Consider the following 55,331-nt stretch of genomic DNA (forward strand, 5'->3'; position numbering starts at 1 on the left):
GCAGCGGCACCACCGACAACGCCGCGACCGCCCACGGCATCCACGCCGACAGGCCGAGCTGGTAGTAGCTCGTGCCGGGCAGCACCATCATGCCCGCGCCCAGGATCGTGGACAGCGCCACGAAGGTGCCGACGAAGACGCCCGTCGACTTGCGGAGCTCGCTCATTCAGGGGTTCCTCAACGCCGACACGACCGAATCGACCGCCTCGCGGAGCACCTCCGGCGGGGTTCCGTCGAGCATGTGACCCCCTTCGGCCTCGACGAGGCGGAATTGACCTGATACCCGATCACGCCAGCGGGCACACATCTCCGTTCCGATGAAATTGTCGCCACGGGTCGCCACCACGTGCAATTGGTCGATGTCCGCTTCCTGGTTCACCCATTCGGCGAGCCGGTCGGCGACCTCGGCATCGGCGCGGACACCGGCGGCGATCTCGGCCAGCAATTCCGGGTCCTCGAGAACGTCCGGCGGAAATCCGTCGGCGGCCAGCACGTCCGCTATCTCGGCGTCCGTCGAGTGCGACATCGTCGGGATGCGGCCGGCGGCGTCCGGGTACGGCGTGTTCACCAGCAGCACCCCCACGGGCACCCCCAGCGCGGAGCGCAGCGCACCGCGCAACCGGAGTGCGGACAGCCCGCCCATGCTGTGCCCGACCAGCACGACGTGCTCCGCGGCGGACTGCCGAGCCGCCCGCACGACCTCGGCGACCGTGTCGTGCTCCCACCGGCCCGACAGCAGCTCGCCGACCCCCGCCGCGTTGCCGCACGCGACGTGGTCCGCGCCGGACAGCCAGCGCAGCCCGCGACCGGCACCGGCGGCGGGGAACGACACGATCATGCGCCCGGCTTCCCCGCCTCGACGACCTCGACCTGCAGCTCGGTGAGGCCCAGCATGAAGTTCGACCGCAGCCGCTGCGGCGGGGCGACCACGGCGAACGCCTTGTCCCACGCGGCCAGCTCCTCGACGAACATCTGGACCTCCAGCGTCGCCACGGGAGCACCGATGCAGCGGTGCACGCCCGCGCCGAACGCGATCTGCCGGTTGTCCTGGCGGTCGACCAGGAACTCGTCCGGGCGGTCGAAGACGGCCCGGTCCCGGTTGGCCGACATGTTCCACAGCGTCACGAAGCTGCCCTCGGGAACGACCTCGTCACCGACGGGGAAGTCCTGCACCGCGAGGCGTTGCACGTAGCTGTTCGTCGAGGTCCAGCGCAGGAGCTCGGCGGTGGCGACAGCGGAGGACACCTCTCCGGCGGTGACCCTGGCCCACTGCGCGGGCTCGCGGTTGATCGTGTCGATGGTCAGGCTGGCGGTGTGCGGGGTCGTCTCGTTGCCGCCCACGGCGACGTTCAGCCCGTTGAGCAGCGCGACGTCGCGCGGCATCTCCCCGGACGCGACGAGCTGCGCGAGCACGCCGATCATGTCGTCGGCCGCGCCGTCGGCGATGCGCTTGTCCACCAGCTCGTTCATGAAGTCGAGCACCTCGATCTGCGCGTCGACCAGCGCGTCGAGCGGTGCGGTGCCGGTGTAGGCCTGGTCGCGGTAGCCGATCATGATCCGGGTGGCCTCCAGCAACGAGGCCGCGTCCTGCCGGCCGATGCCGAAGAGGATCTCCAGCACGCCCTTGGGCAGTTCGGGCGCGACGACCGTCGTGAAGTCGACCCGGTCGCCGACGGACAGCGAGCCGAACACCTCGCGGACGTTGCGGCGGACCGTCTCGCCGATCCGCGCGACCATCTCCCTGCTGAACCCGCTGGTCTTGATCGGCCTCTTGAGCGCGCCGTGCGCAGGCTCGTCCGCGACGATCAGCATGCGGCCCGACGCCGAGTCCTTCTCCGGCCGGTACGAGCCGTCGATCATCGTGCCGTAGGCCGAGCTCAGGCGGTCGTGGTCGACGTAGGCCGCGTACACGTCGTCGTAGCGCGTCAGCGCGTAGAACTCGTAGCCGTCGGAGCGGCGGTGGCGGGACACGGGGTTGTTCTCCCGCAAGTCGGCCAGGTATGCCCACGGGTCGTCCTCGGCGAAGAAGTCGGCCGAGTAGAGCGGGCTGTCCTCAACGACCAGCATCGCCGGCTCCGATCAGGTCGGCGATCCCCGCGGGGGTGCGCCCGCCGAAGAAGACGTGTCCGGGCACCTTGACCCCGGTCTGCTCCTTGAGCAGCGCCCGGCACCGCAGCACGGCCAGCGAGTCGAACCCGGCCGCGAAGATGTCGGTGTCCGCCGCTATGTCCTTGTTCGAAATCGTCCGCACGCACTCGACGATCATGGCGGTCGTGATCTCACTCATTCAGACTCCCGTTGTGCGCAGGTGGCGGCCCAGCAGCGCGGCGGTGTCGACCTTCCCGCCGGGCTTGACCGGAAAGCTGTCCACGAGGTCCACGGCGATCGCCGCGGAGCAGCCGCGGACCAGTGCCTCGACCGGGGCGCGCACCTCGTCGCCGGGCACACCGGGTTCGAGCTGGACGAACGCGATCGTGTGCCGTTCGTGCTGGGCGACCCGGCAGGCCGTGACACCGGGCAGCCCGGCCACCGCGTGCTCCAGCGCGGCGGCGTCGACCCGCGTCCCGTTGACCTTGATCCGGCTGTCCGAGCGCCCGGCGAAGACCAGGTCGCCGCCGCCGTCGGTCCACACGAGGTCGCCCGTGCGGTACCGGCCGTCGAACCGGGTCGCGAGCACGCCCCGGTCGAGGTAGCCCAGGCAGACGAACGGGCCCTCCACGACCAGCTCCTGCCGGTTGCCGGCGGCCTGCAACCGCTCCACGCACCCGTCGAGCGGCCGGCCGATCGGGACGGTGTCGCGGTCGAAGCGGTCGGGCAGCACGTACCGGTGGGTGGCGAACGTGGCCTCGGTCGGCCCGTAGAGGTTGACGAACCGGCTCGTGAGGCCGGCCTCCCTCGCGCGCCGGTAGGTCGAGACGTGGAACTGCTCGCCGCCGCTGAACAGCCACGGCACACCGGCGATCGCCTCGGGCAGCACGTCGAGCAGCGTGGCGACCACGGCGGCGGGCAGCAGCAGCCGGTCGACGCCGTGCCGGCGCACGAGGTCCGGCCACTCGAACACGTCCTCGTTGACGTCCGGCAGGCACACCACCTTGCCGCCCGCGGCGACCGCGCACCACGTGTCGAACCACCAGCCGTCGAACGCCGGGGTGGCGAAGCTGCCCGCGGTCAGCCGGTGGTCCACCGGCACCCGCAGGCCGCGGCAGGCGAACAGCGCCAGCAGGTTGCCCCTCGACACGGCGACGGCCTTGCGGCTGCCCGTGCTGCCGGAGGTGAAGTTGACCGACACCATGTCCTCCGGCAGCGCGCCGTCCGGTGCCGCGGTGCCCGTGTTCGCGGTCACCGTCACGTCGCCGTGGACCGACAACGTCAGGCCGGGGCGCACGCGGTCGAGCTCGTCCGGGCTCAGCGTGCCGTCGTCGGTGACGGCGGCACACCCGGCCCGCCACACGCCGAGCTGGCCCGCGAAGAAACCGAGCTTGCTGCCGGCGCGGATCAGCACGACCCGCGCTGTGCCGTGCGCTCGGACCGCCCGTTCGACCGAGGCGGCGAGGGCGTCGACCTCGCGCCGGCTGTGTTCCTCGTCGTCCTCCACCCACACCGGGTCGTCCGACCGCCAGTGGTCGCCGTGGATCAGGTCGTGCCAGGTCCTGTTCATCACCGAAGCCCCAGTCCGTCCATCGCCCTGCCGCTTTTCCGGTCCCGACGAGGAATCAACCCGAATACCGCCCAGTCACGCATCGCTGGTTATCCAGCTCTATCTCGGGGCAATCCGACAAAACGACCGACCACTCGGATGGCGCAACGGTTAACACTTTTTCGAATGGTGAATTCCCAGCTCGTGAGACCGGAAGTTGCGTGCAGATGAATCGCGGAAACTTATGCGCACTCGCACGGAATCAACCGGTCGCGTGAATTGCCCGGCCCCTCAGGGGCGGACGGTCACGAGCCCCGGCTCTGCGAGGTCCTCCGGCAGTCGCTGGGGCGCGTGCAACGGCACCAGCTCGGACTGCAGCACCATGGCCGCGGCGCCGATCGCGGGCGCGGTGGCCGCGGTGTGGGAGAGGCGGACGTCCACGGGGTGCGCGCCGCGCGCGTAGAAGCTCCTGGCCAGCTCCTCGCGCACGACCGGCAGGTACACCGAGCCCGCGATGGCGAAGCTCGGGCCGGTGAGCACGACGAACTCGACGTCCATGACGTTGGCCAGCGTCCGCGCGGCCACGGCGATGTAGCGGGCGGAGCGTTCGAGCAGGGCGAGGGCGGCGGGGTCGCCACGCCGGGCCGCACGGCCGACGGCCGCGAAGCCGGCTGCGGGAGAAGCCGGCGTCCGGTCGCCGTCCGCGCCGGGATCGCCGGTCAACCCGATCCGTTCCGCCAGGGCCCGATCGGCCCGCGCCGCGGCCACCACGGCCTCGGGCCCGGCGAGCACCTCCACGCACCCCCGCGCGCCGCACCAGCACTCCGGCCCGTCCACGTCCAGGCACACGTGCCCGATCTCCCCGGCGTTGCCGCTGGTCCCGCGGTAGGTGATGCCGCCGATCACCAGGCCGGCGCCGATGCCGGTGCCCATGTAGAGCGCGGCCGAGGTGGAGGCGCTGCCCATGCCGCGCGACCAGTGCTCGCCCAGTGCCGCGGCGGTGGCGTCGTTGTCGACCACCACCGGCAGGCCCGCGGCGGCGGCGAGCTCGCGGTCGACCGGGTAGCCCGCCCAGCGGCGCATCACGGGCGGGGCGATGGCCGCCGTGGTCCTGGCGCCCAGCGGGCCGGGGGAGACGAGACCCAGGCCCAGGACCCGGTCGTGGTCGACGCCGACGCTCGCGATCAGGGTCTTCGCCTCGGCCGCCATGCGGTCGACGACCTCGGCCGGTGCCCGGGTGCCCGCGCCGGGTTTGGTGATCCGCGCGACCACGCCGCCGGCCAGGTCGGTCAGCACGTAGGTGATGCCGCTGTGGTCGAGGTGCACGCCCAGCGCGAACCGGGACGTGGGGTTGAGCTGCAGCAGCACCCTGCGCTTGCCGCCGGTGGACTCGGCGTGGCCGGTCTCGGCGACCAGGCCCTCGTCGAGGAGCTTGCGCACGGCGGTCGAGATCGTGGCGCCGGTGAGGCCGGTGGCGTTGATCAGGCCGACGCGGCTGATCGTGCCCGCGGCGCGGATGACGTCCAGCACCGCTGCCTTGCTGCTCGCGTGGGGGGTGCCCCGGACAGGGCCGCTCACGGGGCCTCCTCTCGCCGCACGAAGGTTAGCCGTCGGAGTAACGGCGGTGCTACGCGCAGATGTTGACTTACTTTCTTAAGTTACTTAAGAATGTCCTCCGTTGGTGTGATCCAGCCCACTGAAGGCCTGCGAGAGGATCCACGATGAACCCGAAGTCCCTGCGCGTCGCCGCCGCGGTCGCGGCGTTAGCCCTGACGGCCACCGCCTGCGGACCGTCCGGCGGGAGCTCGGCCGACGCGGCCACGCTGGTCGCCTTCACCGGCCAGAACGGTGACTACCAGGGCAACTTCAACCCCTACTCGCCCACGGCGAACGAGGGCATCGGCACCATCTTCGAGCCGCTGTTCTTCTTCAACGCCATGCAGCGCGACGCCAAGCCCCGGCCCCGGCTGGGCAGGGAGTTCTCCTGGAACGCCGACGGCACCGAGCTGTCGGTCGTCCTGCGCGACGACGTGAAGTGGTCCGACGGGCAGGAGTTCACCGCCCGCGACGTCGTCTTCACCTTCGACATGGTGCGCAAGAACGGCACGATGAACTCGACCGGCTTCAAGGGCACGACGACCGCTGTCGACGACACCCACGTGGTGGTGAAGTTCGACGAGCCGTCGTTCATGGAGGGCCCGCAGGTGCTCGGCCGGCTGTGGATCGTGCCCGAACACCTCTGGAAGGGCCTCGCCACCCCGGCGACCGACCCGGTGAAGAACCCGGTCGGCACCGGGCCGTTCCAGCTGGAGGAGTTCAAGCCGCAGGCGATCACGCTCAAGGCCAACCCCGGCTACCACGGCGGCGAGCCCGCGGTGAAGAAGGTCCGCTACCTGTCGCTCGCGGGCAACCAGGGCGGTGCCGACGCGCTCAAGGCCGGCAAGGTCGACTGGCAGACCGGTCCGGTGCCCGACATCAAGAACGTCGAGAAGACCTACCCCGGCTACCGCGCAGTCACCGTGCCGCAGAACCAGATCGCGCTGTTCACCTGCTCCAGCGCCGAGCTCGGCTGCACCGGTCCGCAGACCGACCCCGCCGTGCGCAAGGCGATCCACCACGCCATGAACCGCTCACAGCTCAACGCGCTCGCGTTCCAGGACACCGGCAGCCCGATCTCGCCCGGGTTTGCCCTGCTCCAGCGCGACGAGCCGTACATCGCGGGCACGCTCGAGGAGAAGTCCGCTGCGATGAGCCCGGACACCGCGAAGGCGGCCCAGCTGCTGGAGGCCGCCGGGTACCGCAAGGGCGCCGACGGCATCTACGCCAAGGACGGCAAGCCGTTGTCGCTCACCGTCAAGGTGGTGACCGGGTGGACCGACTACATCACCGCCGTGAACACCCTGGCCCAGCAGCTCCAGCAGGCGGGCATCAAGGTCACGCCGCAGCAGCTGTCGTGGAACGAGTGGGCCGACGCGCGCAGCCAGGGCGGGTACGAGCTGCTGATCGACTCGGTCTACCAGGGCCCGGCGGCCGACCCGTACTACACGTTCAGCTACTTCTTCGCCGGTTACACCACCGCACCGGTCGGGCAGGCCGCGAACCCGAACTTCGGCCGCATGAAGGACCCGCAGGTCGACGCCGCACTCGCCGCGCTCAAGCGGATCAACCCGGAGGACGCCGCGGCCCGCAAGCCGCACTTCGACGTGATCCAGCAGCGGGTGGAGGAGGTCATGCCGTACATCCCGGTGCTCACCGGCGGCACGACGAGCGAGTACAACGCGAAGAAGTTCACCGGCTGGCCCACCACCGACGACCTCTACGCGTTCCCCGCCGTCTGGTCGCGGCCGGAGAGCTCCGAGGTCCTCATGAAGCTCAAGCCCGCGGGCAGCTGATGCGGTACTACGCGCGCAAGATCGCCTTCTACCTGGTCGCGCTGTGGGCGGCGGTGACGCTGAACTTCGTGATCCCGCGGCTCATGCCGGGCAACCCGGTCGACGTGCTGATCGCCCGGCTGCAGCAGCGCGGCGGCTCGGTCGACCCGGCCGTGCGCCGCTCCTACGAGCTGCTGCTCGGCACCGGCGGCGACCGGTCGGTGCTCGGCGAGTACTTCTCCTACCTGGGCAACCTCGCCCGCGGCGACCTCGGCGTCTCGGTCAGCGCGTTCCCGGCGCCGGTGTCGGAGGTGATCACGGCGTCGCTGTGGTGGACGATCGTGCTGGTCGGCATCGCGACGCTGGTGTCGTTCCTGCTCGGCGTCGCACTCGGTGCCGTGGTCGGCTGGCGGCGCGGCACCTGGCTCGACACGCTGGTGCCCTCGACGACCGTCCTCGCCGCGGTGCCGTACTTCTGGCTCGCACTGCTGCTCGTGGCACTGCTGTCGTCGGCGCTGGGCTGGTTCCCGTTGCTCGGCGGTTACGACGTGGTCCTGTCGCCGGGCTGGAACGCCGAGTTCATCGGCTCCGCGCTCTACCACGGCACGCTGCCCGCGCTGACGATCGTGATCTCGTCGGTCGGCGGCTGGCTGCTGGGCATGCGCAACATGATGGTGTCGGCGATGTCCGAGGACTACGTGCTCACCGCCCGCGCCAAGGGACTGCGCGACAGCCGGGTCATGATCCGCTACGCCGCGCGCAACGCCGTGCTGCCGTCGGTGGCCGGGTTCGCCATCTCGCTCGGGTTCGTGGTGGCCGGCTCGATCGTCACCGAGCAGGTCTTCTCCTACCCCGGCATCGGCGGCCGGCTGCTGCAAGCGGTGCAGAACAACGACTACGCGCTCATGCAGGGGATCTTCTTGGTGATCACCACCGCGGTGCTCGGGGCCAACCTCGCGGTCGACCTGCTGCACGCGATCGTCGACCCGCGCACCCGCGCGACCGGCTGAGAGGAGCAGACCATGGGCAACTCCGGCACCGGCTGGGGCGCGCTGTTGCCGCGCTGGTCGCCGAAGCTCGGCTTCGGCCTCGGCCTGATCGCGGTCATCACGTTGTTCGGCCTGGTGGGGCCGTTGCTGACCGGCGACCCGAACGCGGTGCGCGACATCGGCCTGACCCCGCCCGGCGGCGAGCACCTGCTGGGCACCACGCAGACCGGGGAGGACGTGCTGGCCCAGCTCACGCACGCCACCCGCGGGTCGTTGCGGATCGGGCTGCTGGTGGGCGTGCTCGCCACCGCGCTGTCCGCGTTCTTCGGCGTGATCGGCGCGTACGCCGGCGGTGTCACCGACGAGCTGTTCTCGTTGTTCTCCAACGTGGTGCTGGTGATCCCCGGCCTGCCGCTGGTGATCGTCGTGGCCGGGTTCGTGCCGGCCGACCAGCGCGGCGCGTGGACGATCGCGGTGGTGCTGGCGCTGACCGGCTGGGCGGCCTCGGCACGGGTGCTGCGCGCGCAGACGCTGTCGGTGCGCAACCGCGACTACGTGGCGGCGGCGCGGGTCGCGGGCGAGAAGCCGTGGCGGGTGATCACCGTGGAGATCCTGCCGAACCTGCTGCCGCTGGTGGCCTCGCAGTTCGTGTTCGCGGTCATCGCGGCGATCCTCGGCGAGGCCGGGCTGTCGTTCCTCGGCCTGGGCGCGTCGAACTCGCTCACGCTCGGCACGATGCTGTTCTACGCGCAGAACGGGTTCGCGCTGCAACTCGACGCGTGGTGGTGGTTCGTCCCGCCGGGGCTGGTGATCGCGTTGTTCGGGTGCGGGCTCGCGCTGGTGAACTTCAGCATCGACGAGATCATCAACCCGAAGCTGCGCAGCGAACCGCGCCGTGCGCCCGACGCCGTGGTGCCGCGGGCCGAGGCCGTCGAACGGCCGGACGTGGACGCGGTGCTGACGGTGCGGGACCTCTCCGTCGTGTACCAGGGCGCCGAGCCGGTGCTCGCGGTGGACGACGTGTCTTTCACGCTGCGGCGCGGCGAGGTGCTCGGCATCGCGGGGGAGTCCGGGTGCGGCAAGACCACGCTGGCCCACGCGGTCAACCGGCTGCACCGCCCGCCCGCGCAGGTGACGTCCGGCTCGGTCGTGTTCCACGACGCCGACGGCACCGACGTGGACGTGCTGGCGCTGGGACCGGAGGAGCTGCGGGCGTTCCGCTGGACCAAGCTGTCCATGGTGTTCCAGGGCGCGATGAACGCGCTGAACCCGGTGACCACCATCGGCGCGCAGCTCGACGACGTGCTCACCACCCACCGGCCCGCCATGGCGAGGGAGGACCGGCGGCAGCGGTGCGCCGAGGTGCTGGAGCTGGTCGGGGTCGACCCGCGCCGGCTGGGGTCGTTCGCGCACGAGCTGTCCGGTGGCATGCGGCAGCGCGTGATGATCGCGATGGCGCTGCTGCTCGAACCGCAGGTCATGATCATGGACGAACCGACGACGGCGCTCGACGTGGTGGTGCAGCGCGGCATCCTCCAGGAGATCCTGCGGTTCCGCGACGAGCTCGGGTTCGCGGTCGTGCTGATCACCCACGACCTGCCGCTGCTGCTGGAGATCAGCGACCGGGTGGCCGTGATGCGGGGCGGCCGGGTCGTGGAGCACGGCACCGCCGAGCAGGTCCACCGGGCCGCCACCCACCCGTACACCCGCGAGCTGCTCGGGTCGTTCCCGAGCCTGGAGGGCGAACGCGGCGCGTTCGGCCGGGAAGGGGCGCTGCGATGACCACCCTGCGCGCTGACGAGCTCGTGAAGGACTTCCCGGTGCGGACCGGGCTGCGACGCACGTCGTTCCGCGCGGTCGACCGGGTCTCGTTCACCCTCGACCCCGGCCGCACCGTGGCGCTCGTCGGCGAGTCCGGCTCGGGCAAGTCGACGATCGCGCGGATGATCGCGCGGCTCGAGAAACCCAGCGGCGGCACCATCACCGTCACCGGACCGACCGGCGCGCCGGTGCCGGACCGGGAGTACCGCAACCGGGTGCAGATGGTGTTCCAGGACCCGTTCGCCTCGCTCAACCCGTTCCACACCGTCGAGCACCACCTGACCCGCCCGCTGCTGCTGCACGGCAAGGCCCGCGACCAGGACGAGGCGGTGGAGCTGGCACGGGAGCTGCTCGACCGCGTGACCCTGCCGCGCGACTTCGCCCGGCGCCGGCCGCACGAGCTGTCCGGCGGCCAGCGGCAACGCGTCGCGATCGCCCGCGCCCTCGCACCGGGAGCTCAGGTCGTGGTGGCCGACGAACCGGTGTCGATGCTCGACGTGTCGATCCGGCTCGGCGTCCTGAGGCTGCTGGCACGCTTGCAGGCCGAGGAACGGCTGGCCGTCCTCTACATCACGCACGACCTCGCGACGGCCCGGCACTTCTCCGACGAGATCCTCGTGCTGCACCGCGGCCGGGTGGTGGAACGGGGACCGTCCGACGCGGTCATCCTCGACGCCCACCACCCGTACACGAAGCTGCTCGCCGCCGCCTCGCCGAACCCCGACGCCCGCGGCCGCGGGCTCGACGTGCGCCGCGACGTCGTGGCGCGGGCGGGTGCGGCCGCGGCGTACGACCACCACACCGGGCAATGGGCCGACGCGGCACCGGTTTCCGGCTGACGCTGGGGAATGGGGACATGATGGAGCGCCAGACGTTGCACGACGGGTGGCAGCTGAGCGTGGTCGCGGGACCCGCGCCCGACTCGTTGCGGGGCGTGCGGGTGCCGGCCGCCGTGCCCGGCAGCACGCACCTCGACCTGCTCGCCGCCGGGCTGATCGAGGACCCGTTCCTCGACCGCGCCGAGGAGTCGCTGCGGTGGATGCACCGCACAGAATGGCGCTACGACACCGAGTTCGAGGCGTCGGCCGTCGCCGGCGAACGCGCCGACCTGGTGTTCGAGGGCCTCGACACGATCGCCGCTGTGCAGCTCAACGGCGTCCTGGTCGGCACCGCCGCGAACATGCACCGCACGCACCGGTTCGACGTGCGGCCGTTCCTCGCCGACGGCACCAACGAGCTGGTGGTGACGTTCTCCTCCGCGCTGACGCGGGCGCAGGAGGTGGAGGGCCGGCTGGGACGGCGCGACCACGCCTACCCGCACCCGTTCAACATGATCCGCAAGATGGCCTGCTCCTTCGGCTGGGACTGGGGACCGGACCTGCAGACCGCGGGCATCTGGAAGCCGGTGCGGCTGGAGCGCTGGCACACCGCGCGGCTGGCGTCGGTCCGTCCACTCGTGACGGTCGACGCCGACGGCACCGGCCGGGTCGAGGTGCACGCCGACGTCGAGCACGCGGACCCCGCGGCACCGAAGGCCCTGCGGCTGCGCGTCGAGGTGAACGGCGAGACGTTCGAGGCGGACTGCGAGGGCGACCGGGGCGTGGTCACCGCGCTGGTGCCGGACGCCGAGCTGTGGTGGCCGGTCGGGTACGGCGAGCAGCCGCGCTACGACGTGACCGTGTCGCTGCTGGGCCCGGACGGGCTCCTCGACGGGGGGCAGTACCGGGTCGGGTTCCGTACGGTCACCGTGGACGTCGAACCGGACGAGGTGGGCACGCCGTTCACGTTCGTCGTCAACGGCCGGCGGGTGTTCGCCAAGGGCGCCAACTGGATTCCCGACGACCACTTCCTCACCCGCGTCACCCGCGACCGGCTCGCGCGCCGGGTGGACCAGGCCGTCGAGGCGAACCTGAACATGCTGCGGGTCTGGGGTGGCGGCATCTACGAGTCCGACGACTTCTACGACGTCTGCGACGAGCGCGGTGTGCTGGTGTGGCAGGACTTCCTGTTCGCCTGCGGCGCCTACCCGGAGGAGGAACCGCTGTGGAGCGAGGTGGAGGCCGAGGCGCGCGAGCAGGTCGCGCGGCTGGCCGGGCGCCCGTCGCTCGCGCTGTGGAACGGCAACAACGAGAACCAGTGGGGTTTCGCCGACTGGGGCTGGCCGGAGCAGCTCGGCGGCCGGACCTGGGGCCTGCGCTACTACACCGAGCTGCTGCCCGCGGTCGTCGCCGAGCTCGACCCGACCCGGCACTACTCACCCGGCAGCCCGCACAGCCCCGGTGAGCGCCACCCCAACGACGCCGACAACGGCACCCGGCACGAGTGGGAGGTGTGGAACCGGGTCGACTACACCCGCTACCGCGACCACGTGCCGCGGTTCTGCTCGGAGTTCGGCTTCCAGGGACCGCCGACGTGGACGACGCTGACCCACTGGGTTCACGACGAACCGCTGACGTCCACCTCGCCCGCGTTCCTCGCGCACCAGAAGGCGGAGGACGGCAACGGCAAGCTGGACCGCGGTCTCGCGCCGCACCTCCCGGTGCCCCAGGAGTTCGCGGACTGGCACTGGGCCACGCAGCTCAACCAGGCCCGCGCGGTGGCGTTCGGGATCGAGCACTTCCGGTCGTGGTGGCCGCGCACGGCCGGTGCGCTGGTGTGGCAGCTCAACGACTGCTGGCCCGCCACGTCGTGGGCCGCGGTCGACAGCGGGGAGCGCCGCAAACCGCTCTGGTACGCGTTGCGGAGGGCGTTCGCGCCGCGATTGCTCACCGTGCAGCCCCGCGACGGCCGGTCGGCGCTGGTCGTGGTGAACGACCACGACGAGCCGTGGAGCGGTGAGCTGCGGGTGGAGCGGCAGGCGGTCGGGGGAGCGGTGCTGGAGAAGGTGTCGCTGCCGTTCGCCGTCGCCGCCCGGTCCGCCGCGGCGGTCGAGCTGCCCGATTCCGTTGTGGTGCCGGGAGATCCGGTGCGGGAGGTGCTCGTGGCGACCGCCGACGCCGAACGGGTCGTGCGGCCGTTCGCCGAGGACGTGGACCTCGACCTCGACCCGGCACCGCTCACCGCGGAGGTGGTGGCGGTCGAGGGCGGATACCGTGTCGACGTGCGCGCCCGTTCCTACGCCGGGGACGTGGTGCTGCTGGCCGACCGGGTCGCCCCGGACGCCGTCGTGGAGGAGATGCTGGTGCCGATGCTCGCCGGGGAGACGCGCTCGTTCGTGGTGCGGACTGCGGTCCGGCTGCCCGACCCGGACGCGCTGACCGGTCCCGCGGTGCTGCGCTGCGCCAACGACCTCGGCCGGGCGGGGGCCTGATGGGCACCCCGTCCTCGGGTGCGGTCGGGCTGGTGCTCGCCCGCCCGGCCCGGCTGCTCGGCACCGAGCCGTTCTTCATGGAGTTCATCGCGGGCATCGAGGAACGGCTCACGCCGCACGACCTGTCGTTGCTGCTGCACGTCGTGCCCGCGCACGACGCCGAGATCACCGCCTACCGCCGGTGGGCGAGCGGTGGCCTGGTCGACGCCGTGCTGCTGGTGAACCGGACCGTCGTCGACCCCAGACCCGCTGTGCTGCGGGAGATCGGGCTGCCGACGGTGGTCGTCGGCGAACCGGCGCCGGAGCTCGCCGCACCCGCCGTGCGCACCGACGACGCCGGCCCGATCGAGCAGGTGCTCGCCCACCTGCTCGCGCTCGGCCACACCCGGATCGCCCGGATCACCGGTCCCGCCGGCCTGCTGCACACCGCGGCCAGGACGACGGCGCTGGTCGACGGCTGCCGCGCGGCCGGCCTGGTCCCGACGATCGTGGAGGGCGACTACTCCGAGGAGGCGGGCGCCAAGCTGACCGCGGCGCTGCTGAACCGGCAGGAGCCGCCGACCGCGATCCTCTACGACAACGACGTGATGGCCGTCGCCGGGCTGGCCACCGCGAAGGAGCTGGGCGTCGCGGTGCCCGGCGAGCTGAGCCTGGTCGCCTGGGACGACTCCACGCTGTGCCGGCTCGCGACGCCCGCGCTCACCACGATGAGCGTCGACGTGCACCAGTTCGGCATCTCGGTCGCGGAGTCGGTGCTGGAGCTGATCGGCGGCGGCCCGGTCACCCCGCGCTGGTCGCCCACCGCCGTGCTCGTCCCGCGCGACAGCTCGGCGGCCGCTCACTGATCTCCCATCGCCCTGCACGGGTTGTTTCGGCGCGCCCATTTCTGGGAGCGCTCCCAGTCGGACCGCAAGAGAGGACCGCACCGTGAAACGACTGTTGTCGCTGATGAGCACAGTGCTCGTCGGCCTGTCCCTGCTCACCACACCCGCGGTCGCGCAGGCCGCCACCGGCTTCCACGTCAGCGGTGGCCGCCTGTACGACGCCACCGGCGCGGAGTTCGTCATGCGCGGGGTGAACCACGCGCACACCTGGTACACCTCGCGCACCACGCGGGCGCTCGCCGACCTGAAGGCGTTGCGCTCCAACACCGTTCGCGTCGTGCTCTCCAGCGGCGACCGGTGGACCCGCAACGACGCGGCCGACGTCGCGAACGTCATCGGCCAGTGCAAGGCCAACCGGCTCATCTGCGTGCTGGAGGTGCACGACACCACCGGCTACGGCGAGCAGAGCGGTGCCGTGAGCCTCGCCAAGGCCGTCGACTACTGGATCAGCGTGCAGAGCGCGATGACCGGTCAGGAGGCCTACGTCATCCTCAACATCGGCAACGAGCCGTGGGGCAACACCGGTGCCTCCGGCTGGACCGCCGACACGAAGTCCGCGATCAGCCGGCTGCGCGCCGCCGGCTTCACCCACACGATCATGGTGGACGCACCTAACTGGGGCCAGGACTGGTCGTTCACGATGAGGGACAACGCGGCGTCGGTCTTCGCCGCCGACCCGCAGCGCAACACCGTGTTCTCCGTCCACATGTACGGCGTGTTCGACACGGCGGCCGAGATCACCGACTACCTGGGCCGCTTCGTGGCCGCCGGGCTGCCGATCGTGGTGGGGGAGTTCGGCCACAACCACTCCGACGGCGACCCGGACGAGAACACGATCTTCTCCTACACCCAGTCCCAGCGCCTGGGGTACCTCGGCTGGTCGTGGAGCGGCAACGGCGGCGGCGTCGAGTACCTCGACATGGCCACCGACTTCGACGCCTCCCGGCTCACCGCCTGGGGCCAGCGGATCTTCACCGGCGCGGGCGGGATCGCGGCGACCTCGCGGGAGGCGGCGGTGTTCGGCGGCGGCGGCCAGGACACCACGGCACCCACGACCCCCGGCGCCCCCGCGGCCTCCGACGTCACTGGAACCGGTGCGGCACTGGCGTGGGCGGCGTCGACCGACGCGGTCGGCGTCACCTCCTACCAGGTCGTGCGCGTCGTCGACGGCACCGAGTCCCCGTTGACGTCCACCACCGGCCCGTCGGCGACGCTGACCGGCCTCACGCCCGCCACGGCCTACGCGGTCGCGGTCTACGCCCTCGACGCGGCCGGCAACCGTTCGTCCCGGTCGCCGGTCACGACGTTCACCACCGGCACCGCGCCCACCGGCTCGTGCGCGGTCGCGTACCGCGTGACCGGCCAGTGGCAGAGCGGGTTCCAGGGCGAGGTGAAGGTGCAGAACACCGGCACGGCCGCCGTGAACGGCTGGGCGCTGCGCTGGACGTTCGGCAACGGCCAGACGGTGACCCAGATGTGGAACGCCGTCGCCGCCCAGTCCGGTGCGGCGGTGACCGCGACCAACGCCTCCTACAACGCGGCGATCCCCGGCGGCGGGTCGGTGAGCCTCGGGTTCACCGGCACGTGGACCGGGTCCAACTCGGTGCCGGGCGCGTTCACGCTGAACGGGGCGGCCTGCTCGGTGGTGTGAGCGGATCGTGCCGGGCGCCCTCAGGTGCCCGGCACGAGCTCCCGGTGGAAGACCAGGAAGTCGCACGGACAGGCCAGTTCCGGCACCAGGTGCGGGTGGTCGTCGGTCAGGTCGCCCCTGTGCACGACCTCGTAGCCCATGCGGGTGTACCAGCTCCGCAGGAACTCCTTCACCGGGTGCTCCCAGTTCTGCGGCACCAGGAGCTCCAGCTGCATGCGGGAGAGGCCCTCGTCCCGCGCCCACTCCTCGGCGTGGGCGACGAGGTCGCGGCCGAGCCCGGTGCCGCGCACCTCCGGCGCGGCGACGAGCATGCCGAACTCGCCGGTGCGGTCGTCGAGCTGCCGCAGCCGCACCGCGCCGATCACGCGGTCCTCGTGCAGCGCGACCACCACCTGTCCGGCCTCGACGAGCCCCGCGACCTCGGCCTCGCTGGTGCGGGTGGCGCCGTCGCGCCACAACCCGGCCTCCGCCTCGGCGTAGACGCGGTTGACCAGGGCGGTGATGTCCGCGACCTGCGCGGGAACGGCTGCGGTCAGGACCTGCGCCTTCCGGGTCCTGAGCTGGCCCGATGCGGCCTCGTGGCCGGTGCTGAGGCTGGCCTCTTCCGTGCTCACCCAGGGGTCTCCGTCCGTTGCGCGACGCGCGGAACCCTACCCGGCCACGCCGGGTGGACCTCATCAGGTTTTTTCATTGACACTGTCATCGTGACAGTGTCACTATCATGGGGTGTGGACGCTTGACGAGCTGCTGGAACGTGTCTCCGCCGCGCTGACGGCGGAGTACCAGGGCGCGCCCAACGGCCGGGTCCGCGACGTGCCCGACCGGCGGGCGGTCCGCTGGTACGCGACGACGGGGCTGGTCGACCGGCCCTCGGCGATGCGCGGCCGCACCGCGCTGTACGACCGGCGCCACCTGCTCCAGCTGGTGGCGGTCAAGAGGCTGCAGTCGGAGGGGAGGACGCTGGCCGACATCCAGGCCGAGCTCGCCGGTGCGACCGACCAGGCGCTGCTGGCGATCGCCCGCGTGCCCGACGGGTTGCTGGAGGTGGCGGAGGAGGCGCCGGCGGGGGAGGTGCGGCCGCGGTTCTGGGCCGCGCCGGCAGCACCACCGGCACCACCCGCGCCACCGCCGCTGCCCGCACCGCCCACGCCTCCGCCGCCACTAGCGGGCACGCCTTGGCCAGCGGTCGCACCGCTGGCTCCGCCGCCCGCGGGTGCCACTCCGCCGCCCGCGCCCGTGCCGCCTGCGGGTGCCGTGCCGCAGCCCTCGCCCGTGCCGCCCGCGGGTGCCGCTCCACCGCCCGCACCCGCCGCACCACCGTGCCCGCCCGAACCCGCCGCCCGATCCGGCCCACCCGCCCCGCCCGCCCCCGACGCACCGGCACCACCCGCACTCCTCACAGGCATCCCCCTCACCGGCGGCGCCGTCCTCCTCACCCCCGGCACCCCGACCCCCGCCGACCTCGCCGACATCGCGGCCGCCGCGCGGCCACTGCTCGACCTGCTCGCCGCCCGCGGCCTGCTCACCGACGAAAGGGAAACGCCATGACCATCACCGTCACCCCGTTGCAGCCGGCCGAGGTGGACCGCGTCGGCCGGACGACCGAGGACGCGGGGGTCGGCGCGCTGCTCACCGAGCGCGGCAACCTGCCGTTGGAGAGCGTCGACGTGCGGGCGGTGGTCACCGGGCTCCTGGGCCGCGTGGTGTTCACGACCGGGTTCGTGAACACGCACGACACCGCTCTCGAAGCCACCTACGTGTTCCCATTGCCTGACCGCGCCGCCGTCACCGGCATGAAGATGACCGCAGGCGACCGGACCGTCGTGGCCGACCTGCAAGAGCGCGGTCAGGCACGCGAGGCCTATGACCAGGCGATCGCGGCGGGGCGAAGAGCGTCCATCGTGGAGGAGGAACGGCCGGACGTGTTCACCATGCGGGTGGGCAACATCCCCGCGGGCGAACGGGTCACCGTCGAGCTGAGCGTCGTCGGGCCGCTGGTGTTCGAGGACGGCGCGGCCACGTTCCGGTTCCCGCTCGTCGTGGCGCCGCGGTACGTGCCGGGTGCGCCGCTCGACGGTCCGTCGGTCGGGGACGGGCACGCGCAGGACACCGACCTCGTGCCCGACGCCTCCCGGATCACGCCGCCGGTGCTGCTGCCCGGCTTCCCGAACCCGGTGCGCCTGGGCATCAGCGTGCAGGTCGACCCGGCCGGGCTGGAGCTCGGGGAGGTGCGGTCGAGCCTGCACGCCGTCACCGCCGAGGGCAACACCGTCACGGTCGTTCCCGGTGAACGCGTCGACCGCGACTTCGTGCTGCGGCTGGCTTACACGGGCAACAGCTCCGCGGTGGTGTGCGTGCCCGACGCCGACGGCGAGGAGGGCACCTACCAGCTCACGGTCCTGCCACCGGCGCCACGGGCGGCGGTGCGGCCGCGTGACGTCGTGCTGCTGCTCGACCGGTCCGGCAGCATGTCGGGCTGGAAGATGGTCGCGGCACGGCGTGCGGCGGCGCGGATCGTCGACACGTTGACGGCGGACGACAGGTTCGCGGTGCTCACGTTCGACGACCGCGTGGAACACCCCGCCGAGCTCGGCACCGGCCTGGTCGCGGGCACCGACCGCCACCGGTTCCGCGCGGTCGAGCACCTGGCGAAGGTGCAGGCGCGCGGCGGCACCGAGATGTTCCAGCCGGTGCGCGACGGGCTGACCCTGCTCGCGCAGGCCGAGGCCGACCGCGACCCGGTGCTCGTGCTCGTCACGGACGGCCAGGTCGGCAACGAGGACCAGCTGCTGCGCGACATCGCACCGGTCCTCGGCCGCACGCGGGTGCACGCCGTCGGCATCGACTCCGCCGTCAACGCGGGCTTCCTCGGCCGCCTGGCCGCGCGCGGCGCCGGGCGGTGCGAGCTCGTCGAGAGCGAGGACCGGCTCGACGAGGCGATGACGCACATCCAGCGCCGCATCGGCGCGCCGGTGGTCACCGACGTGGTCGTGACACCGTCGTCCGACCTGCCGAAGCTGCCCACCGCGATCTACCCCGGCGTGCCGCTGGTGGCGTTCGGCCGGTACCGGGGTGCCGCGCCGGAGTCGTTCACCGTCCGCGGCCGCACCCGCGAGGGTGGCGCCTGGGAGGAGGCGGTGCCCGTCCTGGAGCACACCGAGCCCGCGGTCCGGTCGCAGTGGGCCCGTGCCGCGCTGCGCGACCTCGAAGACCGCTACGCGACCGGCGAGCGCGCCGTGGAAGCGGAGATCGTGCGGACCTCGTTGCGGTTCGGGGTGCTGTGCCGGTTCACCGCGTTCGTGGCGGTGGACGAACGGGTCGTGGGCGACGGCGAGGTGCACCGCGTGGTGCAGCCGGTCGAGCTGCCGTCGGGCTGGGACCCCGCGCCGCCGCCCATGCCGCGCGCCGGTGGCGGATATGGCGGTGGTTATGGCGGTGGGGCGGTGGGCTTCGCCGGACCGGCGCCGTTCCCGCTGGCTGCACCGATGGCGGGCGCGCCGATGCCCGCCGCTCCGATGCCCGCTGCTCCCGCCAGGTCGGCCGGCGCACCTGCCCCGGTCGGCGTCCCGATCCCGCCGGGGGCACCCGTCCCGCTCGGCGCTCCGACTCCGGACGGTGCCCCGGTTCCGCCCGGCGCACCTGCCCCGCCCGACGCCCCGAAGCCGCCCGCACCTCCAGCACCGCAGAGCCCTCCGGTGCCGCCTGGAGCCCCGGTCCCGCCCGGCGCCCCGGTGCCACCGCCCACCCGCGGCCGAGCCCGGATCTCGGCCACCCTGCGCGGCTCGGCCCGTCCGGCACCGCCCCAGGACGCCACGGCCGAACTGCGCGAGATCGCCGCGCTGGAAGCCGACCGCCTGGACCAGGCCACCGGTCTGCCGGAGTGGGAACGCCGCGACCTGCTCGCCGACCTCGCCAGCCGGCTCGGCACGTTGATCGCCGGTGAGCAGGGGCAGGCGTTCGAACCGTTGCGGCGCTTGCAGGACGAGCTCACCGCGGGCGGTGACGTCGACCGGCTCTGGGCCCGCGCGCGGGAACTGCTGCGCCAGTTCGCCCAGCAGGAGGCGAAGGAGCGCCGCCGGTCGTTCTGGCGCTGAGCGGGCCAGCGCGCCACCTGCGCCGCGACCGGTGACCCGACGGCGGTTCAGCGGTCGCCGCGCAGGTAGCGCGTCACCATCCCGACGAGCTCGTTCTCGAACTTCTCGACGGTGGTGTTCCGCGGAAAGGCCATGAGCCGGTGCGTGTTCACCTCGACGGTGAACACGATGAGCTCCGCCGCGGTGTCGAGGTCGGCCACGCCGACGTCGGGGTGGCGGGCGAACAGGTCGCGGACCTGGGCGACCCGCTGCTCGCCATGCCGGGCCACGGCCTCGGCCAGCTCCCGGGAGTGCTGCGCCTCCTGGATCATGATCCGCAGCAGCCGCGGGTCCTCGTCGTGGTTGTCGATCGCGTCGCGGACCAGCGCCCGCACCGTCTGCGCCAGCGAGCCGGGGGCGAGGTCGAGCTGTTCGGCCTGCGCCCACCGGCCGCGGTCGACGTGCCGCACCAGCAGGGCGGCCAGGACCGCGTCCTTGTTCGGGAAGTACTGGTACAGCGAGCCGATCGAGACGCGGGCGTGCTCGGCGATGCGGTTGGTGGTGCCCGCGGCGTACCCGTGCTCGACGAAAACGTGAGCAGCCGCCGTCAGAATCCGGTCGCGGGTGAGCTCCGCGCGCACCTGACGCGGTCGGCGACGTGGGGCGAGACGATCGTCCGGTGACGGCACGGCGGTCCTTCCAAAAGCGAGTACCCAAGAGCTGAGCAAAACCTCACAATAGTGTCATGAGCTGGGAAAACAAGCCCGTCATGATCGACGAAGCCCATCGGTTGCGGACGGTGGCCGAGGTGGAGGCCGTCGTCGGGCGGCCCGCGTCCATGATCGTGCTGAAGCAGGTCGGCGCGCTCGACGAGGGCTGCGCGGCCGTGCTCGCGCGCAGTCCGATCGCGGGCTTCGGCCACCGCGCCGCCGACGGCACGAGCCGGACCGCTGTCGTCGGCGGCCGGCCGGGTTTCGCGCGCCTCCTGTCACCGACCCGGCTCACCTTCGCCCTCGACGGCACCGCTGCCGGACCGGCGTCGCTGGTGTTCCTGCTGCCGGGCGTGGGGGAGACGCTGCGGGTCAACGGGACCGCGTCCGGCACCGGCGAGGTCGTGTTCGACGTCGAGCAGGTCTACGTGCACTGCGCCCAGTCCGTGCTGCGGTCCGGCCTGTGGCAGCCGCCGGTACCGGCCGGACCCGCCGCCGCGCAGGTCGGCGAGGGCCCGCTGGCCGCGCCCGGCGTGGCCGACTTCCTCGCCGCGGCACCGTTCCTCGCACTGTCCACATGGGACTTGAAGGGTGGCTCCGACACGAGCCCGCGCGGGGAGGCCGGACCGGTCGCACGTGTACTGGACGGCCACACGCTCGTGATCGCCGACCGCAGGGGCAACCGGCGCGCGGACACCCTGCACAACCTGCTGGAGGACGACCGCCTCTCGTTCGCCGCACTCGTCCCCGGCCGCACCGGCGTCCTGCACGGGCGCGGCCGCGCTGTGATCACCGTCGACCCGGCCGTGCTGGAACCGCTGGCGTTGAAGGGAGTTCCGCCGCACGCGGCGCTGCTCGTCCACGTCGAGGTCGCGGAGCTGAGCACGAGCGACGCCGTGACCCGCGCCCGCCTCTGGACCTCGGCGCCGGTCGACGACACCCCCGACCTGATCGCGCTGGCGAGCGGGCACCTCACCGCCAACACCGCGAGCCGGCCGCGCCGTGCACTGCTGAGGGTGGCGGGCCTGGTACCGGCCAGGTGGCTGCGACCGGTGCTGGACCTCGCCTACCGCTCCGGCCTGCGCAAGGAGGGCTACGCGATCGCCCCTGCCGGTACCGCCGCGCCCACACCGGACCCGCTGCGCGAGGTCGGGGTCGTCGAGGTGCGCGCGGAGACCCCCTGTGCGGTCACGGTCGTGCTGGCCGACGGCGCGCCGTTCGACTTCCGGCCGGGCCAGTTCTTCACGCTCGTCGCCGACCTCGACGGCGAGCAGGTGCGCCGGCCCTACTCGGCGTCCTCCGCGCCCGGCACCACCCGGTTGGAGCTCACCGTCAAGCGGGTGGCGGGCGGCCGGTTCTCGGCGCACGTCCACGAGCGCCTCGCCGTCGGCGACCGGGTGGCCGTGCGCGGCCCGTCCGGTTCCTTCCGGCTCGTCCAGGGGCACGAGGTCGTGGCGATCACGGCCGGGAGCGGCATCACACCGGTGATGAGCATGGTCCGCGCGCTGCTCGCCGAGCCGGCCGGACCCCGGATCGCCCTGCTGCACTGCGACCGCAGCGAGGAGGAGGCGATCTTCGCCGCCGAGCTCGCCGAACTGGGGGAGCGCCACCCCGGCCGGCTCGCCGTCACGCACGTGGTGACCGCCCGCGCCGGACGCCTCGACGGCCCCGGTGTCCGGCGGTGGGTCGGGAGTCTCGCGCCGTCGCCGGACGCGCGGTACTACCTGTGCGGCCCGGAGGCGTTCATGGACGTGGTGCGCCAGGCGCTCGACGTGCCGCCTGAGCACGTCCACCAGGAGCGCTACACCAGCGGACCGGTCAGGGCACCGGGATCGGCGACGCCGCAACGGGTGGTCGTCGAGGGGCTCGGCACCGCGGTCGCCGAACCCGGCCAGACGCTGCTCGACGCCGGGCTCGCGGCCGGCCTGCCCCTGCCGTACTCCTGCACGGTCGGCAGCTGCGGCGAGTGCGTGGCGCAGCTGGTCGGCGGCGAGGTGTCCCGGCAGGAAACCGGTTGCCTGACCGCGGAGCAGAAGGCCACCGGCCGGGTCCTGACCTGTACCAGCGCACCGCTCACGGATGTCACGCTGCGCATCGGGCGGTGATCACGGGGTGAGGTTGTGTCCCGGTCCGAAGAGGCATAGCGTGGACTGGAGCACCTGAAAACCGATTCACTCATTGTGAGGTCATCTACAGGTTCTCCGGGTTGGGCTGCTGCAGTCGGCGCTTCGCACGGTTTGCCGATGGGAGCGCGGGCCATGAGCCAGCAAGCCGGCGGCGCGGTCGTGCAGACCGCCCGCACAGTCCACCACCACGGGATAGCCGTCGTCGTCGTGTCCGGCGAGATCGACCGGATGACCGACGACCCCGCCCTCAACCAGGCCGTCGAGGCCGTGCGCGGTGCGCCCACCGGTCTGGTCCTGGACCTCGGCGGGGTGAGCTTCTTCGGCTCCGCGGGCATCAACATGGTCGTCGCCGTCCGGCGGGAGGCCCAGCGGGCGAAGGTGCCGTTCCGGGTCGTCGCGGCGAGCAAGACCGTGCTGCGCCCGCTGGAGCTGTCCGGTGTCAACGTGCTGCTGACGGTGCACCCGAACCTGGCGGAGGCCCTGTCCGGTCTGGGGACGCTGCCCCGGCAACGCCGCGTCTGAGCGTTCTCCCGACGATCTTCCAGCGGGGTTCAGCAGGTCTCCGGGCACGGCACGACCGCCCACACGGTCTTGCCGGCGTTCCGCGACAGCACACCCCACTTCGCGGACAGCTGGTCCACGAGCACGAGCCCGCGGCCCCGTACCGAGTCGGGTGAGGACGGCCTGAGCTGGGGCGGCGTCGTCGAGGCGTCCTCCACCACGACCTCCACGCCGTCGTCACCGCCGCGGCGGTGCAGCCGCAGGCGCGCCGGGAACCGGCCGTGGTCGTACACGTTGGAGACGAGCTCGGTCACGACCAGCTGCACGTCGAGCAGGTCGTCCTCGTGCAGTCCGGGCAGCGCGGACTCCGCCCACCGCCGGACCCCGGGGATGTCGGCCACATCACCGTTCAGCTCCAGGACGTGCGGGGTATGAGGAGGGTCGCCGCCGGTCGTCAAGGGGTGCCTCTCTGTCCAAGTTGTGCAGGGGTGACTTACCTCGGGCGGGAGCACCCTAAACGCAGCGACCACCTGAAGGTCCGACCGCGCCCACGACTACTGTCTGCAGGGTTGTACCACCGCCTGAGGAGGCATGAGTGACTGCAGACGCAGGACACGCCCCGCGCTTGACGGAGCTGCTGCGGACCAACGCCGACCCCTTGATCGACAAGTGGGTGGGCGCCGTGGCGGCCCTGCTGCGCGGGCGGTCGACGCGGGCGGAGCTGGAGACCGACTTCCGCGAGTTCTTCGCGGCACTGCTGCCCCTGGTCGGCAACGACGGCAGGAACGTGAGCGGGCCGGAGTTCGGCGAGATCAAGGCTCAGCTGGAGGAGTACTCGCGGTCCAGGGTGCGCGCGGGCTTCACGCCGTCGGAGACCGCGTCGAGCGTGTTCTCCCTCAAGCGCGAGGTGTTCTCCCTGGTGGAGAACGACGAGGACCCGGAGATCCACCGCCAGGTCATGGCGTTCTCCGGCCTGCTGGACGCGCTCGGCCTGCTGACGTTCGAGTCGTACGCGCGGGCGCGCGAGGAGATCATCCGCGAGCAGTCCGAGCAGCTGCTGGAGCTGACCACGCCGGTCGTCAAGATCTGGGAGGGCGTCCTCGCCGTGCCGCTGGTGGGCACGCTGGACTCCGCGCGCACCCAGGTGGTGATGGAGAAGCTGCTGGAGATGCTGGTCGAGACCGGCTCCGAGCACGCGATCATCGACATCACCGGGGTGTTCGCCGTCGACACGCAGGTCGCGCAGCACCTGCTCAAGACCGTGGTCGCGGCCCGGCTGATGGGTGCGGAGTGCATCGTGTCCGGCATCCGCCCGCAGATCGCGCAGACGATCGTCGCACTGGGCATCGAGTTCGGCGACATCGTCACCAAGGCCTCGCTCGCCGACGCCCTGCGGCACGCCCTGCGTCGTGAGGGCGTCGACGTCGTGCGCCGCGAGGTCGGCTGATGGAACGCGTCCCGATCCTGAAGATCGGCGGCGTCCTGCTGGTCTCCATCCAGATCGACCTGCAGGACCAGAGCGTGCTCGCGCTGCAGGAGGACCTGGCCGAGAAGATCAGCTCGACCGGCGCCCACGGTGTCGTCATCGACATCTCCGCCGTCGAGATCGTCGACTCGTTCATCGGCCGGATGTTCGCCACGATCGCGTCCATCTCCCGGCTGTTCGACGCCGACACCGTCGTGGTCGGCATGCGCCCGGCCGTGGCGATCACGCTCGTCGAGCTGGGCCTCACGCTCGGCGGCGTGCGCACCGCGCTCGACCTCGAACGCGGCATGAAGATCCTGGGACAGCTCGGCCGGCAGCGCCGGGGTGTGGTCGCGCACTCCGACTTCGAGCGGGACGACTGATGCCGCCCCGGTCCGGCGGGCCGGAAGAGGTCGCCATCAGCGGTGACGACGACGTCGTCCGCGTGCGCCAGCTGGTGCGCGCGTACGCGCAGCAGACCAAGCTCTCGCTGGTCGACCAGACGAAGCTCGTCACCGCGGCCAGCGAGCTGGCCCGCAACACGCTGATCTACGGCGGCGGCGGCTTCGCCAGGGTCGAGGAGGTCGACGACGGGCGCCGGCTCGGCGTGCGCGCGTCGTTCCACGACGAGGGACCGGGCATCCCGGACCTCACGCTCGCACTGGCCGACGGCTGGAGCAGCGGCAGCGGCCTCGGACTCGGCCTGAGCGGCGCCCGCCGCCTGGTGGACCAGTTCGACCTCGACACCGAGGTCGGCAGGGGCACGGTCGTGACGGTGGTCAAGTGGAAGAGATGACCGCGGCGGACTGCCTCCCGCACGTGCGGGACGAGGCCTGGCTGCCGGTCGAGGAGACCGCCCAGGTCGGCAGGGCGCGCCGCACCGCGACCGCGCTGGCCGAACGGCTCGGCTTCGGGGCGACCCGCATCGCCGAGATCGGGCTCGCGGTCACCGAGATCGGGTCGAACCTGCACAAGCACGCCCGGCAGGGCGTCGTCGTGATCCGGTCGGTGCGCGGCGAACGGGACGCGGCCGTCGAGGTCGTCGCCGTGGACCGCGGACCGGGCATCAGCGACATCGCGCTCGCCTGGCAGGACGGCCAGTCCACGACCGGCACCCTCGGCGTCGGGCTGGGCGCCGTGGCGAGGCTCGCGACCACCTGCGCCATGACCTCCCGCGTCGGCCTGGGCACCGCACTGGTCGCCCGGTTCGCCCCTTCCGCCGACTGGGCACCCGAGTGGGGCGCGGAGAGCGCGGCCGGCCTGACGAGGCCGATCGGCGGCGAGGACGTCTGCGGTGACGCCTACGCGGTGTGCCGGCGCGCCGGTCGGCTGACGCTGCTGATGTGCGACGGGTCCGGACACGGCCCGCTGGCGGCAGCGGCCTCCGACGCCGCCGTGCGGCTCTTCCGCGACCTCCCGCACATGCCGCCCGAACAGGTGGTCACCCGGCTGCACGCCGCGTTGCGGGGCACCCGCGGTGGCGCGGTGGCGGTCGCCGACGTCGACCTCGTCGCGCGGACAGTGCGGTTCTCCGGGCTGGGCAACATCGCCGCCGCGGTCCTCACGCCCGACCGCAAGCAGGGCATGATCTCGGTGCCCGGTGTCGCCGGCCACCACGCCCGCACGATCAGGGCGTTCGACTACCTGCTGCCGGACGGGGCGGTGGTGGTGCTGCACTCCGACGGCCTGACCGAGCGCTGGGGCCCCGGCCACGGCAGCGACCTCACCACCGACCCGCCGGTGCTGATCGCCGCGACCCTGCTGCGCGAGGCCGGCGTGCGCAAGGACGACGCCTGCGTGCTCGTGGCCAGACCGGCATGACCACGACCGAACTGCTGCGCCTCGTGGTCGGCGACGAGCGGGACGTGTTCCTGCTGCGTCAGCGCGGCCGCCAGGTCGCGGCCGCCGCCGGGCTCGACGGGCAGAACCAGGTCCGGCTGGCCACCGCGCTCAGCGACGTCGGCCGGGAGCTGGTGCGGCAGGACGTGGCCGCGACCGCGGTCTTCCGGCTGCGCCGCGACCCGGCACCGGTGCTGCTGGTCGAGCTGACCTGGCAGGCCGGCGGTGCGGGTGTCAGCGACGCGGGACCGGGCTGGGACACCGCGCGCAGGCTGATGGACGAGCTGCGGGTGAGCCCCACCGGCGTGACGCTCGCGAAGAACGTGCAGCACGCGGTCGTGCTCGACGAGCGCCTGCTGCGGGACCTGCGCGAGACCGCCGGTGCCAGCGCGCTGGACGAGCTGCGCGCGCAGAACCAGGAGCTGCTGGAGACGCTGGAGCACCTGGAGGCCAAGAGCAAGGAGCTGGAACGGGTCAACGCCGAGCTGGAGGAGACCAACCGCGGCGTCGTGGCGCTCTACCAGGAGCTCTCCGACGAGCTGGAGCAGACCAACCAGGGCGTGGTCGCCCTCTACGCCGAGCTCGACGCCAAGTCCGCCGAGCTGCGCGACGCGGCTGCCGCCCGCATCCGGTTCTGGTCGAACATCAGCCACGAGCTGCGCGCGCCGATCAACTCCGTGGTCGGCCTGACCCGCCTGCTCAACGCACCCGGCGGCGACCCGATGACCGAGGACCAGCGCCACCACGTGGACCTCATCAACGAGTCGGCCGCCACCCTGCTCGCGCTGGTCAACGAGCTGCTCGACACCGCGAAGGCCGAGTCGGGCAGCCTGCAGCCGCGGCCGGCGCCGGTCGCGCTCGACTACGTGCTCACCCAGCTGCGTTCGGCGGTGCGGCCGTTGCTGCGCTCCGGCGACGTGAGCCTGGTGGTCGAACCGATGCCGGAGCTGCCGTCGCTGGTGACCGACGAGACGATGCTCGTGCGGATCCTGCGCAACGTGCTGTCGAACGCGGTGAAGTTCACCCCGCGCGGCGAGATCCGCTTCACCGCCGAGCCGGGACCCGGTCCCGACGAGGTCCGGTTCGTGGTCGCCGACACCGGCATCGGCATCCCGGTCGAGGAGCAGGACCGGGTGTTCGAGGAGTTCTACCAGGTGCCGAACGCGCTGCAGGCGGGCGTGAGCGGCACCGGCCTCGGCCTGTCCTACGCCCGCAAGCTCGCGGAGCTGCTCGGCGGCACGCTGGCGCTGACCAGCACGCCCGGTGTCGGCACCGAGGTCGTGCTGACCTTGCCGACCGCGAAGGACGAGCTCGTCCAGCCGGCCCCGGTGGCGTGCGCGCTGGTCGCGGACGGCGACGAGAAGGCCCGCCGGCAGCTGCGGGACGCGCTGGCGGGCATCGCGGCCGAGGTGGTCGAGGCCTCGGACGGCCGGTCCGCGCTGAACCTCGCCAAGGCCCGGCAGCCCGACCTGGTGCTCGTGAACGCCAGCGCGCCGCTGATGAGCGGCAGCGCGGTGCTGTCGGTGCTGCGGCTGGACCCCGACCTCCGGTGCGTGCCGGTCGTGATCGTGTGCGGCGACGACCCCGGCGGTCTCGCCCGCAGCGTGCACGGCCTCGGTGCGGTGATGCTGCACGAGGAGCGGATCTCCCCGGAAACGGTGGGCAGGGCGGTCAGGGACGCCCAGCTCACGGCGCGCAGAACGGAGGACCGATGAACCCGACGGCCATGGGCGGTGGGCCGGCCAGGGTCCTCGTGGTCGACGACCTGGAGGCCAGCCGGTTCATCGCGTGCAGCTGGCTGCGCCGCAGCGGGCACACCGTCGTCGAGGCGGCCACGGCGGCGCAGGCGCTGACCGAGCTGGACGACGGGTCGTTCGACCTGGTCCTGCTCGACGTGCACCTGCCGGACATGAGCGGCTACGACGTCACCGAGCGGATCAAGGCCGACCCCCGGACGAGCTCGATCCCGGTCGTGATGCTCTCGGCGACCTACATCGAGCCCGAGGACAAGGTCACCGGCCTGACCCGCGGCGCGGACGCCTACCTGACCGAACCGCTCGACCCCGGCGAGCTGCTCGCCAACGTCGAGGCCGCCCTGCGCTACCACCGGGCCCGCGCACTGGCCGAGCACCTCGCAGCCCGGCTCACCCGGCTGACCACCGCCACGTTCGCGATCAACGCGGCGCCGACGTTCGACGCGCTGGCCGAGGCCGCGGCGGTCGGGGCGGCCGAGGTGCTCGACGCCGAGGCGAGCGCGGTCCTGACCGCCCCCTCCGGCGAGGTCTCCGTGGCCACGGCACGGTCCAGCCAGCCGGAGGTCCTGCCGCGGCCCGACATCGCCGACGTCGAGCGGTGGACGTCGGCACTGGGCACCGGCGTCGGCGTGACGCTGGCCGAGGCCCGCGACGTGCCGTGGCGGCCAGGTGCCCCGGTGACGGCGGCGCTGGCCCGCACCAAGCCGCGCCGGCCGCCGATCTGCATCGCGGTGCCGCCGGAGTCCGTCGTGGACGACGCCGACCGCAACCTGCTGCGGCAGCTGGCACAGGCCACCGCGCTGGCCGCGGAGGGGCTGCACACCTTCGCCGAGGAGCACTCGCTCGCGCTCACGTTGCAGCGCAGCCTGTTGCCGCGGGTGCTGCCGCAGCACCCCGAGCTGCCGATGACGGCCAGGTACCTGCCCGCGTCGAGCAACGCCGAGATCGGCGGTGACTTCTACGACGTGGTCGAGATCGACGGCCGGATGCTGATCGCCATCGGCGACGTGTGCGGGCACTCGATCCAGGCCGCGACGGTGATGGCCGAGGTGCGGCACACGCTGCGCGCCTACGCCGTGGAGGGGCACCGGCCGGCCGAGATCCTGCGTCGGGTCGACACCCTGCTGGAACGCTTCCACCCCTCCGGCGGTCTCACGACCATGTGCCTGCTGCTGGTGGACCTCGAGGAGGGGACCATGGCCGTCGCGAACGCTGGCCACGTGCCGCCGCTGCTGGTCGACGACCAGGGCGCCCGGTACGCCGACGTCAGGGGCCCGTTGCTGGGCGTCGGGCTGGAGCGGCCGGAGGCCACCGAGCTGCCGCTGCCGCGCGCCACCCTCGTGCTGCTGACCACCGACGGCCTCGTCGAACGCCGCGGCGTCGACCTGGACGAGGGCATGGAACGGCTGCGCACCGCCGTGTCGCACACCGCCGACATGGACGAGCTCGCCGACCGGCTGCTGGCCGAGCTGGGCGAGGGCAAGCAGGACGACATCGCCCTGGTGCTGCTGCGGCGGTGCCCGTGACCGCACTCGTGGTGGACCTCCCCGTCGCGCCCGGTCTCGCGCTGTCCGCGCTGCGGCGCGAGGTCACCGCCGCCCTGCACGTCCTCGACGAGGACCACCTCTACGACGTGCAGCTCGTGGTCACCGAGCTCGTCACGAACGTCCTGGACCACACCCCCGGCACCGGCCGGCTGCGGATCCTGCACCGGACCGACCCGTGCTCGATCACCGTCGAGGTGGACGACGAGTCGCCGTTCGAACCGGTGTACGGACGCTCCCGCCTGGGCGAGCACCGCGGGCGCGGGATCGTCGTGGTGGACCGCATCTCCCGCCAGTGGGGTCACCGCCCGCGCGAGGGCGGCAAGACGGTGTTCGCGCTCGTGGACTGCGCCGCGCCGGAGTGACCGGTCAGGGCCGGGTGCCGTGCTCCAGCCCGGACAGGTGCAGGATGCGGGCCGGTGCGCTGCCGGCCGCCGCCAGCAGGGTCAGCGCCCGCCCGTGCGCGGCCGCGGATGCCTTGGCGTGCAACAACAACGCGATGCCCGAGCTGCTGAGGTAGTCGAGGTCGGTGAGGTCGACCTGGACCGGCCGGTCGTCCGCGGCGCCGACCCGCGCGAGCAGCGGGGTGCGCAGGTCCTCGACCGTGGCGATGTCGAGGTCACCGGTCAGCGCGATCCGCTGCACGTCGCCGTCCGCGTGCTCGGTCAGCCCGGTCACGGCCGGGGGCGGTGCGTGGTGCGGTCTCGCGCCGGGCTTCACGTCCGGTGTGGACTCCAGCGGCACGAGCGGCACGTGGAAGCGGATGGTCGTGCCCTCCTCTCCGGCGGAGAGGTCGACGGTGTCGCTGAGCTTGCGGATCATGTCGAGGCCGCGGCCCCGGTGGCCGCGGTCGGCCGGCTGCGGGCGCCAGCGGCCCCGGTCGGTCACCGTCACCCGCACGCCGCGGCCGGTGGACTCCAGCCGGGTCTCGAACGTGCCGCCGCCCTCGGGGTAGGCGTGGTCGACGACGTTCGCCGCGGCCTCGCCGATCGCGAGCTCCAGGTCGTAGACGGAGTCCTCGGACAGCCCGACGACCTCGGCCCACCTCGTGGCGGTGTGCCGCAGACCGGCCAGCTCCGCCGGCACCGCGGGCACGGTGAGCCGCAGCGGTGCGGGCAGGTGCCGTGCGACGACGAGCGCCACGTCGTCGTCCTGGCCCTTGGCGAGCAGTGCGTCGATGATCAGCTGGACCAGCGCGTCCGGTGCGAGGTCCGCCGCCGTCTCGGTGGCCGAGACGAGCCGGTGGACGCCCTCGTCGAGCACCTCGTCACGGCGTTCGACCAGCCCGTCGGTGTACAGCACGACCGAGGCGCCCGGTGGCAGCGGAGCCGAGTGCTGCGGGACGGGGCTGGTCCCGGCGCCCAGCACCGCACCGACCCCGTCCGTCAGAGGCCGGGCGCCGGAGCGGTCGACCACCACGGGCGGCGGGTGGCCCGCCGAGGCCCAGCAGAGCTCGCCCGCCTGCCAGTCGAAGACGATGCACACGCACGTGCTGCCCGCCGCACCGTTGACGCGCGCCGCGAAGACGTCCAGGCGCCGCAACGACTCCGCGGGGGAGTGCCCGTCGAGCAGGAACCCGGTCAGCGCGCTGCGCAGCTGTCCCATGACCGCGGCGGCGGCCGGTCCCTTGCCCACGACGTCGCCGACGGTGAGCCCGACGCGCGACTCGCCGAGCGGCACGACCTCGTACCAGTCGCCGCCGATCTGCGAGTGCTGCGCGGCCGGCAGGTACCGCGCGGCCGTGGCGAGCCGGGGCAGCGCCGGCAGTTGCCGCGGCAGCAGGCTCTCCTGCAACGCCGCCGCGATCTCGTGCTCGCGGTGCAGCAGCAGCTCGCGCTCGGCCTCCGCGCGACGGCGTTCGGTGACGTCCCTGCCGATCGCCTGCAGCCCGGTCGGGGTGGCCTGGACGCTCAGCTCCAGCACGATCTCGGTGCCGTCGGCGTGCCGCAGGGTGACGACCTCGGACCCGGACAGGTCGGCGGGCAGGCCGTCGACGAGCAGGTCCGTGATCGGCGTGCCGAGCAGGTCCTCCGGCCGGTGGCCGAGCAGGTGCTCGGTCGCGGGGTTGGCCGACACGAACCGCATCTCCTGGTCCAGCAACCAGATCGCGTCCGTGGCCCGCTCCACGAGCTTGCGGTGCCGCCGTTCGCTGTCCCGCAACGCCCGGTCGGCGTGCACGCGCTGCATCGACTCCCAGCACCGGTTCACCACGACCGACACGAGGTCGATCTCGTCGCGCGTCCAATGCCGCACATGGGCCTGGTGCACCGCCATCGCCGCCACGAACCGTCCACCGCGCAACAACGGCAGGCAGATCACCGCACGTATGCCCGTGACGCGGTAAGCGGCAAGGTCGTCGCTCTCGATCCGTGTGTCGTTGAACGCGTCGTGCACGACCCACGGCTCACCCGCGCGCATGGCCGCTAACGCACCGGCGCCGAACCCACGCATGGCGAACCGCCCAGGCAACGGCGGCAACCCTGTGGCGTGGTCACCACTCATGACGAAGTGGTTCTCGTCAGCCTCTGCGCGCGCGTAGGCACACCGATCGACACTCATGTGCTCGCCGAGCATCCTGGTCGCCAACGCCATGAGCTCCTCGGCGTCGTCGAGCCGCTGCAACTCCCGGTCGAGGTCGTCGAGGAACCGCTGCCGCTCCGCCTCGGCCTGCCGCGCCGTGACGTCGACGAGCACCCCGCTGCGAACCGGCCCGCGCACCCGCGCCTGCTCCATGACCCACATGAACTCGCCCGCGGCCGTGCGCACCCGGTAGACCGTCTCGTAGTCGGTCTCCGCACCCCAGCGCCGCCGTTCGCTCTCCTCGCGGTCGTCGGGGTGCGTGACCTGCCCCCAGAACCCGGGGTCCTCGCGCCACCGCCGCGCCGGGTACCCGAGCAGCCGTTCGACGTTGCCGGACAAGAAGGTGACCGCGCGGCCACTCGCGTCGCCCTGCCACACGACCACCGGCAGGTCGTCCACCAGCGCGGAGAGCCCGAGCTCCCGATCACTCATCTTGCACAGCCTCCACAGGCGCGGTCCTGACGCCCGCCCACCGCATCGTACGGCGCCCGCCTGGCCGACGAAGGTCGCGAAGCTCGCGATGGCTTCAGTGTCGGTCAAAATCCAGCTGCCGGGGTAGACGGGCGGGAACCGGAAGCCCGGTGGACGGACGAGCGGCGCCCGGAGCCGGCCGGGTGCCCGCCCCGGTCCGAGGCGGGCACCCGCTCCCGGTCAGCCGCGCGCCTTGCCCAGCCGCAGCGCCGACACCAGGTAGAAGATCCCGCCGATCCCCGCGTACCCCGCGAGGGTGGTCAACGTCGCCCCGTCGCTGCCGGCCTGGACGATGAACGACGTACCGGCGAGCGTGGAGATCGCACCGCTGAGAATCATCGGCCACTGCCCGCCGAGACCGCGGCGCACCACGGCGACGACGAGCTGGGTCACGCCGGACACGACGGCCCACGCGCCCCACACCGTCAGCACCGCCGGGATGCCGGAGGTCACCGCGACGACCAGCCCGGCCGCGGCGATCGTGCTGACGGCGATGTTCGCGTACAGGCCCCACGACGCGCGTCCGGTGCGGGACGTGCGGCTGTCCACCACGACCGCCGCCACGTCGAACAGCGGGTAGAGGACCAGCAGCGTGCCGCTGATCGGTCCGATCGTCGTGGCGGTGAGCATCAGCAGCACCGCCCACACCAGCGCGAAGCCGAAGCGGGCGAAGTACAGCGTGCGGAGTGCGGGGGCGAGGGTGGCCGGTGACGCGGTGCTGGTGCTCACGGGATCGTCCTTGAGGTAGGGAGAACGTTCTTTCTACTTTTTGAAGACTGGCAGGACCGGCACGCGGTTGTCAAGAACGAACGTTCTCTCTGTTAGCGTCGGGAGCATGACCCGCGTGTCTGATGCCCGCACCCGCCTGCTCGGGACCGCCGGCCGGCTGTTCTACGCCGAGGGGCTGCACTCGGTCGGCGTGGACCGCGTGCTGGCCGAGGCGAAGGTGACCCGCGCGACGATGTACCGGCACTTCGCCGGCAAGGACGACCTGCTGGTCGCTTACCTCGGTGAGGCGGACCGGGCGACGCGGCAGCAGCTCGAAGCCGGTGTGGCCGCTGCGGCCGACGACGTCGAGGCGGTGCGGGCGGTGGCGCGGGGGATTGCCGCGCACATCCGTTCCGAGGGGTTCCGCGGGTGTGCGTTCCTCAACGCCGCGGCCGAGTACCCCGACCCCGCGCACCCCGTGCACGTCGCGGTGCTGAACCACCGCCAGTGGTTCCACGACACCGTCGCGGAGCTGCTGTCCCGGGTCGGCGACTCGCCGGTCGAGCTCGACGCGCGGCACCTCGTCATGCTGCGCGACGGTGCGATGGCGGCGGGGTGCCTCACCGATCCCGGGCCGGTCGGGGAGACGTTCGTCGAGGCGGTCGAGGGAATCCTGCGGGCGCGGCTCAGCCGCTGACCTGTGCGGACAGCACGGCCAGTGCTCGGAGGAACGCCTCGCGGTCGGCGGGTGGGAGCTGGGCGAGCACGCGGTCCTCGTTGCGCTGGATGTCCGCCTGCACGGCGTGGTGCTTGCGGCGCCCCTCGTCGGTGATCGCGACGAAGCGTGCGCGCCGGTCTGCCGGGTCGCGAGTGCGTTCCAGCAGGCCTGCCGCCTCCAGGTCGTCCAGCACGGCGATGATGCGGCTCTTGTCCGCGCCGATGAACTCCGCCAGCGCGGCCTGCGTGCGCACCGCTTGGCCGTCGAGGGCGTCGAGCACGACGTAGCCCCACATGCTCAGCCCGTGCGCGCTCAGCACCGGCTGCTCGGCGGCGATCAGCGCGCGTTGCAGCGGGGCGATCATCGCCGCGAGGTCCCGCCGACCGGTCATGATCGACATCATAGCCTTGCGCATATGATAAGCGTCTGCATATCGTATGCGTGTGCTTACTGATTTGCTCGAACTCCACCGGACCGCCGTGCTGGACAGCGTCCGAACCGTCGACCAGGTCCGGGACGACGACCTGGAGCGGCCGACGCCGTGTGCCGGGTGGACGGTCGCCGACCTGCTCGCCCACATGACCGCGCAACACCGCGGGTTCGCCGCCGCCGCGCGAGGCGGGGGAGGGGACCGCACGGCGTGGGAGGCCCGCCTCGCGAGCCCGTCCGACCACGCCGCCGCCGCACGCGACCTCCTCGCCGCCTTCGCCGACCCGGTGGAGGAGTTCGAGCTGCCGGAGTTCGCCCCGGTGACGAGGTTTCCGGCCGTGCAGGCGATCGGGTTCCACCTGATCGACTACGTAGTGCACGGCTGGGACGTGGCGCGCTCGCTCGGGCTCGGCCACCGGCTCGCACCCGAACTGGCCGAACCCGCGCTGCGGATCGCGCTCGCCGTGCCGGACGGGGAGGGCCGGCTCCAGCCCGGTGCGGCCTTCGCGCCCGCGCTGGTCACCCGGGACACCGACCCGATGCGCCGCGTCCTCGCCCTGCTGGGCCGCTCGCCCGACTGGACGCCCTGATCAGGACGAGGTCAGGCGGCGACCACGATCTCGGTAGCGGGGTCGTGCGGCAGCTCCGGGGTCCCGTTCACGACGACCGCGGCCCTGAGCCAGGGCTGTTCGCGCTCCAGGAACGGCACTTCCTCGGCCAGCCACGCGGCAACGTGCCGCTGCTGCTCGGGCGAGTCGCCGTCGCGCGCCACGAGGCGGCGTTCCTGCTCGTCGAGGTCGCCCTGCACCCAGACCGAGGCGTCGAGCCACGGCCCGAGCTCCGCCCGGACGACGCCCGTGCCCTCCACCCACACCACGTCGGCCCCGGCGGGGACCACGACCGCGCCCGGCCGGTCGTGCGCGACCCATGCCGGTGGGCGGAACTCCACCGCCTCGCCGCGGTGCAGGGGCCGCAGGACGTTCTCGGTCAACAGTCCGGCCCAGTCGAAGTACGCCTGGTTCCAGGCGATGTCGTCGGTGTGCACCACCCACGACCGCGGCACGGCGTGGTGCAGCCGCTCGGCCAGGGCGGACTTCCCGGCGCCACCGCGGCCGTCGATGCCGACGATCACGGGCCGCGGGACGAGGCCGGGCTGGTGAGCGCCGGAGGGGCCGCCAGCGGTCGGTCGCACACCGACCTCCACCGCCGACCCGCCGCCTCCAACCCCGACCAGTCGCCGGACCACCTCACCGAGCGGCACGACCCGCCAGCCGGCCGCCTCCACCTCACCCGGCCGCAGGCGCATCCTCACGCTCCCGTTCCACCGGGACCTCCACGCGGTCCGAATCCCGCACGCCCCGCGTGCGCGCCGCGTGCTCGTGCCAGCCGCGCTGGTCGCGGCGGAACACCGGGAACACGAACGTCCCGACGACCACCAGCGCCACCACGACCAGGTCGAACCGGCCGGCACCGAGCCACGGCGACACCACGGTCGCGTAGGTCACGAGACCGGTCACGCCGAGCAGTTCGCGGATGGCGATCTGCAGCGGGTTCGCGCGGGTGCCGTCCTCGCGGCGGGTGCGGTAGCGCAGCAGCCAGCTGCCGGGGGTGGCACCGCCGGTCGCCGCCGGCAGCACGACGCGCAGGGCCACCAGGGCCAGCACCGCCCAGCGCGGGTCCGGGAGCACGAGCTTCGCGAGCAGCAGCACCGGGAGCAGGTCGACGGCAAGCGCCAGCAGCCGGCGCGGGACGGTCACCGTGCCGGTGGGGGCCGCGGAGTCCTCCGAACCGGGCACCGTCGGTACCACCAGTGCGACGGGGGCGAGCATCCAGCCCACCAGCGCACCGGCCGTGTTCGAGATCAGGTCGTCCACGTCGGAGATGCGGTACGGGCAGGGGTAGTAGCCGAAGTTGCCCGTGTACTGCACGACCTCGACGGCCAGCGAGATGCCCATGCCGATCGCGATCACGGCCAGCGGGCCCCTGCGGTACGCCTTGCGCAGCACCACGCCCAGCGGCACGAACAGCGCGACGTTGAACATCTGCTGCATGAACGCCTGCGACGTCACCATCGCGACGATGCCGGAGCGCCCGTTGGCCGACAGGTTGTTGTTCATGTCGGTGACCCACTGGAACGGCACCAGCGAGAGCATCTGCTCGCCCTGGCAGACCTCCACGCGGTTCGCGGGGAACGGCAGGAAGATCAGCGCCAGAGCGACGAGACCGTAGGCCAGCAGGCCGTAGAGCACGAACGCACGGCGCGGCTCCACACGCCCGAAACGCAGGTAGTGCAACAAAACCAGGGGAGCGAGCACCAGCAGGCCGACGCCCACGAACGCGGTGAACCCCGTTCGAGCGGTCTCCCAGTACGACGCCATCATGTTCTTCACCGCTCCGGGATCGATCCGCACACAGGTGCTCTCCAGTGCCCGGTGGCGTCACCCGTTCAAACCCCGGTTCGGGAAGATCCATCAGACGGCCCAGCGCCCTGCCGCCGATCAGTCCCCGACGGTCCAGGGGCGCGCTCATGTGCCGCCGGAGCCCACTACACTCGGCACTCGGGCACGGGGAGTGCCGGCTCAGCGAAGAGCGAAGGGAACGGCGGGTTCCGGCATGATCGGCGAACTCGTGCAGGCGAGCACACCGGTGCTGACGACCGCAGCGTTGACGACCACCGGGCAGCACCCGGTCACCGTCCCGCTGACCGAGCGGGGCCTGCTCATCGGACGCGGACCCCACTGCGACATCGTCCTCGACGACATGACCGTCTCACGGCGGCACGCGCAGGTGCGGTGGGAGGACGGCGTGGTCGTCCTCGAAGACCTGGGCTCGCTCAACGGCACCTACGTCAACCGCAGCCCCGTGCACGAGGCCGTGCTGCGGGACGGCGACTCCATCTGGATCGGCGAGCACCGGCTCGCGTTCAGCGCGGCGGCCGAGCGGCCCGCGGGTGGCTGCACCGTCCACTCCGGACCGCAGGCCGGGCGTGCCGCCGACCGGGTCACCCGGCCGACCTGGCGCTCCGGCCAGCGGAAAGGGCTTGCTCCACGTCCGGGTACAGCGCCAGCAGCTGATCCACTCCGGATGCCGTGATGGGCCGCAGCACGATCCGGTGAGCGGCGGCGACCCGCAGGGGAACGCCCGCGGCCCGCGCGGCGCGGTGCTGGACCACGAGCTCGTTGATGCCGGCCGAGCCGAAGAACGTGACCCGGCTCAGGTCGACCACGACCGGGAACGGTGCCGTCGCCATCGCGAGGGCGATCTGGAGCTCGTTGTGCAGTGTCTCGACTGTGTCCTGGTCCAGGTCCCCGTCGGCGCGTACGACGATCGCGAGCCCGTTGACCTCTCTTTGCACGTGCAGCGGGCAATGGAAAGTGTTCGCCATGGCAGAGCCTCCTCGCCGTGGAGCGACCTCCTGCTGGAGGAAGGACGCAGCTGCAGGCTCAACCGCTTCCTTGGACTGTAGTCCTCGTTTCAGGTTTTTCGCACGGCGAAAGTTCCTGATCACAATGTGGGAGCACCGGGAATGCCTGCCGTGGACGGTCGGCGCGGGCTCAGACCGGGGTCGTGGCCGCTGCCGCGCCGCCCTTCTGCTGCCGCCTGCGGTCCAGCAGCCACATCACCGGCGACGCCGACAGCCCGTGCACGAGAACGGAACCGATGACCACCAGCCCGGCGATTCGCCAGATCGTGTCGTGCCCGGTGAAGTTCCCCTCCTGCAAGGCGTAGGTGATGTAGAACAGCGAGCCGACACCGCGCACGCCGAAGAACGCGATGACGGTCCGCTCGCGCGAACCCGTCTTGCCGCCGAGCAGGCCGATCCACCCCGCCAGCGGCCTGACCAGCACCAGGGTCACCGCGGCGACCGCGATCTCGCGCCAGTCGAGGCCCGCGAGCAGCCCGCTGACCGCGGCACCGCCGAGCAGGAAGACGATCACGACCGTCAGCATCCGCTCGGCCTGCTCGACGTAGCGGTGCAGCACCTGGTGGTAGCCGTGGTGGCGTTCCGCGGCCCTGATCGTGCAGGCGCACACGAAGACCGCGACGAACCCGTAACCCTCGGCCAGCTCGGTGACGCCGTAGGCGAGGAACGTGGCGGCGAGCGCCACGAACCCCTCCGCGTGCTCGGCGAGGCGCAGCTTCTCCGACGGCACCGAGAAGAACAGCTTGCCCAGCAACCAGCCCACGGCGACGCCGACGGCCAAGCCGCACGCGAGCCGCCACAGCACGTCCACGGCGAGCCAGTGCCCCAGCCACGCCGAGGGCGCGGCACCCGCGATGCTGATCGCGACGGCGGCGTAGGTGAACGGGAACGCCAGACCGTCGTTGAGCCCCGCCTCCGAGGTGAGCGCGAACCGCGCCTCGTCCTCGCCGGTGTCGTCCTCCGGGTTCTCGGCCGGTTCCGCGACCTGCACCTCGCTGGCCAGCACCGGGTCGGTCGGCGCCAGCGCGGCCGCCAGCAGCACCGACGACGCGACACCCAGCCCGAGCGCACCCCAGCCGAGCAGCCCGACGGCGAGCATCGACAACGGCATCGTGATCGCGAGCAGCCGCCAGGTCGTCGCCCACCCGCGCAGGCTCACCGCCCGGTTGAGCGCGAGCCCCGCGCCCATCAACGAGATGATCACGCAGATCTCGGTGAGGTGCAGCAGCACCGTGGCGTGCTCGTCGGGATCGGGGTTCGGCAACGTGTCCACGACGGAGAACGTGAGCGCACCCGCCCCGAGGAACAGCATCGGCATCGAGACCGGTGCGCGGGCGAGCAACCGCGGCAGCAGCGCGGCGGCCAGTGTCGCGAGCCCCGCTCCGGTGTACAGCAGGGAGCTGGGTTCCACTGTGTGCCCTCCGATCGCCGAAAGGCTCGTCCTACCCGGTGGCCCCACCCGCAAACCCCGACGCGAATGAGGCATACCGCGCGTTTCGCGCTGCTCCGCCGATGAAAGACCTGGTCAGAGTCGTGCAGGAGCTCGTCAGGCGGCCAGTGCCGGCCCGAGCAGCAACCCGCCGTCGACGACGAACTCCGCACCGGTCGTGAACGACGCCTCGTCCGAGGTCAGGTGCAGCAGCACGGCGGTGATCTCCGCGGGCTCGGCCAGCCGCGGCACGGCGTAGCCGGCGGGGGAGAAGAGGTCGCCGATCGCGGGCTGACCGGGTGCGACGGGCTCGGTGATGAGCGGGGTGGCCACGACACCGGGGTGGATCGAGTTGACCCTGATCCGGTCGCGGCCCAGTTCCAATGCGGCGGTGCGGGTGAGACCGCGCAACGCCCACTTGCTGGCCGCGTACGGCGCGTAATAGGGCGATCCGACGTTGGCCATCGTCGAGGCGATGATGGCGATCGACCCGCCGCCCGCGCGCCGGATGGACGGCGCGACGTGCTTGACACCCAGGAACTGGCCGGTCAGGTTGACGTCGAGCGTGCGCTGCCAGACCGCGCGGTCGGTGTCCTCGACCAACGCCGCCGGGTGCTGCACCCCCGCGTTGCCGACCAGGACGTCGACCGGCCCGAACCGCTCCTCCGCCGCCCGCACCGCCGCCTGCCACGCCTGCTCGTCGGTGACGTCGAGGCGCACGGACAGGGCGCGCTCACCCAGTTCGGCCGCGAGCGCGTCGCCGTTGCGCGCGGCGACCACGACGTTCGCGCCCTCGGCGTGGTAGCCGAGCACGTGGCTGCGCCCCATCCCGCCGGTCGCCCCGGTGATGAACACGGTCTTGCCCTGGAAACGCATCGGTACCTCCGTTAATGGTGAGTCGAGTGACTCACCTCGGAACGGTAGGCTGCGGTCCGGTGGTGAGTCAAGTGACTCACCTCGTGGCACAATGGCGAGGTGTCGACCTACCACCAGCGGATGGCCGAGCAGAAGCGGGCGGCGATCGTCGACGCCGCCACCGCGCTGTTCCTGGAGTCCGGCTACGACAAGACCTCCCTGGCGCGCATCGCCGACGCGGCCGGGGTGTCGAAGGCGACGCTGTTCAAGCAGTTCCCGACCAAGGCCGAGCTCTTCGACGCGATCGTCACCGACTACTGGCGGAGCGACGACGGCGCGCTCACACCACCGCCCGGCGACCCGGGAGCCGGGCTGACCGCCCTGGGCAACCGGTACGTGGCGCTGCTGACCCGGCCGGGCATGGTCGCGCTCTTCCGGATCGTCATCGCGGAGGCGCCGCGGTTCCCCGAGCTCGGCCAGACCCAGTTCCGGCTGGGCAAGCAGCCGTTCTTCGACGCCGTGCGCGACTACCTGGCCGCCGAGTCCGGGGCGGGCACCCTCACCGTGCCCGACCCGGTCCTCGCCGCCACCCAGTTCCTCGGCATGATCTCGAACTTCGCCTTCTGGCCGCGCATGCTGCTGGTGAACTGGGCGCCGACCGCGAAGGCGATGGCGCACTCGGTGGACGAGGCGGTGCGGACGGTCCTCGCCCGCTACGCCCCGTCCTGACCGGGCCGCGCGGGGCGGTTCACAACGCGCCGATCGCCTCGCACGCCTTGCGCACGCCCTCGCCGTACGCGGGATCGGCCTGGCCGCAGTGGAAGACGTGCCGTTCGACGGTCTCCCTGCGCGCGCCCTTGATCGCCCGCGCGGTGTTGTCGAACAACCGCTGCTGCTCCTCGCCGGTCATCAGACGGAACAGGTCGCCGGGCTGCTCGAAGTAGTTGTCGTCGTCCGCGCGGAAGTCGAACCGGTCCGCGGTGGCGCCGACGGCCTGGGCCGGCTCGGCGTAGGCGGGCTGCTCGGACCAGCGGCCGTGGTTGTTCGGCTGGATGCCGGGCACGCCGCCCTGGTTGCCGTCGACCCGCATGGCGCCGTCGCGGTGGTAGGTGTTCACGAGCCGCGCGCCGTTGGGGTGGTTGACCGGGATCTGGTGGTGGTTCACGCCGAGCCGGTACCGCGCCGCGTCGCCGTAGGAGAACAGCCTGCCCTGCAACATCCTGTCCGGGCTCAGCGAGATGCCGGGCACGACGTTCGCCGGGGTGAACGCGACCTGCTCGACGTCGGCGAAGTAGTTGTCCGGGTTGCGGTCCAGGCGCAGCTCGCCCGCCTCGATGAGCGGGTAGTCCTTCTTGCTCCACACCTTGGTGAGGTCGAAGGGGTGGAAGCGGTAGCTCGCGGCGTCGGCCTCCGGCATCACCTGGAGGTAGAGCGTCCAGGCCGGGTGCTCGCCCCGTTCGATGGCGTCGTACAGGTCGCGCTGGTGCGACTCGCGGTCCCGGCCGATCAGCTCACCGGCCTGCTGGTCGGTCAGGTTCTCGATGCCCTGCCGGGTGCGGAAGTGGAACTTGACCCAGTGCCGCACGCCGTCGGCGTTGACCATGCTGTAGGTGTGCGAGCCGAAACCGTGCATGTGCCGGTAGGAACGCGGGATGCCGCGGTCGCTCATCACGATCGTCACCTGGTGCAGCGCCTCGGGCAGGTTCGTCCAGAAGCCCCAGTTGTTCTCGGGGTCGCGCAGGTTGGTCCGCGGGTCCCGCTTCACGGCGCGCGCCAGGTCGGGGAACTTGAGCGGGTCGCGGAAGAAGAACACCGGCGTGTTGTTGCCCACCACGTCCCAGTTGCCCTCCGCGGTGTAGAAGCGGGTGGCGAAGCCGCGGATGTCGCGTTCGGCGTCGGCAGCGCCGCGTTCGCCCGCCACCGTGGAGAACCGCAGGAACGTCTCACACCGGTTGCCGACCGCGCTGAACAACGCGGCGCTGGTGTAGGCGGTCAGGTCGGCGGTGACGGTGAACGTGCCGAACGCGCCGGAGCCCTTCGCGTGCATCCGCCGCTCCGGGATCACCTCGCGGTCGAAGTGCGCGAGCTTCTCCAGCAGCCACAGGTCCTGCAGCAGCACCGGGCCGCGCGGACCCGCGGTGAGGCTGTTCTGGTTGTCGGCGACCGGTGCGCCGGCGGCGGTGGTCAGCGGGTCGGTGTTGTCCTCGAACGCCATCAGGGAAACCTTCTCGGGTCAGGGGTTCTGGGCTGCGAGGTGGCACGGGGAGCACAGCCCCCGGTGCACGACCTCGGTCTCGTCGACGCGGAAACCGTGCGTCTGCGGGAACTGCGGTGGAGCCGGGTGCTCGCCGCGCTCGACGTCGGCCACCGCGCCGCAACCGCGGCACACCAGGTGGTCGTGGTCGTGACCGCGCAGCTCGAAGCGGGCCGGCACGCCGGTGTCCAGCCGGCGCACCAACCGTGCGTCGGTCAACGCCGTGAGCACGTCGTAGAGCGCTTGGGTGGACACCGATCCGATGTCCGCGCGGACGGCCCGGCCCAGCTGCTCGACGTCGGCGTGCGGATGGCTGCCGAGCGCGGACAGCACGGCGAGCCGTTGTTTCGTGACCCTCAACGAGGCTCCGCGCAACGCGGCGACCAGGTCGTCAGCGGTCAAGGCGGGCTCCTCATCGACAACGAATAGTTAGGACTCCTAGCAAGATTGTGGCATGCTCGGCCCGCTTCGATCAACCAGTCCGGATCAGTTCAAGAAAACGGGGGAGACCCGATGAGCGACGCTCACGTGGTGGTCGTGTCCACCGGAGTCGTGCGGGAGCTGCCGTGGCGGGGGCGTGCGGTGACCACCGCCATCGCGAAAACGCCCACGCCCCACCGGGTGGAGGTCGGCCGCCTCGGTCTGGAGGGGGACGAGCAGGGGGACGTGGAGAACCACGGCGGGCCGAACAAGGCGGTCCTGCTGTACTCCGCCGAGCACTACACCACCTGGAGCGAGGAGATCGGTGAGCTCGCGATGCCCGCGTTCGGTGAGAACCTCACGACGTCGGGACTGCTGGAGAGCGACGCGGTGATCGGTGCGGTGTACTCCGTCGGATCGGTGCTGCTGCAGGTGTCCCAGCCCCGGCGGCCCTGCTTCAAGCTCGCCGCCCGGCACGGGGTGGACGACCTGGCAGTGCGCGCGCAACGCAGTGGCCGCACCGGTTTCTACTGCCGGGTGCTCCAGCCGGGACACCTCGTGCACGGCGACCGGCTGATCCCGGTGAGCACGCCGATGCACGGCATCACCGCCGCGGAGGTGCACCGCGTCGTCAACCTCGACCGCGGTGACCGGGAGGGTGCCCGGCACCTGCTCCGGCACGCCGGGGTGCTGCCCGAGTCGTGGGCGGGGATGCTGCGGCGGCGGCTCGACGGGCGGCTCGACTCGCAGTCCGAACGCCTGCACGGCTGAGCCGACCGGCTCGGACCGCAGGCTCAGGGTGCGGTGGTGCGCTGCCTGCGCCGGACCGCCGGCGTCTTGGCCGGTTCCGCCTCGTACTCCGGGCAGTCCGTGCGCAACCCGGCCAGTGGCAACGGCATGCGCAGCAGGTGGCAGTGGTGCGGCGCGTCCGGCTCGGGGTGCTCGTTCGGCCCGAAGAAACGGCATGTCGTGCATGTGCGCGACACGGTCACCACGCCCGTGCGCTGCAGGTCCGCGATCACCCGCAGCAACGTGTGCAGCGTGGTCGCGCGGTCCGCGTCGGGCAGTGCGCCGAGCGCGGCCGTCAGCGGGTCGTCCCAAGAGGACAGTCGACGCGCGACCTCCTCGCCGCCGGGGGTCAGCGCCAGCGACCGCCTGCGCCCGTCCGTGCCGGGGGAGCGGGTCACGAGCTCCTTGCGCTCCAACGCGGCCACCGCGTCGGACATCGTCGGCGTGGTGACGTCGAACTCCTGCGCCAGTGCGGCCACCTCGCGCCGTGCCTGCGGTTGCTGCGCCAGTGCCAGCACCGCCTGCTGCTGCAACGGCGTCAGCCCGTGCTCCCGCGCGGTGCGCTGGGCCAGCGACCGCATGCCGTGCCCGATCCGCTCGATGGCGTCGGCGAGCCGCCGGTCGAGGCCGGCCGTGCCGTCGGTGTCAGTCATGCGATCCGCCCTGTGACTAGTGCTTTCCCGGCGATCGTACGCACCGGGCGCAAATCGCCCCGGCTGAGACGTGGGTCACCTGAGCGAAGAACTAGGTAGGAGTCCTACCTAGTTTGTGACAGACTGACGTTCACCTCCTCCAAGACCGCTCCGGTCCCGGAACCTCGCCCCACTGGGGACGAGCGGACTTCTCCGTCCTCGCGAAGGAAAGCGACATGATCACTCCTGAACCCGTACCGGGCTACACCCACGACGACCCCGGTCTGGCCCCGTCCCCGGTCACCCCGACCGACCTGGAGCTGCTGCTGGCCACCGTCCTGTTTGGACCGGAGGGCCGGGAGGCCCTGCTACTGGCCGGTGAGGTCCTCAGTGGACAGATCGAGCAGGTCCTGGACGTCTGGTACGGGTTCGTCGGCTCGCACCCGCACCTCGTGGCCTACTTCGCCACGCCGGACGGCACGCCGATCCCCGAGTACCTCGCACGGGTCCGCGCCCGGTTCGCCCGCTGGATCACCGACACCTGCACTCGCCCGTACGACGAGCGCTGGCTCGCCTACCAGCAGGAGATCGCGCTGCGGCACACCGTGCCGAAGAAGAACGAGACCGACCACGCCGACTCGGTGCCGCACATCCCGTTGCGCTACATCATCGCGTTCGTCTACCCGATCACCGCGACGATCCGGCCGTTCCTCGCGGCGGGCGGCCACGACGAGCAGCAGGTCGACGCCATGCACCAGGCCTGGTTCAAGGCGGTCACCCTCCAGGTCGCGCTGTGGTCGCAGCCCTACGCCGGGCGGTCGTGGTGAGCCCGCTGCCGGCACCCGCGTCCGATCCGCTCACGCAGGCGCCGCCGTGGGAGACCACCGAGTGGTTCAACAGCGAGCCGCTCGACCTGGCCGGCCTGCGCGGCCGCGTGGTCGTGCTGGAGGCGTTCCAGATGCTCTGCCCCGGCTGCGTGAGCCACGCGCTGCCGCAGGCCGTGCGCCTGGAGAAGACCTTCGGCGACGACCTCGCCGTCATCGGCCTGCACACCGTGTTCGAGCACCACGGCGCGATGACCCCGGTGAGCCTCAAGGCGTTCCTGCACGAGTACCGCATCCCGTTCCCGGTCGGCGTCGACGCGGCGAGCGGCGACCACCCGGCGCCGGTCACGTTCAGCCGCTACCGCATGCGGGGCACGCCCACCACCGTGCTCATCGACCGCGACGGCGTGCTGCGCGGCCACCAGCTCGGCCAGGTCGACGACATGTCGCTGGCCTCGGCCGTGACGCGCCTGCTCGACGGCGCCGTCCCACCCGCCGTGGACGGCACCACTCCACCCGCCGTCTGCTCCGTCGACGGCACCTGCACCTGATCCCGTTCCACAACATCAAGGAGAGAACCATGTCCCGCATCGAACTCACCGACCCCGACCAGATCACCGACGAGCGCGCCGAGACCCTGGCACAGATCAAGGGCGCCTTCGGCCTGGTGCCGAACATGTTCCGCGCGGTCGCCAACTCCCCGGCCGCACTGCGGAGCATGTGGGCCCAGTTCGGCGCACTGGGCGGCGGCGTGCTCGGCGCCAAGCTCGGTGAGATGGTCGCCGTGGCCGTCGCCGACCGCAACCGCTGCGACTACTGCCTCTCGGCGCACACGATGCTCGGCAAGAAGGCCGGCGCCACCACCGCCGAGATGACCAGCGCGCAGAGCGGCCAGTCCGACGACCCGCGCGCCGCCGCCGTGCTCGCCCTGGCCGTGACCCTGGTCGACAAGCGCGGCCAGATCGCGGACTCCGACGTGCAGGCCGCGCGTGACGCCGGGCTGAGCCAGGAGGAGATCGTGGAGACGGTGGCGCACGTGGCGCTGAACGTGTTCACCAACTACATCAACGTGGCGCTGGACGTGCCGGTGGACTTCACCCGCGTGTCGCTGACCCGTTGACGGACACCGGAGGCCGGGGAGCGGTGCCAGGCTCCCCGGCTCCCGGTCACGGGTGCAGCCCCGGTCCCGGTTCGGCGCTCGGCGCGATCGGCGTCGGGCTCAACGCCGTGTCGTCCTCGCCCTCCTCCAGCAACGTCGCCGCAGCGCCGACGACCCGGACGTCGGGCGTCCCGACGGCCTCGACGTCCTTGTCGGCGTAGTCGAACCGCGCCAGCACGCTGCGCATCGCCTCGATCCGCGCGCGCTTCTTGTCGTTGCTCTTCACCACGGTCCACGGCGCGATCTCGGTGTCCGTGGACCGGAACATCGCGACCTTGGCCTCGGTGTAGTCGTCCCAGCGGTCCAGCGACTTGATGTCGTTGGGGCTGAGCTTCCACTGCCGCACCGGGTCGATCTGCCGGATCACGAACCGGGTGCGCTGTTCGTTGCGCGACACCGAGAACCACAGCTTCACCAGCAGCACGCCGTCCTCGACGAGCATCCGCTCGAACTCCGGCGCCTGCTTCATGAACAGGTCGTACTCGTCCTTCGTGCAGTAACCCATGACGTGCTCGACGACGGCCCGGTTGTACCAGGACCGGTCGAACAGCACGATCTCGCCCGCGGTCGGCAGCTCGCGGACGTAGCGCTGGAAGTACCACTCGCCGCGCTCGCGCTCACTCGGCTTGCCGAGTGCCACGGTGCGCAGGCCGCGGGGGTCGAGGTGTTCGCTGAAGCGCTTGATGGTGCCGCCCTTGCCGGCGGCGTCACGGCCCTCGAAGAGGATCACGAGCCGTTGCCCGGTCTCGGTCACCCAGTGCTGCAGCTTCAGCAGCTCGATCTGCAGCAGCCGCTTGACCCGTTCGTACTCCGGGCGCGACATCCGCTCGGTGAACGGGTAGTTCTCCCGCCACGTCAGCACTTCGCGCCCGCTGGCGTCGCGCAGGATCGGTTCGTCCGCGTCCGAGTCGGGGAACTCGGCGGTGTATCCCTCGGCGAGCAGGTCCGCTGAGTCGACAGTCAGGTCCGTCACGAAATCGTACATACCCGGCGGAACGGAAAAGAAACCGCCATTCATGTTCTGGCGGGGCCCAAGGATGTCTTAGCTCACTATAAGTTCAGTGCAGGCTGAAATAAAACGTAGACCGCGGTTCCGGCAACACCGAACGCCACCATCACCACACCGGCCTGGACCGAGTCCGGCGGCGCGACCAACCAGCTGTCGGTGAAGAACGTGACGGCGAACGCCGCGCACGGCAGCGGCCAGGCCAGGTGCCCGCCGAAGAACGCGGCGCCCAGCGCGGCAAGTCCCGCCATGCCGACGCACCCGCGCAGCACGAACGGCAGCGGCGCGGTGCCGGCGACGAGCACCACTGCCACGACGGTGATCGCGGCGACGTGGCCCAGCCGGTACAGCGGCCACGGCCAGGCCGCCGTCCGGTCGAGGTCCGCGTCCTGGCCGGACAGGCCGGTGGCCAGGGCGCAGACGGCGGCGGTGATGGCCAGCGCGGGCCACCTCGGATCGGGCGCAGACGGGGTCACGACCCGGACGAGCAGGCAGCACACCACCGCTGCCAGTGCGGACGCGGGCACCTGCCGGCTGCGCGCGTAGAGCAGGAGGGCTCTCACAGCACCCCGCCGGTGAGCGCGGTGAGCTGGTCGCCCCGGCACGACAGCCCGACCGCGCGGGCCGCGCTCACCTGACGCAGCTGCTGCTCCGGCGGGAGGGCGCGGAGCAGGTCCCAGGCCTGGCGGGCGGGTTCGGCGGCGGCTTCGCGCAGGAAGCGGTAGTTGTGCAGGTCGGTGAGCCGGCCGGTGAACCAGGCCGCGGTGGCGGTCCTGGCCGCCGTCTCGCGGACGGTGGCGCGGTCGCTGTCGAGGTCGGTGAAGCAGGTGGGGGTGCCCGCGCCGGCCACCAGCTCGGTGCGCCAGTCAGCGGGTTCGAAGTACTCGAACGCGCCGCCGGTCAGGTGGATCAGCACGACGTCCGGGGTGCGCGGGACGGTGTGCAGCGACCGGCTCGGCTGTGCGGCGTCGCGCACGGACGTGGGCGGGTCGGGGAGTTTCCGCAGCAGGCGCAGGGCTTCCTCGGCCGCCGGTGCGAGCTCGTCCAAAGAGGACTGATCGAGCCGCGCCACGCACGCGGGCCCGCGGCACACCAGTGCGGACACGGCCTCGTTGCGCACGAAGGTGCGGGCGGGCAGCACCGGCAACGCGACCGCCGCCCCGACGACGACGGGTACGAGCGCCGCCACCCGCAGCCGCGCGGACGGGGCGACGAGCAGCCAGAAGCCGGTCAGCGCCAGCCCCGTCAGCCAGATCGCCTGACCGAGGTGGACCGCGCCGGAGACGGTGGCGTAGACGTTGCGCACCGCCCACAGCGCCGGTGACAGCAGCACGACCTGGTTCGGCAGGACCTGCTCCGGTTGTGTTCCCGGGTCCTGCGAGATGGTGAGGAACACCAGCGCCACCATCGCGCTCACGGCGAGCAGCGGCGGTGTGAGGACGGACGGGAACACGCGGGCGAGGCCCATGCCCAGCCATCCGCCCGCGACGACGGCCAGCGCGCCGACGGCGGTGGTCGGCAGCCAGGCGAGGTGGAAGATCCCGCCGTGCCACACGGCCTGGGCCGCGCCGAGTGCGAAGACCGCCAGGTAGCCGAGCGCCAGGCAGATCGCGAGGGCACCGGCGGTGGCCGCGCCGCGGTGCCAGGTGGGGCGGGCGGTGGTGGCGAGGAGGTCCCGGGTGCCCTCGCGGTGGTCGCGCAGGCCCGCGACGGCGCCCGCTCCCACGGTCAGCGGCCACAGGAAGACCAGCAGGAACCGCAGCCACTCGGCGGCGGTGTGCCACTGCGCGTCCCACGCCTCGCGGCCCTTCCACCACGGGGCGCTGAGGCTGTAGAGGACGGCCACCGCGCCGGCGACGAGCAGCAGGCCGGCCCAGGGGGCGAGGGAGCGCCGGAGCTCCAGGCGCAGGGCCCTCACCGCCGCCACCGCCGGGGTGAGGGCCTCACCACGTCCCACGCTGCCGCGGCGAGGCGAGCAACGCGCTGTAGCCGCGTTCGATCGGGCTGTCCCCGGCGTGTCCGGCGGTTCCCGCCGCCGCGAGCTGCGCCGGCGTGCCCTGGAACACGAGCCTGCCCTCGGCGAGCAGCACGACGTCGGTGCACGCGGCGGCGACGTCCTCGACCAGGTGGGTGGACACGACGACGCACGCGTCGGTGCCCAGCTCGGTGAGCAGGTCGCGGAACCGCAGGCGCTGGGCCGGGTCGAGCCCCGCGGTGGGTTCGTCGAGCAGCAGGACCTCCGGGTCGTTGACGATGGCCTGCGCGATGCCGGCGCGGCGGACCATGCCGCCGGACAGCGTCTTGAGGCGGTCGTCGGCGCGGTCGGCGAGCCCGGCCCGCTCGACGGCGCGCTGCACGGCCGCCGGGATCTCGGGGCCGGGCACCTCCTTGAGCCACGCCATGTACTCGACGAACTCGCGGACGGTGAACCGGCGGTAGTGGCCGAACTCCTGCGGCAGGTAGCCGATGCGCCGCCGCAGCGAGCGCAGGTCGGGGTCGCCGAGCAGGGACAGCGTGCCGGAGGCGGGGCGCAGCACGGTGGCCAGTGCGCGGATGAGGGTGGTCTTGCCTGCGCCGTTGGGGCCGAGCAGGCCGTGGACGCCGCGGCCCATGGTGAGCGTGACGCCGTCGACGGCGGTGCGGCGGCGGCCGACCTTGACCACGAGGTCGCGCGCCTCGATCTCCCAGGCGTAGGTGGTGGGTGCGGTCATCGGTGGGCCTCCAGGCGCGTGAAAGCGGTCCTGCGCAGGGTGATCAGGAGCAGTCCGAGTGCGAGCACGGCGACCCAGACCGGGGTGACGGCGGGGTCGAGGACGGGGGTGCGGCTGAGCGCCACGGTCGGTGCGGCGATCACGGCGGCCCACAGCACCACCAGGGCGGTGGCGGCGCGGGTGACGCCGATCAGCCCGCCCAGGGCGAGCGTGCCGGTCGTGAAGGCGAGGCACGGCAGCAGCCACTGGGCCGGCGAGGCGCCGGTGAGCCACCCGGCGACGGCCAGGCCGGGCAGGACGACCACGAGCACGCCCGCGGTGCGCCTGAGCACCAGCGGCAGACCGGCGCGCGGCGTGGCGGCGACGAGCTCGTAGGCCGGGTCGAGAGCACGCCCCCACGCCGCCGCCACGCCCAGCACGGGCAGAACGGGGGCGATGAGCAGCACCAGCGAGATGTCGTCCGGTGAGGCCGCCCCGAGCTGGTCGAGCAGGACCGAGGCGAGCGTGACCAGCATGATCATCGCGAGCCACGGACCGGCGACGGGGGAGGTCCACGTGGTGAGGCGGCGGCGCCACATCCGCGCGCGCGGCATCTGCGGGGTGTGGTCGAGCAGCGGGGCCAGCTGGGCCCACGCCGCGTCGGCCACGGGGTCGGGAGCGAGGCGCCCGCGGCACGGCGCGCAGGTCTCCAGGTGCGACTCGACCGCCCACAGCTGGTCGGCGGGGAGGTCCTGGGCACCGCGGGCGTACCGGCGCAGCAGCTGCTCCGCGGGGTGGTGGGCGGTCATGACAGTGCCTCCCGCATAGCGATCCTCGCCCGCCTCGCGCGGGTCTTGACGGTGCCCTCCGGCAGCCCGAGCAGCACCGAGGTCTCGCGCACCGACAGCCCGTCGAGCACCATCGCCTGCAGCACCTGCCGCAGCTCCGGCGCCAGGGTGCGCAGCGCGTCGCCGACCTCGTCGCCGACCACCCCGTCGAGCGCCTCGTCCTCCGCGGCGCGCACGACCGGCTCGACCGCGGCGGCGGTGGGCGGCTGGGCGTGGTGGGCGCGACGGCGGAAGGCGTCGACCAGCCGCCGGGCCGCGATGGTCCACAGCCAGCCGACCGCGCTGCCCCCGGTGGCGGCACCGGCGAAAGCGTCGGCGGCCCGCCAGACCGCCAGGTAGGTCTCCTGCAGCACCTCGGCGACGATCTGGTCGTCGGAGCACCGCCGGCGCAGCCGGACCGTGAGCCACGGCGCGGTGCGGCGGTAGAGCTCCTCGAACGCACGGCGGTCACCCCGTGCGACTCGGCGCACGAGGTGTTCCTCGTCGAGGACGGCGGGCTCACCCCGGATTGCTCTCACACTCCGCAAGACGTCGGGATCGCGGAACAGGTTCTCACGCTGGTGTGGTCTGCGTCACAAATCAGGCCCTGGAGAACCGGTCGCGGTGCCGCCGTCGTCTGGCCGCACAAATCCCGGCGAAGACGAAGCAGGTGCGATGACGGTGTCTCCAACGTCCCCAGTGTCCCGAGCGGAGGTCCGCGGGGCGGTGTCGTCACACGAACTGGTGAAGACCTACGGCAGCGGTCCGGCGGCGGTGCGCGCACTCGACGGCGTGAGCGTCGCGTTCCGCGCCGGCGAGCTGACCGCGATCATGGGCCCGTCCGGGTCGGGCAAGTCCACGCTGCTGCACTGCCTGGCCGGCCTGGACCGGGCCGACGCCGGCACCGTCCACATCGGAGATGCCGAGCTGACGGCGTTGTCCGACAACGGGTTGACCCGGTTGCGGCGCGACCGGGTCGGGTTCGTGTTCCAGTCGTTCAACCTGCTTCCGACGCTGTCCGCGCGCGACAACATCCTGCTCGCGCTGCGGCTGGCCGGTCGCGAGGTGGACCGCGAGTGGTTCGCGGCGGTCGTGGACACGCTCGGCCTGGGCGACCGGCTGCGGCACAAGCCCGCCGAGCTCTCCGGCGGCCAGCAGCAACGCGTGGCCTGCGCGCGGGCGCTGGTGGGCAAGCCGGACGTGGTGTTCGCCGACGAACCGACCGGCAACCTCGACTCCCGCACCGGCGCCGGCGTGCTGGAGTTCCTGCGCACCTCGGTGCGGGAGCTGGGGCAGACCGTGGTGATGGTGACGCACGACCCGGTCGCCGCGTCCTACGGCGGCCGCGTGGTGCTGCTGGCCGACGGCCGGGTCGCGGGCGAGATCCACGACCCGACACCGGAGTCCGTGCTGGGCGTGCTCTCCAGGCTGGGGGCGTGATGCTGCGGACCACCCTGGCCGGGCTGCGCGCCCGGTTCGCGCGGCTGGTGCTGTCGTCGCTCGCGATCGTCGTCGGCGTCGCGTTCGTGTCGGGCACGGCGGTGCTGGCCGACGCGCTGCGGGCGGAGATGAGCGACGAGTTCGCCCGTTCGGCCCGCGGTGTCGACGCCGTCGTGGAACCGGTCGAGCGCGCGTTGCCGGACGTCGCCGCCGTGCGCGCCGTCGACGGTGTCGCCTCCGCCGAGCTGCGGCGCACGGTGCCCGTGCCGATCGTCGGCGCGTCCGGCCGTGCGGACGAGGCCGGCCTCGTGCCTCTCGCCACCGACCCGGCACTGCGGCCGCAGGAGGTCGTGCGGGGCGCGCTCCCCGGCGCCGGGCAGGTCGCGGTCAGCGAGCAGACCGCCCGCGACCGCGGCCTCGCGGTCGGAGCCGAGGTCACGCTGCTCGGCACCGACTCGGCGCCGGTGCGGTTCACCGTGAGCGGTGTCTACGACAGCGGCACCGCCGAACGCCCCGGCAGCGCCCAAGTCCTGCTGCCCGACGTCACGCCGTTCGTCGACCCGGCGCGACCGCCCTACGACGCCCTGGTCGTGGTGCGCTCGGCCGGAGCCGGCCAGGGCGAGCTCGTCGAGCGGCTGCGGGCCGCGCTGGGCGAGGAGTTCACCGTCTCCAGCGGCGCCGCCTACACCGAACGGCTGCTCGACCGCAGCGGCGGCAACGACGAGGTGGCGCTGGCGATGAGCCTCTTCGCGGTGGTCGCGCTCGTGGTGGCGGCGATGGTCGTCATGAACACGTTCACGATCCTCGTCGCCCAGCGCACCCGTGAGCTCGGCCTGCTGCGCAGCATCGGTGCCGGCCGCGGCCAGGTCTTCCGCTCGGTGCTGCTGGAGTCCGCCGTGCTCGGGCTGGTCGCCTCGGTGCTCGGCCTCGCAGCCGGGATCGGCCTGGCGGCGGCACTGCAGGCGGTGCTCGGGTCGTCGCCGGTGCGGCTGCCGGTCGGTGGTGCGGCGGTCGCCGGGGCGTTCGCCGTCGGGCTCGGCGTCACGCTGGTGGCTGCGCTGGCGCCGGCCCGGCGCGCGACCCGGATCTCCCCGATGGAGGTGCTGCGCACCCAGGCCGACAGCCGCGAGGAGGTCGCGCGCACCGGCCGGGCCCGCACCGTCGTGGCGGTCGTGCTGGCGGTCCTCGCCGCGCTGTGCGCCGGGCTGGCGCTGACCCAGGCCTCGGGGCCGAAGCTCGCCATGGTCCTCGCGGTCGCCGCCGGCATCGCCCTGCTCGCCGCGGTCGTGACCGCGGGCCCGCTGATCATCGGGCCGGTGCTGCGGGTGCTGGGCGCCCTGCCGCGGTCGCTGTTCGGCGTCCCGGCCGCGCTGGCGACGGCCAACGCCACCCGCAACCCGCGCCGCACCGCGGCCACCACGGCCGCGCTGCTGGTCGGCGTGGCGGTCGTGACGATGCTGACCGTGGTCGCGACCAGCGTGCAGAAGACCAGGGACACCGAATTGGCCGAGCGGTTCCCCGCCGACTACGAGGTCCGCAGCGCCGTGAGCGACCGCCCGCTGCCGTCGGCGTTGCTGGAGCGGATCAGCACCGCACCCGGTGTCGAGGCGGCCGGCGGCCAGACCTGGCTCCCGTTCACCTTCGGGCCGGGGGAGACCGGCCGGTGGGCCAACATGACCGCCGTGACCCCGGACGCGCTCGGCACGCTGATCCGCCCCGAGGTCGTCCGCGGCGACCTGGGTTCGATGCGCGGCAACGGGATCGTGCTCACCGAGGAGACGGCCCGGAGGATCGGCGCGGACGTCGGCAGCGAGGTCACCGGCACCGTCGAGGAGACCTCCCGAGTCCTGCGCGTGGCCGCGGTGGTGAAACCGGCTGGCGGCGCCGACGCCTACACCGACCGTGCCGCCTGGCCCGGTACCGGCGTGGACACGATCGCGGTCAAGACGGCACCCGGCACCGACGGCAGGGCCGTGCTGGCCGCGGCGACCCAGTCCGTGCCGACCGCGCAGGTCGTGAGCTTCGCCGACGTCAGGGCCGGCTTCACCGCGCAGGTCGACCGGCTGCTGGCGTTCGTCTGGGCGATGATCGGGCTGGCGGTGCTGACGGCGTTGCTCGGCATCGCGAGCACCATGACGCTGTCGGTGCTGGAACGGCGCTGGGAGTCGGCCCTGCTGCGCGCGCTGGGGTTCACCCGCGCGGAGCTGCGCAGGGTGCTGCTGGTCGAGTCGAGCCTCATCGCCCTCGCCGGTGCCGTGCTGGGCGCGCTCGTCGGGGGCACGGCCGCGGTGCTGCTCGTGGTGGCGCTGTCGCGGGACGACGAGCTGCGGATGGTCGTGTCCGTGCCGTTCGGGCAGCTGGTGGCGTTGTTCCTCGCGGTCGGCGTCGCGGGTGTGCTCGCGGCGGTGCTGCCGGCCCGCCGGGCGGCCTCCGCGTCGATCGTGGCCGGTCTGTCCGACCACTGAGCCGGACCGGACTCGGCCCGCGTGCTGCTCCGGGTCGGCGCCTGACCGTGTTCGGCGGCGACGAGCAGTTGCGGGCCTTCACGCCGGTCAGCCCGATGTGCGCGGCCCGGCCGGTCGGCTCACCCGGTGTGCTGCGGAACCCGGTTCGCCACCGGAGCCCGCAGCGCCACCAGCAGCGGCAGCACCATCACGGCGGCGGCAGCCGCGCCCAGTGCGGCCGGTTCGGTGTCGAGGACGAGGCCGCCGACGGTCGCACCGCCCGCCACGGCCGCGTTCCAGGAGGCGATCGTCAGCGACTGCGCCGAGTCCGCCGTGCGGCCCGCGACCAGTGCCGTGACCGCCTGGAACGCGGTCGGCGCACCGCCGAAGGCGAAGCCCCACAACGCCATCGCGAGCAGCAGGGGCGCGGAGCCGTCGGCGAGCGGCACCAGCGCGATGGCCACCGCCGCCGCGGCCGGGCACGCCACCAGCACCCCGCGCGGGAACCGGTCCAGCGCACTGCCCACGGCCAGGAGGCCCATGACCGCGGCGAGACC

Annotated in this window: 54 protein-coding genes and 1 pseudogene (2 of these 55 running past the window's edge); 28 read left to right on the plus strand and 27 right to left on the minus strand. The window is 72.6% G+C overall.

Features of this window, described 5'->3' with window-relative positions:
* From ACZ7CD_RS06325 to ACZ7CD_RS06350, 6 genes are all read right to left on the minus strand, one after another.
* Positions 1-166, minus strand: the beginning of a protein-coding gene (locus ACZ7CD_RS06325; protein ID WP_458432606.1) for an APC family permease. Its footprint begins 1,103 nt before the window's first position; 166 of the gene's 1,269 nt are visible here — the first part of the coding sequence; its start codon is at positions 164-166; its stop codon lies off the left edge, out of view.
* Positions 167-838, minus strand: coding sequence for a thioesterase II family protein (locus tag ACZ7CD_RS06330; protein WP_360384355.1), 672 nt, complete (start codon positions 836-838; stop codon positions 167-169).
* Entirely contained in the window at positions 835-2,067 is a 1,233-nt protein-coding gene (locus ACZ7CD_RS06335) for a cytochrome P450 (protein WP_470378425.1), read from the minus strand. Before ACZ7CD_RS06335 ends, ACZ7CD_RS06330 begins: the two co-directional genes overlap by 4 nt.
* Positions 2,054-2,287, minus strand: coding sequence for an acyl carrier protein (locus ACZ7CD_RS06340; protein WP_360384351.1), 234 nt, complete (start codon positions 2,285-2,287; stop codon positions 2,054-2,056). Before ACZ7CD_RS06340 ends, ACZ7CD_RS06335 begins: the two co-directional genes overlap by 14 nt.
* Complete coding sequence (locus ACZ7CD_RS06345) at positions 2,288-3,658, minus strand: AMP-binding protein (protein ID WP_470374163.1); 1,371 nt, start codon at positions 3,656-3,658, stop codon at positions 2,288-2,290. It lies immediately after the preceding gene.
* A gap of 270 nt (positions 3,659-3,928) precedes the next feature.
* Positions 3,929-5,215 (minus strand): ROK family transcriptional regulator, encoded by a 1,287-nt coding sequence (locus ACZ7CD_RS06350; protein ID WP_470369013.1) that lies wholly within the window; start codon positions 5,213-5,215, stop codon positions 3,929-3,931.
* A 143-nt stretch (positions 5,216-5,358) separates the two neighbouring features.
* Between ACZ7CD_RS06350 and ACZ7CD_RS06355 the strand changes: the two genes are divergently transcribed.
* The 7 genes from ACZ7CD_RS06355 (at position 5,359) to ACZ7CD_RS06385 (ending at position 15,663) form a co-directional block, all read left to right on the plus strand.
* On the plus strand, positions 5,359-7,029 hold the full coding sequence (locus ACZ7CD_RS06355; RefSeq protein ID WP_470378426.1) for an ABC transporter substrate-binding protein: 1,671 nt from the start codon (positions 5,359-5,361) through the stop codon (positions 7,027-7,029).
* The gene (locus ACZ7CD_RS06360) at positions 7,029-8,018 is read left to right on the plus strand and encodes an ABC transporter permease (RefSeq protein WP_360384343.1); all 990 of its coding nucleotides are present in this window, start codon (positions 7,029-7,031) and stop codon (positions 8,016-8,018) included. The genes ACZ7CD_RS06355 and ACZ7CD_RS06360 overlap by 1 nt, the downstream gene beginning before the upstream one ends.
* A 12-nt stretch (positions 8,019-8,030) precedes the next feature.
* Entirely contained in the window at positions 8,031-9,779 is a 1,749-nt protein-coding gene (locus ACZ7CD_RS06365) for a dipeptide/oligopeptide/nickel ABC transporter permease/ATP-binding protein (RefSeq protein ID WP_470378427.1), read from the plus strand.
* Positions 9,776-10,657: an ABC transporter ATP-binding protein gene (locus ACZ7CD_RS06370; RefSeq protein WP_470378428.1), complete on the plus strand. Its 882-nt coding sequence runs from the start codon at positions 9,776-9,778 to the stop codon at positions 10,655-10,657. The genes ACZ7CD_RS06365 and ACZ7CD_RS06370 overlap by 4 nt, the downstream gene beginning before the upstream one ends.
* Before the next feature lie 17 nt (positions 10,658-10,674).
* Positions 10,675-13,128: a glycoside hydrolase family 2 protein gene (locus ACZ7CD_RS06375; RefSeq protein WP_470378429.1), complete on the plus strand. Its 2,454-nt coding sequence runs from the start codon at positions 10,675-10,677 to the stop codon at positions 13,126-13,128.
* Positions 13,128-13,973 carry a LacI family DNA-binding transcriptional regulator gene (locus ACZ7CD_RS06380; RefSeq protein ID WP_470378430.1) on the plus strand — a complete coding sequence of 282 codons (846 nt, stop codon included), beginning with the start codon at positions 13,128-13,130 and terminating at the stop codon, positions 13,971-13,973. The genes ACZ7CD_RS06375 and ACZ7CD_RS06380 overlap by 1 nt, the downstream gene beginning before the upstream one ends.
* Before the next feature lie 82 nt (positions 13,974-14,055).
* Positions 14,056-15,663 (plus strand): cellulase family glycosylhydrolase, encoded by a 1,608-nt coding sequence (locus ACZ7CD_RS06385; protein ID WP_470378431.1) that lies wholly within the window; start codon positions 14,056-14,058, stop codon positions 15,661-15,663.
* Between the two features lie 20 nt (positions 15,664-15,683).
* On the opposite strand, the gene ACZ7CD_RS06390 is transcribed toward ACZ7CD_RS06385, so the two are convergent.
* Positions 15,684-16,277, minus strand: a complete 594-nt coding sequence (locus tag ACZ7CD_RS06390; protein ID WP_360384331.1) for a GNAT family N-acetyltransferase — start codon at positions 16,275-16,277, stop codon at positions 15,684-15,686.
* 112 nt (positions 16,278-16,389) lie between these two features.
* On the opposite strand from ACZ7CD_RS06390, the gene ACZ7CD_RS06395 reads away from it, so the two are divergent.
* Together ACZ7CD_RS06395 and ACZ7CD_RS06400 are read left to right on the plus strand one after the other, a co-directional pair.
* On the plus strand, positions 16,390-17,211 hold the full coding sequence (locus tag ACZ7CD_RS06395) for a MerR family transcriptional regulator (protein ID WP_470378432.1): 822 nt from the start codon (positions 16,390-16,392) through the stop codon (positions 17,209-17,211).
* Positions 17,208-19,757 carry a VIT domain-containing protein gene (locus ACZ7CD_RS06400; protein ID WP_470378433.1) on the plus strand — a complete coding sequence of 850 codons (2,550 nt, stop codon included), beginning with the start codon at positions 17,208-17,210 and terminating at the stop codon, positions 19,755-19,757. The genes ACZ7CD_RS06395 and ACZ7CD_RS06400 overlap by 4 nt, the downstream gene beginning before the upstream one ends.
* Before the next feature lie 47 nt (positions 19,758-19,804).
* Here ACZ7CD_RS06400 and ACZ7CD_RS06405 read toward each other — a convergent pair whose 3' ends face one another.
* A complete protein-coding gene (locus tag ACZ7CD_RS06405; protein WP_360384325.1) occupies positions 19,805-20,377 on the minus strand; it encodes a TetR/AcrR family transcriptional regulator in 573 nt (190 codons plus the stop codon).
* A gap of 104 nt (positions 20,378-20,481) precedes the next feature.
* Between ACZ7CD_RS06405 and ACZ7CD_RS06410 the strand changes: the two genes are divergently transcribed.
* Both ACZ7CD_RS06410 and ACZ7CD_RS06415 read left to right on the plus strand, forming a co-directional pair.
* On the plus strand, positions 20,482-22,551 hold the full coding sequence (locus ACZ7CD_RS06410; RefSeq protein ID WP_470378434.1) for an FAD-binding oxidoreductase: 2,070 nt from the start codon (positions 20,482-20,484) through the stop codon (positions 22,549-22,551).
* Positions 22,552-22,704: 153 nt separating this feature from the next.
* Positions 22,705-23,094: an STAS domain-containing protein gene (locus ACZ7CD_RS06415; RefSeq protein WP_360384321.1), complete on the plus strand. Its 390-nt coding sequence runs from the start codon at positions 22,705-22,707 to the stop codon at positions 23,092-23,094.
* 29 nt (positions 23,095-23,123) lie between these two features.
* Here the strand turns inward: ACZ7CD_RS06415 and ACZ7CD_RS06420 are convergent, their stop codons facing one another.
* Positions 23,124-23,531: an ATP-binding protein gene (locus ACZ7CD_RS06420; protein ID WP_360384319.1), complete on the minus strand. Its 408-nt coding sequence runs from the start codon at positions 23,529-23,531 to the stop codon at positions 23,124-23,126.
* A gap of 137 nt (positions 23,532-23,668) precedes the next feature.
* Here ACZ7CD_RS06420 and ACZ7CD_RS06425 point away from each other — a divergent pair, with 137 nt between their 5' ends.
* From ACZ7CD_RS06425 to ACZ7CD_RS06455, 7 genes are read left to right on the plus strand one after another with little or no spacing between them, the layout of a single operon-like run.
* Positions 23,669-24,520, plus strand: a complete 852-nt coding sequence (locus tag ACZ7CD_RS06425) for an STAS domain-containing protein (RefSeq protein ID WP_360384317.1) — start codon at positions 23,669-23,671, stop codon at positions 24,518-24,520.
* Complete coding sequence (locus tag ACZ7CD_RS06430; protein ID WP_360384315.1) at positions 24,520-24,921, plus strand: STAS domain-containing protein; 402 nt, start codon at positions 24,520-24,522, stop codon at positions 24,919-24,921. Before ACZ7CD_RS06425 ends, ACZ7CD_RS06430 begins: the two co-directional genes overlap by 1 nt.
* Positions 24,921-25,334, plus strand: a complete 414-nt coding sequence (locus tag ACZ7CD_RS06435) for an ATP-binding protein (RefSeq protein ID WP_360384313.1) — start codon at positions 24,921-24,923, stop codon at positions 25,332-25,334. The genes ACZ7CD_RS06430 and ACZ7CD_RS06435 overlap by 1 nt, the downstream gene beginning before the upstream one ends.
* Entirely contained in the window at positions 25,331-26,359 is a 1,029-nt protein-coding gene (locus ACZ7CD_RS06440; RefSeq protein WP_360384972.1) for an ATP-binding SpoIIE family protein phosphatase, read from the plus strand. Before ACZ7CD_RS06435 ends, ACZ7CD_RS06440 begins: the two co-directional genes overlap by 4 nt.
* Entirely contained in the window at positions 26,356-28,092 is a 1,737-nt protein-coding gene (locus tag ACZ7CD_RS06445) for an ATP-binding protein (RefSeq protein ID WP_470378435.1), read from the plus strand. Before ACZ7CD_RS06440 ends, ACZ7CD_RS06445 begins: the two co-directional genes overlap by 4 nt.
* Positions 28,089-29,657 (plus strand): SpoIIE family protein phosphatase, encoded by a 1,569-nt coding sequence (locus ACZ7CD_RS06450; RefSeq protein WP_470378436.1) that lies wholly within the window; start codon positions 28,089-28,091, stop codon positions 29,655-29,657. Before ACZ7CD_RS06445 ends, ACZ7CD_RS06450 begins: the two co-directional genes overlap by 4 nt.
* Entirely contained in the window at positions 29,654-30,040 is a 387-nt protein-coding gene (locus ACZ7CD_RS06455; protein ID WP_360384307.1) for an ATP-binding protein, read from the plus strand. Before ACZ7CD_RS06450 ends, ACZ7CD_RS06455 begins: the two co-directional genes overlap by 4 nt.
* Positions 30,041-30,044: 4 nt before the next feature.
* On the opposite strand, the gene ACZ7CD_RS06460 is transcribed toward ACZ7CD_RS06455, so the two are convergent.
* Both ACZ7CD_RS06460 and ACZ7CD_RS06465 read right to left on the minus strand, forming a co-directional pair.
* The gene (locus ACZ7CD_RS06460) at positions 30,045-32,687 is read right to left on the minus strand and encodes a SpoIIE family protein phosphatase (RefSeq protein WP_470378437.1); all 2,643 of its coding nucleotides are present in this window, start codon (positions 32,685-32,687) and stop codon (positions 30,045-30,047) included.
* 219 nt (positions 32,688-32,906) lie between these two features.
* A complete protein-coding gene (locus ACZ7CD_RS06465; protein ID WP_458432590.1) occupies positions 32,907-33,455 on the minus strand; it encodes a hypothetical protein in 549 nt (182 codons plus the stop codon).
* Between the two features lie 115 nt (positions 33,456-33,570).
* Here ACZ7CD_RS06465 and ACZ7CD_RS06470 point away from each other — a divergent pair, with 115 nt between their 5' ends.
* Positions 33,571-34,131 carry a TetR/AcrR family transcriptional regulator gene (locus tag ACZ7CD_RS06470; protein WP_360384970.1) on the plus strand — a complete coding sequence of 187 codons (561 nt, stop codon included), beginning with the start codon at positions 33,571-33,573 and terminating at the stop codon, positions 34,129-34,131.
* Here the strand turns inward: ACZ7CD_RS06470 and ACZ7CD_RS06475 are convergent.
* On the minus strand, positions 34,121-34,543 hold the full coding sequence (locus ACZ7CD_RS06475) for a MarR family winged helix-turn-helix transcriptional regulator (RefSeq protein WP_458432589.1): 423 nt from the start codon (positions 34,541-34,543) through the stop codon (positions 34,121-34,123). The two genes, ACZ7CD_RS06470 and ACZ7CD_RS06475, sit on opposite strands and share 11 nt — an antisense overlap.
* Before the next feature lie 52 nt (positions 34,544-34,595).
* Here ACZ7CD_RS06475 and ACZ7CD_RS06480 point away from each other — a divergent pair, with 52 nt between their 5' ends.
* Positions 34,596-35,171, plus strand: coding sequence for a TIGR03086 family metal-binding protein (locus ACZ7CD_RS06480; RefSeq protein WP_470374151.1), 576 nt, complete (start codon positions 34,596-34,598; stop codon positions 35,169-35,171).
* 11 nt (positions 35,172-35,182) lie between these two features.
* Here the strand turns inward: ACZ7CD_RS06480 and ACZ7CD_RS06485 are convergent, their stop codons facing one another.
* Both ACZ7CD_RS06485 and ACZ7CD_RS06490 read right to left on the minus strand, forming a co-directional pair.
* Positions 35,183-35,893, minus strand: a complete 711-nt coding sequence (locus ACZ7CD_RS06485) for a uridine kinase family protein (protein WP_470378438.1) — start codon at positions 35,891-35,893, stop codon at positions 35,183-35,185.
* The gene (locus ACZ7CD_RS06490; RefSeq protein ID WP_470378439.1) at positions 35,868-36,992 is read right to left on the minus strand and encodes a VanZ family protein; all 1,125 of its coding nucleotides are present in this window, start codon (positions 36,990-36,992) and stop codon (positions 35,868-35,870) included. Before ACZ7CD_RS06490 ends, ACZ7CD_RS06485 begins: the two co-directional genes overlap by 26 nt.
* A 202-nt stretch (positions 36,993-37,194) precedes the next feature.
* On the opposite strand from ACZ7CD_RS06490, the pseudogene ACZ7CD_RS06495 reads away from it, so the two are divergent.
* Positions 37,195-37,506: pseudogene (locus ACZ7CD_RS06495) on the plus strand (FHA domain-containing protein); the annotation flags it as partial.
* Between the two features lie 76 nt (positions 37,507-37,582).
* Here the strand turns inward: ACZ7CD_RS06495 and ACZ7CD_RS06500 are convergent.
* The 3 genes from ACZ7CD_RS06500 to ACZ7CD_RS06510 form a co-directional block, all read right to left on the minus strand.
* Entirely contained in the window at positions 37,583-37,966 is a 384-nt protein-coding gene (locus tag ACZ7CD_RS06500) for an STAS domain-containing protein (protein WP_360384292.1), read from the minus strand.
* A 169-nt stretch (positions 37,967-38,135) separates the two neighbouring features.
* On the minus strand, positions 38,136-39,416 hold the full coding sequence (locus tag ACZ7CD_RS06505; protein WP_360384290.1) for a cation:proton antiporter: 1,281 nt from the start codon (positions 39,414-39,416) through the stop codon (positions 38,136-38,138).
* Positions 39,417-39,551: 135 nt separating this feature from the next.
* Positions 39,552-40,310: an SDR family NAD(P)-dependent oxidoreductase gene (locus ACZ7CD_RS06510; RefSeq protein ID WP_360384288.1), complete on the minus strand. Its 759-nt coding sequence runs from the start codon at positions 40,308-40,310 to the stop codon at positions 39,552-39,554.
* A gap of 99 nt (positions 40,311-40,409) precedes the next feature.
* Between ACZ7CD_RS06510 and ACZ7CD_RS06515 the strand changes: the two genes are divergently transcribed.
* Positions 40,410-41,018, plus strand: a complete 609-nt coding sequence (locus ACZ7CD_RS06515; protein WP_360384286.1) for a TetR/AcrR family transcriptional regulator — start codon at positions 40,410-40,412, stop codon at positions 41,016-41,018.
* A 19-nt stretch (positions 41,019-41,037) separates the two neighbouring features.
* Here ACZ7CD_RS06515 and ACZ7CD_RS06520 read toward each other — a convergent pair whose 3' ends face one another.
* Together ACZ7CD_RS06520 and ACZ7CD_RS06525 are read right to left on the minus strand one after the other, a co-directional pair.
* On the minus strand, positions 41,038-42,504 hold the full coding sequence (locus tag ACZ7CD_RS06520; protein ID WP_360384284.1) for a catalase: 1,467 nt from the start codon (positions 42,502-42,504) through the stop codon (positions 41,038-41,040).
* Between the two features lie 18 nt (positions 42,505-42,522).
* The gene (locus ACZ7CD_RS06525) at positions 42,523-42,945 is read right to left on the minus strand and encodes a Fur family transcriptional regulator (RefSeq protein WP_360384282.1); all 423 of its coding nucleotides are present in this window, start codon (positions 42,943-42,945) and stop codon (positions 42,523-42,525) included.
* Positions 42,946-43,056: 111 nt separating this feature from the next.
* Here ACZ7CD_RS06525 and ACZ7CD_RS06530 point away from each other — a divergent pair, with 111 nt between their 5' ends.
* A complete protein-coding gene (locus ACZ7CD_RS06530; protein ID WP_470378440.1) occupies positions 43,057-43,734 on the plus strand; it encodes an MOSC domain-containing protein in 678 nt (225 codons plus the stop codon).
* Positions 43,735-43,757: 23 nt separating this feature from the next.
* Here the strand turns inward: ACZ7CD_RS06530 and ACZ7CD_RS06535 are convergent, their stop codons facing one another.
* Positions 43,758-44,405, minus strand: a complete 648-nt coding sequence (locus ACZ7CD_RS06535) for a MarR family winged helix-turn-helix transcriptional regulator (protein ID WP_470378441.1) — start codon at positions 44,403-44,405, stop codon at positions 43,758-43,760.
* Between the two features lie 215 nt (positions 44,406-44,620).
* Here ACZ7CD_RS06535 and ACZ7CD_RS06540 point away from each other — a divergent pair, with 215 nt between their 5' ends.
* From ACZ7CD_RS06540 to ACZ7CD_RS06550, 3 genes are read left to right on the plus strand one after another with little or no spacing between them, the layout of a single operon-like run.
* Entirely contained in the window at positions 44,621-45,211 is a 591-nt protein-coding gene (locus ACZ7CD_RS06540; protein WP_470378442.1) for a protoglobin domain-containing protein, read from the plus strand.
* Complete coding sequence (locus ACZ7CD_RS06545; RefSeq protein WP_360384274.1) at positions 45,205-45,759, plus strand: redoxin domain-containing protein; 555 nt, start codon at positions 45,205-45,207, stop codon at positions 45,757-45,759. Before ACZ7CD_RS06540 ends, ACZ7CD_RS06545 begins: the two co-directional genes overlap by 7 nt.
* A 29-nt stretch (positions 45,760-45,788) precedes the next feature.
* Positions 45,789-46,328: a carboxymuconolactone decarboxylase family protein gene (locus tag ACZ7CD_RS06550; RefSeq protein ID WP_470378443.1), complete on the plus strand. Its 540-nt coding sequence runs from the start codon at positions 45,789-45,791 to the stop codon at positions 46,326-46,328.
* Positions 46,329-46,374: 46 nt separating this feature from the next.
* Here ACZ7CD_RS06550 and ppk2 read toward each other — a convergent pair whose 3' ends face one another.
* From ppk2 to ACZ7CD_RS06580, 6 genes are all read right to left on the minus strand, one after another.
* Positions 46,375-47,340, minus strand: a complete 966-nt coding sequence (gene ppk2 / locus ACZ7CD_RS06555) for a polyphosphate kinase 2 (protein ID WP_458432568.1) — start codon at positions 47,338-47,340, stop codon at positions 46,375-46,377.
* A 77-nt stretch (positions 47,341-47,417) separates the two neighbouring features.
* The gene (locus ACZ7CD_RS06560) at positions 47,418-47,936 is read right to left on the minus strand and encodes a hypothetical protein (protein WP_470369038.1); all 519 of its coding nucleotides are present in this window, start codon (positions 47,934-47,936) and stop codon (positions 47,418-47,420) included.
* Positions 47,933-49,291, minus strand: a complete 1,359-nt coding sequence (locus tag ACZ7CD_RS06565; RefSeq protein ID WP_360384266.1) for a hypothetical protein — start codon at positions 49,289-49,291, stop codon at positions 47,933-47,935. The genes ACZ7CD_RS06560 and ACZ7CD_RS06565 overlap by 4 nt, the downstream gene beginning before the upstream one ends.
* A 25-nt stretch (positions 49,292-49,316) precedes the next feature.
* On the minus strand, positions 49,317-50,084 hold the full coding sequence (locus ACZ7CD_RS06570; RefSeq protein WP_360384264.1) for an ABC transporter ATP-binding protein: 768 nt from the start codon (positions 50,082-50,084) through the stop codon (positions 49,317-49,319).
* Entirely contained in the window at positions 50,081-50,872 is a 792-nt protein-coding gene (locus ACZ7CD_RS06575) for a zf-HC2 domain-containing protein (protein WP_470369039.1), read from the minus strand. Before ACZ7CD_RS06575 ends, ACZ7CD_RS06570 begins: the two co-directional genes overlap by 4 nt.
* Complete coding sequence (locus tag ACZ7CD_RS06580; protein ID WP_458434413.1) at positions 50,869-51,420, minus strand: RNA polymerase sigma factor; 552 nt, start codon at positions 51,418-51,420, stop codon at positions 50,869-50,871. Before ACZ7CD_RS06580 ends, ACZ7CD_RS06575 begins: the two co-directional genes overlap by 4 nt.
* Positions 51,421-51,565: 145 nt before the next feature.
* On the opposite strand from ACZ7CD_RS06580, the gene ACZ7CD_RS06585 reads away from it, so the two are divergent.
* Both ACZ7CD_RS06585 and ACZ7CD_RS06590 read left to right on the plus strand, forming a co-directional pair.
* Complete coding sequence (locus ACZ7CD_RS06585; protein WP_360384260.1) at positions 51,566-52,330, plus strand: ABC transporter ATP-binding protein; 765 nt, start codon at positions 51,566-51,568, stop codon at positions 52,328-52,330.
* On the plus strand, positions 52,330-54,795 hold the full coding sequence (locus tag ACZ7CD_RS06590) for an ABC transporter permease (RefSeq protein WP_470378721.1): 2,466 nt from the start codon (positions 52,330-52,332) through the stop codon (positions 54,793-54,795). Before ACZ7CD_RS06585 ends, ACZ7CD_RS06590 begins: the two co-directional genes overlap by 1 nt.
* Positions 54,796-54,914: 119 nt before the next feature.
* Here ACZ7CD_RS06590 and ACZ7CD_RS06595 read toward each other — a convergent pair whose 3' ends face one another.
* A protein-coding gene (locus tag ACZ7CD_RS06595; RefSeq protein ID WP_470378444.1) for an MFS transporter crosses the window boundary here: on the minus strand, positions 54,915-55,331 show its 3' portion. The gene runs 726 nt beyond the window's last position; the window shows 417 of its 1,143 coding nt (coding positions 727-1,143); the start codon falls outside the window, past its right edge; it ends in the stop codon at positions 54,915-54,917.

The sequence above is a fragment of the Lentzea sp. NPDC036949 genome, from assembly GCF_055608075.1.

What these genes read in the sequence shown, in the direction of transcription:
- ACZ7CD_RS06330 (WP_360384355.1), bottom strand. Translation starts at nt 838, where the DNA reads ATGATCGTGTCGTTCCCCGCCGCCGGTGCCGGTCGCGGGCTGCGCTGG.
- ACZ7CD_RS06335 (WP_470378425.1), bottom strand. Translation starts at nt 2,067, where the DNA reads ATGCTGGTCGTTGAGGACAGCCCGCTCTACTCGGCCGACTTCTTCGCC.
- ACZ7CD_RS06340 (WP_360384351.1), bottom strand. Translation starts at nt 2,287, where the DNA reads ATGAGTGAGATCACGACCGCCATGATCGTCGAGTGCGTGCGGACGATT.
- ACZ7CD_RS06345 (WP_470374163.1), bottom strand. Translation starts at nt 3,658, where the DNA reads ATGAACAGGACCTGGCACGACCTGATCCACGGCGACCACTGGCGGTCG.
- ACZ7CD_RS06355 (WP_470378426.1), top strand. Translation starts at nt 5,359, where the DNA reads ATGAACCCGAAGTCCCTGCGCGTCGCCGCCGCGGTCGCGGCGTTAGCC.
- ACZ7CD_RS06360 (WP_360384343.1), top strand. Translation starts at nt 7,029, where the DNA reads ATGCGGTACTACGCGCGCAAGATCGCCTTCTACCTGGTCGCGCTGTGG.
- ACZ7CD_RS06365 (WP_470378427.1), top strand. Translation starts at nt 8,031, where the DNA reads ATGGGCAACTCCGGCACCGGCTGGGGCGCGCTGTTGCCGCGCTGGTCG.
- ACZ7CD_RS06370 (WP_470378428.1), top strand. Translation starts at nt 9,776, where the DNA reads ATGACCACCCTGCGCGCTGACGAGCTCGTGAAGGACTTCCCGGTGCGG.
- ACZ7CD_RS06375 (WP_470378429.1), top strand. Translation starts at nt 10,675, where the DNA reads ATGATGGAGCGCCAGACGTTGCACGACGGGTGGCAGCTGAGCGTGGTC.
- ACZ7CD_RS06380 (WP_470378430.1), top strand. Translation starts at nt 13,128, where the DNA reads ATGGGCACCCCGTCCTCGGGTGCGGTCGGGCTGGTGCTCGCCCGCCCG.
- ACZ7CD_RS06400 (WP_470378433.1), top strand. Translation starts at nt 17,208, where the DNA reads ATGACCATCACCGTCACCCCGTTGCAGCCGGCCGAGGTGGACCGCGTC.
- ACZ7CD_RS06410 (WP_470378434.1), top strand. Translation starts at nt 20,482, where the DNA reads ATGAGCTGGGAAAACAAGCCCGTCATGATCGACGAAGCCCATCGGTTG.
- ACZ7CD_RS06415 (WP_360384321.1), top strand. Translation starts at nt 22,705, where the DNA reads ATGAGCCAGCAAGCCGGCGGCGCGGTCGTGCAGACCGCCCGCACAGTC.
- ACZ7CD_RS06430 (WP_360384315.1), top strand. Translation starts at nt 24,520, where the DNA reads ATGGAACGCGTCCCGATCCTGAAGATCGGCGGCGTCCTGCTGGTCTCC.
- ACZ7CD_RS06435 (WP_360384313.1), top strand. Translation starts at nt 24,921, where the DNA reads ATGCCGCCCCGGTCCGGCGGGCCGGAAGAGGTCGCCATCAGCGGTGAC.
- ACZ7CD_RS06440 (WP_360384972.1), top strand. Translation starts at nt 25,331, where the DNA reads ATGACCGCGGCGGACTGCCTCCCGCACGTGCGGGACGAGGCCTGGCTG.
- ACZ7CD_RS06445 (WP_470378435.1), top strand. Translation starts at nt 26,356, where the DNA reads ATGACCACGACCGAACTGCTGCGCCTCGTGGTCGGCGACGAGCGGGAC.
- ACZ7CD_RS06450 (WP_470378436.1), top strand. Translation starts at nt 28,089, where the DNA reads ATGAACCCGACGGCCATGGGCGGTGGGCCGGCCAGGGTCCTCGTGGTC.
- ACZ7CD_RS06460 (WP_470378437.1), bottom strand. Translation starts at nt 32,687, where the DNA reads ATGAGTGATCGGGAGCTCGGGCTCTCCGCGCTGGTGGACGACCTGCCG.
- ACZ7CD_RS06475 (WP_458432589.1), bottom strand. Translation starts at nt 34,543, where the DNA reads ATGACCGGTCGGCGGGACCTCGCGGCGATGATCGCCCCGCTGCAACGC.
- ACZ7CD_RS06500 (WP_360384292.1), bottom strand. Translation starts at nt 37,966, where the DNA reads ATGGCGAACACTTTCCATTGCCCGCTGCACGTGCAAAGAGAGGTCAAC.
- ACZ7CD_RS06510 (WP_360384288.1), bottom strand. Translation starts at nt 40,310, where the DNA reads ATGCGTTTCCAGGGCAAGACCGTGTTCATCACCGGGGCGACCGGCGGG.
- ACZ7CD_RS06520 (WP_360384284.1), bottom strand. Translation starts at nt 42,504, where the DNA reads ATGGCGTTCGAGGACAACACCGACCCGCTGACCACCGCCGCCGGCGCA.
- ACZ7CD_RS06530 (WP_470378440.1), top strand. Translation starts at nt 43,057, where the DNA reads ATGAGCGACGCTCACGTGGTGGTCGTGTCCACCGGAGTCGTGCGGGAG.
- ACZ7CD_RS06535 (WP_470378441.1), bottom strand. Translation starts at nt 44,405, where the DNA reads ATGACTGACACCGACGGCACGGCCGGCCTCGACCGGCGGCTCGCCGAC.
- ACZ7CD_RS06540 (WP_470378442.1), top strand. Translation starts at nt 44,621, where the DNA reads ATGATCACTCCTGAACCCGTACCGGGCTACACCCACGACGACCCCGGT.
- ACZ7CD_RS06550 (WP_470378443.1), top strand. Translation starts at nt 45,789, where the DNA reads ATGTCCCGCATCGAACTCACCGACCCCGACCAGATCACCGACGAGCGC.
- ACZ7CD_RS06570 (WP_360384264.1), bottom strand. Translation starts at nt 50,084, where the DNA reads ATGACCGCACCCACCACCTACGCCTGGGAGATCGAGGCGCGCGACCTC.
- ACZ7CD_RS06575 (WP_470369039.1), bottom strand. Translation starts at nt 50,872, where the DNA reads ATGACCGCCCACCACCCCGCGGAGCAGCTGCTGCGCCGGTACGCCCGC.
- ACZ7CD_RS06585 (WP_360384260.1), top strand. Translation starts at nt 51,566, where the DNA reads ATGACGGTGTCTCCAACGTCCCCAGTGTCCCGAGCGGAGGTCCGCGGG.
- ACZ7CD_RS06590 (WP_470378721.1), top strand. Translation starts at nt 52,330, where the DNA reads ATGCTGCGGACCACCCTGGCCGGGCTGCGCGCCCGGTTCGCGCGGCTG.